This window comes from Rhizobium rosettiformans W3 (assembly GCF_004912135.1).
Classification (GTDB): Bacteria; Pseudomonadota; Alphaproteobacteria; order Rhizobiales; family Rhizobiaceae; genus Allorhizobium; species Allorhizobium rosettiformans.
Map to the genome: position 1 here is coordinate 1 of NZ_STGU01000001.1, position 56964 is coordinate 56964.

The 56964-nt window shown below is 61.9% G+C and carries 49 protein-coding genes (1 of these 49 only partly in view); 19 read left to right on the forward strand and 30 right to left on the reverse strand.

Annotation, left to right across the window (positions count from 1 at the left end; genetic code table 11):
• Positions 1-107: 107 nt before the first annotated feature.
• Positions 108-1022, reverse strand: a complete 915-nt coding sequence (locus FAA86_RS00005) for a LysR family transcriptional regulator (protein WP_136537805.1) — start codon at positions 1020-1022, stop codon at positions 108-110.
• A 188-nt stretch (positions 1023-1210) separates the two neighbouring features.
• Here FAA86_RS00005 and FAA86_RS00010 point away from each other — a divergent pair, with 188 nt between their 5' ends.
• The gene (locus FAA86_RS00010; protein ID WP_136537806.1) at positions 1211-2203 is read left to right on the forward strand and encodes a L,D-transpeptidase; all 993 of its coding nucleotides are present in this window, start codon (positions 1211-1213) and stop codon (positions 2201-2203) included.
• A gap of 563 nt (positions 2204-2766) precedes the next feature.
• Positions 2767-4989, forward strand: coding sequence for a mechanosensitive ion channel domain-containing protein (locus tag FAA86_RS00015; RefSeq protein WP_136537807.1), 2223 nt, complete (start codon positions 2767-2769; stop codon positions 4987-4989).
• Between the two features lie 36 nt (positions 4990-5025).
• Here the strand turns inward: FAA86_RS00015 and FAA86_RS00020 are convergent, their stop codons facing one another.
• The 7 genes from FAA86_RS00020 to FAA86_RS00050 are packed head-to-tail and all read right to left on the reverse strand — an operon-like array spanning position 5026 to position 12886.
• Complete coding sequence (locus FAA86_RS00020; protein WP_136537808.1) at positions 5026-6801, reverse strand: ABC transporter ATP-binding protein; 1776 nt, start codon at positions 6799-6801, stop codon at positions 5026-5028.
• Complete coding sequence (locus FAA86_RS00025) at positions 6798-7757, reverse strand: acetamidase/formamidase family protein (RefSeq protein ID WP_136537809.1); 960 nt, start codon at positions 7755-7757, stop codon at positions 6798-6800. The genes FAA86_RS00020 and FAA86_RS00025 overlap by 4 nt, the downstream gene beginning before the upstream one ends.
• A gap of 7 nt (positions 7758-7764) precedes the next feature.
• Entirely contained in the window at positions 7765-9381 is a 1617-nt protein-coding gene (locus FAA86_RS00030) for an ABC transporter substrate-binding protein (RefSeq protein ID WP_136537810.1), read from the reverse strand.
• 26 nt (positions 9382-9407) lie between these two features.
• Complete coding sequence (locus tag FAA86_RS00035) at positions 9408-10328, reverse strand: ABC transporter permease (RefSeq protein WP_136537811.1); 921 nt, start codon at positions 10326-10328, stop codon at positions 9408-9410.
• A complete protein-coding gene (locus FAA86_RS00040) occupies positions 10328-11227 on the reverse strand; it encodes an ABC transporter permease (protein ID WP_136537812.1) in 900 nt (299 codons plus the stop codon). Before FAA86_RS00040 ends, FAA86_RS00035 begins: the two co-directional genes overlap by 1 nt.
• A complete protein-coding gene (locus FAA86_RS00045) occupies positions 11202-11813 on the reverse strand; it encodes an ANTAR domain-containing response regulator (protein ID WP_136537813.1) in 612 nt (203 codons plus the stop codon). The genes FAA86_RS00040 and FAA86_RS00045 overlap by 26 nt, the downstream gene beginning before the upstream one ends.
• Positions 11810-12886 carry a transporter substrate-binding protein gene (locus FAA86_RS00050; protein WP_136537814.1) on the reverse strand — a complete coding sequence of 359 codons (1077 nt, stop codon included), beginning with the start codon at positions 12884-12886 and terminating at the stop codon, positions 11810-11812. Before FAA86_RS00050 ends, FAA86_RS00045 begins: the two co-directional genes overlap by 4 nt.
• A gap of 439 nt (positions 12887-13325) precedes the next feature.
• On the opposite strand from FAA86_RS00050, the gene FAA86_RS00055 reads away from it, so the two are divergent.
• The 5 genes from FAA86_RS00055 (at position 13326) to FAA86_RS00075 (ending at position 19324) form a co-directional block, all read left to right on the forward strand.
• Positions 13326-14891, forward strand: a complete 1566-nt coding sequence (locus tag FAA86_RS00055; RefSeq protein ID WP_136537815.1) for an ABC transporter substrate-binding protein — start codon at positions 13326-13328, stop codon at positions 14889-14891.
• 67 nt (positions 14892-14958) lie between these two features.
• On the forward strand, positions 14959-15906 hold the full coding sequence (locus tag FAA86_RS00060) for an ABC transporter permease (protein ID WP_136537816.1): 948 nt from the start codon (positions 14959-14961) through the stop codon (positions 15904-15906).
• Complete coding sequence (locus tag FAA86_RS00065) at positions 15903-17702, forward strand: dipeptide/oligopeptide/nickel ABC transporter permease/ATP-binding protein (protein WP_136537817.1); 1800 nt, start codon at positions 15903-15905, stop codon at positions 17700-17702. Before FAA86_RS00060 ends, FAA86_RS00065 begins: the two co-directional genes overlap by 4 nt.
• A complete protein-coding gene (locus tag FAA86_RS00070; protein WP_136537818.1) occupies positions 17699-18496 on the forward strand; it encodes an ATP-binding cassette domain-containing protein in 798 nt (265 codons plus the stop codon). The genes FAA86_RS00065 and FAA86_RS00070 overlap by 4 nt, the downstream gene beginning before the upstream one ends.
• Before the next feature lie 15 nt (positions 18497-18511).
• Complete coding sequence (locus FAA86_RS00075) at positions 18512-19324, forward strand: FadR/GntR family transcriptional regulator (RefSeq protein WP_167494864.1); 813 nt, start codon at positions 18512-18514, stop codon at positions 19322-19324.
• Between the two features lie 219 nt (positions 19325-19543).
• Here FAA86_RS00075 and FAA86_RS00085 read toward each other — a convergent pair whose 3' ends face one another.
• The 3 genes from FAA86_RS00085 to FAA86_RS00095 are packed head-to-tail and all read right to left on the reverse strand — an operon-like array spanning position 19544 to position 24749.
• Positions 19544-22591, reverse strand: a complete 3048-nt coding sequence (locus tag FAA86_RS00085; protein ID WP_136537820.1) for an efflux RND transporter permease subunit — start codon at positions 22589-22591, stop codon at positions 19544-19546.
• A complete protein-coding gene (locus FAA86_RS00090; RefSeq protein WP_136537821.1) occupies positions 22588-23673 on the reverse strand; it encodes an efflux RND transporter periplasmic adaptor subunit in 1086 nt (361 codons plus the stop codon). Before FAA86_RS00090 ends, FAA86_RS00085 begins: the two co-directional genes overlap by 4 nt.
• Complete coding sequence (locus FAA86_RS00095) at positions 23670-24749, reverse strand: efflux RND transporter periplasmic adaptor subunit (protein ID WP_136537822.1); 1080 nt, start codon at positions 24747-24749, stop codon at positions 23670-23672. Before FAA86_RS00095 ends, FAA86_RS00090 begins: the two co-directional genes overlap by 4 nt.
• Positions 24750-24842: 93 nt before the next feature.
• Here FAA86_RS00095 and FAA86_RS00100 point away from each other — a divergent pair, with 93 nt between their 5' ends.
• Positions 24843-25490: a TetR/AcrR family transcriptional regulator gene (locus tag FAA86_RS00100; RefSeq protein ID WP_136537823.1), complete on the forward strand. Its 648-nt coding sequence runs from the start codon at positions 24843-24845 to the stop codon at positions 25488-25490.
• A gap of 3 nt (positions 25491-25493) precedes the next feature.
• On the opposite strand, the gene FAA86_RS00105 is transcribed toward FAA86_RS00100, so the two are convergent.
• The 9 genes from FAA86_RS00105 to FAA86_RS00145 all read right to left on the reverse strand — a co-directional run bounded on the left by FAA86_RS00105 (position 25494) and on the right by FAA86_RS00145 (position 34884).
• Positions 25494-26378, reverse strand: a complete 885-nt coding sequence (locus FAA86_RS00105; protein ID WP_136537824.1) for an intradiol ring-cleavage dioxygenase — start codon at positions 26376-26378, stop codon at positions 25494-25496.
• A 9-nt stretch (positions 26379-26387) separates the two neighbouring features.
• Positions 26388-28142: an FAD-dependent oxidoreductase gene (locus FAA86_RS00110; RefSeq protein WP_136537825.1), complete on the reverse strand. Its 1755-nt coding sequence runs from the start codon at positions 28140-28142 to the stop codon at positions 26388-26390.
• Positions 28135-29250 (reverse strand): branched-chain amino acid ABC transporter permease, encoded by a 1116-nt coding sequence (locus FAA86_RS00115; protein WP_136537826.1) that lies wholly within the window; start codon positions 29248-29250, stop codon positions 28135-28137. The genes FAA86_RS00110 and FAA86_RS00115 overlap by 8 nt, the downstream gene beginning before the upstream one ends.
• Positions 29251-29257: 7 nt before the next feature.
• Positions 29258-30121: a branched-chain amino acid ABC transporter permease gene (locus tag FAA86_RS00120; RefSeq protein ID WP_136537827.1), complete on the reverse strand. Its 864-nt coding sequence runs from the start codon at positions 30119-30121 to the stop codon at positions 29258-29260.
• A complete protein-coding gene (locus FAA86_RS00125; protein ID WP_136537828.1) occupies positions 30108-30827 on the reverse strand; it encodes an ABC transporter ATP-binding protein in 720 nt (239 codons plus the stop codon). The genes FAA86_RS00120 and FAA86_RS00125 overlap by 14 nt, the downstream gene beginning before the upstream one ends.
• Before the next feature lie 2 nt (positions 30828-30829).
• Positions 30830-31549, reverse strand: a complete 720-nt coding sequence (locus FAA86_RS00130) for an ABC transporter ATP-binding protein (protein ID WP_136537829.1) — start codon at positions 31547-31549, stop codon at positions 30830-30832.
• A 68-nt stretch (positions 31550-31617) separates the two neighbouring features.
• A complete protein-coding gene (locus tag FAA86_RS00135) occupies positions 31618-32898 on the reverse strand; it encodes an ABC transporter substrate-binding protein (protein ID WP_136537830.1) in 1281 nt (426 codons plus the stop codon).
• Positions 32899-32959: 61 nt separating this feature from the next.
• Positions 32960-34015 (reverse strand): maleylacetate reductase, encoded by a 1056-nt coding sequence (locus tag FAA86_RS00140; RefSeq protein ID WP_136537831.1) that lies wholly within the window; start codon positions 34013-34015, stop codon positions 32960-32962.
• Complete coding sequence (locus tag FAA86_RS00145; protein WP_136537832.1) at positions 34012-34884, reverse strand: dioxygenase family protein; 873 nt, start codon at positions 34882-34884, stop codon at positions 34012-34014. Before FAA86_RS00145 ends, FAA86_RS00140 begins: the two co-directional genes overlap by 4 nt.
• 98 nt (positions 34885-34982) lie before the next feature.
• Here FAA86_RS00145 and FAA86_RS00150 point away from each other — a divergent pair, with 98 nt between their 5' ends.
• A complete protein-coding gene (locus FAA86_RS00150) occupies positions 34983-35933 on the forward strand; it encodes a LysR family transcriptional regulator (RefSeq protein WP_136537833.1) in 951 nt (316 codons plus the stop codon).
• 36 nt (positions 35934-35969) lie between these two features.
• Here the strand turns inward: FAA86_RS00150 and FAA86_RS00155 are convergent, their stop codons facing one another.
• The 3 genes from FAA86_RS00155 to FAA86_RS00165 are packed head-to-tail and all read right to left on the reverse strand — an operon-like array spanning position 35970 to position 38904.
• Positions 35970-37244 carry an ABC transporter substrate-binding protein gene (locus tag FAA86_RS00155; protein ID WP_136537834.1) on the reverse strand — a complete coding sequence of 425 codons (1275 nt, stop codon included), beginning with the start codon at positions 37242-37244 and terminating at the stop codon, positions 35970-35972.
• A gap of 27 nt (positions 37245-37271) precedes the next feature.
• A complete protein-coding gene (locus tag FAA86_RS00160) occupies positions 37272-37934 on the reverse strand; it encodes an alpha/beta hydrolase (protein ID WP_167494844.1) in 663 nt (220 codons plus the stop codon).
• A 13-nt stretch (positions 37935-37947) separates the two neighbouring features.
• Entirely contained in the window at positions 37948-38904 is a 957-nt protein-coding gene (locus FAA86_RS00165; protein ID WP_113458613.1) for a VOC family protein, read from the reverse strand.
• Positions 38905-39091: 187 nt separating this feature from the next.
• Here FAA86_RS00165 and FAA86_RS00170 point away from each other — a divergent pair, with 187 nt between their 5' ends.
• Positions 39092-40069 (forward strand): LysR family transcriptional regulator, encoded by a 978-nt coding sequence (locus tag FAA86_RS00170; RefSeq protein ID WP_136537835.1) that lies wholly within the window; start codon positions 39092-39094, stop codon positions 40067-40069.
• Between the two features lie 117 nt (positions 40070-40186).
• Here FAA86_RS00170 and FAA86_RS00175 read toward each other — a convergent pair whose 3' ends face one another.
• The 6 genes from FAA86_RS00175 to FAA86_RS00200 all read right to left on the reverse strand — a co-directional run bounded on the left by FAA86_RS00175 (position 40187) and on the right by FAA86_RS00200 (position 46973).
• Positions 40187-41497 (reverse strand): extracellular solute-binding protein, encoded by a 1311-nt coding sequence (locus tag FAA86_RS00175; protein WP_136537836.1) that lies wholly within the window; start codon positions 41495-41497, stop codon positions 40187-40189.
• 76 nt (positions 41498-41573) lie between these two features.
• Positions 41574-42425: a carbohydrate ABC transporter permease gene (locus tag FAA86_RS00180; RefSeq protein ID WP_102018738.1), complete on the reverse strand. Its 852-nt coding sequence runs from the start codon at positions 42423-42425 to the stop codon at positions 41574-41576.
• Positions 42422-43303 carry a carbohydrate ABC transporter permease gene (locus tag FAA86_RS00185; protein ID WP_136537837.1) on the reverse strand — a complete coding sequence of 294 codons (882 nt, stop codon included), beginning with the start codon at positions 43301-43303 and terminating at the stop codon, positions 42422-42424. The genes FAA86_RS00180 and FAA86_RS00185 overlap by 4 nt, the downstream gene beginning before the upstream one ends.
• Position 43304: 1 nt before the next feature.
• Positions 43305-44402 carry an ABC transporter ATP-binding protein gene (locus FAA86_RS00190; RefSeq protein ID WP_136537838.1) on the reverse strand — a complete coding sequence of 366 codons (1098 nt, stop codon included), beginning with the start codon at positions 44400-44402 and terminating at the stop codon, positions 43305-43307.
• 26 nt (positions 44403-44428) lie between these two features.
• Positions 44429-45937 (reverse strand): arabinosylfuranosidase ArfA, encoded by a 1509-nt coding sequence (gene arfA, locus FAA86_RS00195; protein WP_136537839.1) that lies wholly within the window; start codon positions 45935-45937, stop codon positions 44429-44431.
• Between the two features lie 115 nt (positions 45938-46052).
• Positions 46053-46973 (reverse strand): ArsR/SmtB family transcription factor, encoded by a 921-nt coding sequence (locus tag FAA86_RS00200; protein ID WP_136537840.1) that lies wholly within the window; start codon positions 46971-46973, stop codon positions 46053-46055.
• Between the two features lie 203 nt (positions 46974-47176).
• On the opposite strand from FAA86_RS00200, the gene FAA86_RS00205 reads away from it, so the two are divergent.
• The 3 genes from FAA86_RS00205 to FAA86_RS00215 are packed head-to-tail and all read left to right on the forward strand — an operon-like array spanning position 47177 to position 50005.
• Positions 47177-48238, forward strand: a complete 1062-nt coding sequence (locus FAA86_RS00205) for an aromatic ring-hydroxylating dioxygenase subunit alpha (protein ID WP_136537841.1) — start codon at positions 47177-47179, stop codon at positions 48236-48238.
• A 4-nt stretch (positions 48239-48242) separates the two neighbouring features.
• Positions 48243-48986, forward strand: a complete 744-nt coding sequence (locus tag FAA86_RS00210) for a GntR family transcriptional regulator (protein WP_136537842.1) — start codon at positions 48243-48245, stop codon at positions 48984-48986.
• A gap of 35 nt (positions 48987-49021) precedes the next feature.
• Positions 49022-50005: a PDR/VanB family oxidoreductase gene (locus FAA86_RS00215; protein WP_136537843.1), complete on the forward strand. Its 984-nt coding sequence runs from the start codon at positions 49022-49024 to the stop codon at positions 50003-50005.
• Positions 50006-50024: 19 nt separating this feature from the next.
• On the opposite strand, the gene FAA86_RS00220 is transcribed toward FAA86_RS00215, so the two are convergent.
• The gene (locus FAA86_RS00220) at positions 50025-51041 is read right to left on the reverse strand and encodes a LacI family DNA-binding transcriptional regulator (protein WP_136537844.1); all 1017 of its coding nucleotides are present in this window, start codon (positions 51039-51041) and stop codon (positions 50025-50027) included.
• Between the two features lie 136 nt (positions 51042-51177).
• Here FAA86_RS00220 and FAA86_RS00225 point away from each other — a divergent pair, with 136 nt between their 5' ends.
• The 6 genes from FAA86_RS00225 to FAA86_RS00250 all read left to right on the forward strand — a co-directional run.
• A complete protein-coding gene (locus FAA86_RS00225; RefSeq protein WP_136537845.1) occupies positions 51178-52221 on the forward strand; it encodes a Gfo/Idh/MocA family protein in 1044 nt (347 codons plus the stop codon).
• Positions 52222-52225: 4 nt separating this feature from the next.
• The gene (locus tag FAA86_RS00230; protein ID WP_136537846.1) at positions 52226-53128 is read left to right on the forward strand and encodes a sugar phosphate isomerase/epimerase family protein; all 903 of its coding nucleotides are present in this window, start codon (positions 52226-52228) and stop codon (positions 53126-53128) included.
• Positions 53129-53190: 62 nt separating this feature from the next.
• Positions 53191-54423, forward strand: coding sequence for an ABC transporter substrate-binding protein (locus tag FAA86_RS00235; protein WP_136537847.1), 1233 nt, complete (start codon positions 53191-53193; stop codon positions 54421-54423).
• 117 nt (positions 54424-54540) lie between these two features.
• A complete protein-coding gene (locus FAA86_RS00240) occupies positions 54541-55443 on the forward strand; it encodes a carbohydrate ABC transporter permease (RefSeq protein WP_113458625.1) in 903 nt (300 codons plus the stop codon).
• Positions 55440-56267, forward strand: coding sequence for a carbohydrate ABC transporter permease (locus FAA86_RS00245; RefSeq protein ID WP_136537848.1), 828 nt, complete (start codon positions 55440-55442; stop codon positions 56265-56267). Before FAA86_RS00240 ends, FAA86_RS00245 begins: the two co-directional genes overlap by 4 nt.
• Positions 56264-56964 carry the 5' portion of an ABC transporter ATP-binding protein gene (locus tag FAA86_RS00250; RefSeq protein WP_136537849.1) on the forward strand. Its footprint extends 376 nt past the window's final position, so 701 of the gene's 1077 nt are visible here — the first part of the coding sequence; the start codon lies at positions 56264-56266; the stop codon falls past the right edge of the window. The genes FAA86_RS00245 and FAA86_RS00250 overlap by 4 nt, the downstream gene beginning before the upstream one ends.

Consider the following 56964-nt stretch of genomic DNA (forward strand, 5'->3'; position numbering starts at 1 on the left):
CGTTGGGAAGGCTTAGAATGGCTGCCTTGCAACCTTCCGATGTCCTCAGACTGGCATGCTGAAAGCTTGCGAACCAGTGAATTAAATTAGTCTAATATGAGAAAGTCTCATGGTTGCACCAGCTTCAGGATCTCCTTCTGCGCGCATCGCTGGGATTTCCCGAGCTCCTGCCTGAACCAGCGCATCAACGCATCCAGAGCAGGCTCGGTGCGGCGGCTCTCCTTGATGCAGAGGTGGTAGTCCTCGTGTGTCGGGAGCTTCGCGGGATCGAGAAGTGTCAGCTGTCCAGCATCCAGTTCGGGTTGTGCGAGGAAGTCCGGAACCAGTGCTGCGCCGAGATCCCGACGCACCATGTCGAGCGCGATCACATAATGCGAGGCAAACAGCCATCGGCAGTCGAGCGGCAGGAGATCGGCCCTTCCGGTATAACGGGCATAGGCCTGCCAGTCGCTTCCGATCTTGCCGGGTTGCAGCTCGGTGGTGATGTAGCGGAAGCCATTATTTCGTGCCGCAACAGATGAAGACACGATGGGAACGAGATTTTCCGGCCAGAGCAGCTGTGCATGGTAACCGCGATCCCTCGGCAGCGTCGTCACGAAGGCATCGCCCGAGGCATCGGAGAGCTCCGGATCCTGCGCATACATCAGGATCTGCAGATCGATATCCGGATGGGCCTGATAGAAGGACTGAAGCCGCGGCACGAGCCAGGCCTGGGCGAAACTGCTGCAGATCGCAAGCCGCACCCGATCGCGGGTGCCGCCGATCGCCTCGGCCAGCGAGCGGTCGATTTCGGCAAAGGCCGGCTGCAGGCGTCGCGCGAGGTCTCGCCCGGCATCCGTCAAGGCGATGCCGCGGCCATGTTTCTGGATCAGCCGTTCTCCGACGATTTCTCCGAGCAGACGCAACTGGTGGCTGACGGCGCTTTGGGTCACCCCGAGTTCCTCCGCTGCCGCTGCGACGGAGAGATGGCGAGAGACCGTTTCGAACGTGTGCAAGGCCCTGAGGTTATGCCTGAAATCCATCGCGTGATCCTTGAGGCGGCAACAAGCTCTAAATCCGGCGCACTCTACCCCGCCGCAGGCAAGAGTGGATGCGCCTGAAACTAACGTTTCATGAGGATTATTTAAAATTCAAGAGAGAAACTCATTGGACACTCGCGGTCGGCACTGAAATGCTCTCTCCCGTCGAAATTGTGAACGAGAGATCGACCATGAGGAAGGCAGACGAGGGCAGGCGTCTTTTTGTGAAGGGGATGTCGGCGGTCGCGCTTCTTGGCAGTCCCGTCGCACTGCTGGCCGGGGAAGTGATGAAGGAGGTCGCGGCCTTGAAGCCGGGAGAGTTCACCTGGCATCCCGAGCGGCAGCGGATCGGGCCGGTGGCGATCATCGTCTCGCTGCCGGAGCAGCGCGTCCATGTCTACCGCAACGGCATCCGCATCGCCGTTTCCACCTGCTCGACCGGAAAGCCGGGTCATGAGACGCCGACCGGCGTGTTCGTGGTCCTGCAGAAGGACAAGCATCACAAGTCCAGCACCTATGACGATGCGCCGATGCCGAACATGAACCGGCTCACCTGGTCCGGCATCGCGCTCCATGCCGGAAATCTGCCCGGTTATCCGGCCTCGCATGGCTGCGTGCGCCTGCCCATGGACTTTTCGGAGCGCCTGTTCGGCATCACCCATCTCGGCACACCGGTGATCATCTCGGGCGCCGCCACCGACCCCTATGACATCACCCATCCGGGCATGGTGCTCGGCGCCTATGCGGCCCGCGAGTTCGAGGGCGCGGTCGCGGCCCTGCACGGCAAGGAGCGCCCCAGCGACTGGACGGATCTGAGCAAGCAGCCGGTGGTTTCGGTGATCATGTCAACCTATGACCGGCGTGCCCTCCTGGTGGAGAATTCGGAGATCCGCGCAGAGGGCCAGATCACCGTCAGCGGCAGGGACAAGCTCGGCAGCCATGTCTTTCTGCTGGACAGTCTCGATCAGGCTGCCCAAGGCATGCGCTGGATCGCGTTTGCGAACTCCGAGGAAGATCCGGGGGTTGTCAGCACGGCCGCCAACATCATCTCCCGCATCTCGGCCGACCCGCCTTTCGTCTCCACCATGCAAAAGGTCCTGCATCCCGGCGCCATCCTCATCCTCACCGACGCGCCGCTTGCCCCCGACAGCCGATCGGGCAAGGATTTTGTGATCATGAGTTGAGAACGAACCTTCCCATGCACACGCCCATCGCTGCAGAGGAGAGGCGGCGTAGTCCACAGCGCCACATCCGGGGTCACTATTTCACACGATCCGATCGAAACCGGTCGCGCGGTGGTCAAGATTTGACCCGAGATGTTCTAGCCACCGAAGTGGAACAATCACTTCCGTTTTCCGTTCTCAACGGGTGAGCGAAAGGGAGTGAAGATGAATAATGTAATCTATCTCGTAGGCTTGGTTGTCGTTGTCATCGCGGTCCTGTCCTTCTTTGGTTTGGGCTGAGCGACATCAAGCGCTTCTTGGCGGATACTATCCGCTTCACCGGTGATGATCGGGCGATAATCCAGCCCGTTCTTCACCGGTCGCCGTTTCCAAACATCTCCCAATTGCCGCCATGCATGGCCCGCGCCTCACGAGGATCGGGCCTTTATCTTTGAGCTGGGGCTGAGGTGCTGACGGGATGGCGCACCAGAGCGGGTAGAAGAAGCTTTTGATGTTCAAGAGGGTTGACGTCACAAGCACCGGCGCCATGTCGACCGGTGGAGTTGCTCAGTCGAAAGTGTCCCATGAACTTCAAAAATCGTGTCGCCAGCCTTCTGGTTCTTCTGGTCCTCATCACCGTTCCTTCGCTTGCCTATGCGCAGGAGAGTGCCGAGCCGGCGTCAAATCCGACCAGCAGCGTCAATGATCTGATCCGGATCCTGGAGAGCGAGGAAGCGCGGGGTGCGCTTCTCGACAGGCTGAAGGCTGAGGCTGCCGCTCAGGAGAGCGGGGAGGCGAGTGACGCGAATTCGACGATCGCGCGGCAGGTTGCCGAACAAACGCGGGCTGCAGCCGAGCAGATCGTCGATGGGGCGGAAGCGGTCTGGAGCGGTCTTGCGGCTCTTGTCGTGATGTTCTCCGATCCGAGCCTGGTTGATTTTGCGGAATTCCGCACTCTGGTGATCAATGTCATTCTGGTCGGCGCCGGTCTGTTTGCTTCCTATCTCGTGCTCAGGCTCCTCGCGCATCCTCTCCAGCGCTCACTCGATCGCCGTGCTGCCGGACGCAACTGGTCGATCCGGACGGTGCTCGTTCTTGTCGCAACGATCATCGACATCCTGACCGTGGCCCTGGCCTGGGGTGCGGGTTATCTGATCGCTTTGCAGCTCGTCGGCGGCAGAACCGGGCAGATGGACATCAACCAGACCCTGCTCCTGAACGCCTTCCTGGTCGTGGAGATGATCAAGGTGGCGATGCGGCTCTTCCTGCAGGCGCGCTTTCCAAACCTCAGGGTCCTGCCGATCTCGGACCTGACGGCTGCCTATTGGTATTTCTGGCTTGCGCGCGTGGTTTCGCTCATTGGCTACACCTTCATGTTCGTGGCGCCGATCCTGGCATCGAACGTCTCGGAAGCCGCGGCCCAGGCGGCGCGGGTGCTGGTCATGCTGACGGCGCTGGTGATCGGGATCGTCGTCATCCTGCAAAACCGTGAGCGGGTTCGTCATGTCCTCTCGTCGCGGGCGGCAACGGGTCGAACCGATTTCCTCAGCCGCAGCGGCGCCCTGCTCGCGGGAATCTGGCATCTCCTGGCCATCGCCTATCTGATTGCCATCTTCGGCGTCTGGCTGGTCAATCCCACGGATGCCCTGCCTTTCATGATGGCTGCGACGCTGAAATCGGGTGTGGCTGTCGTCGTGGGCGGATTGGTGATCGCCTTTATCGGCCGCTTCGCGAATGTGGGCCTGAGGCTTCCCGATGATGTTCGGGCGCGTCTGCCGGCGCTTGAAGCGCGACTGAAAGCCTTCGTGCCGCGGGTCATGCAGATCATCCGGACGGTGGTGACGATCGGTGTGATCATCGCCATTGCGCAGTCCTGGGGGCTCATCGACTTCCTCGGCTGGCTTTCCTCCGAGGCCGGTCAGCGGGTCAGCGGTTCGGCCCTGGCGGCGCTGGTCATACTGTTGCTCGGCTTCGTCGCCTATCTCGCCATGTCTTCCTGGGTGGAGTACCGGCTCAACCCGCAGTTTGGCAGCATTCCGACCAGCCGTGAAAAGACGCTGCTCTCTCTCTTCCAGAATGCCTTCACCATTGCGCTCGTCGTCCTGGTTTCGATGCTGGCGCTGGCGCAGATCGGCGTCAATATCGCGCCCTTGCTGGCCGGTGCCGGTGTCCTCGGTCTGGCGATCGGCTTTGGCGCGCAGAAGCTCGTTCAGGACATCATTACCGGCGTCTTCATCCAGCTGGAAAATGTGATGAACGAAGGCGATGTCGTTAGCCTTGGCAGCCTCAGTGGTGTCGTGGAGAGGCTGACGATCCGCTCCGTTTCGATCCGTTCGCTCGACGGAACGCTGCATCTGATCCCGTTTTCCTCGGTCGACACCGTTTCCAACATGATGAAGGGCTTCAGCTATCATGTGGCGGAAATCGGGGTCGCCTATCGCGAGAACATCGACGAGGTGAAGGAGGCCATGCAGGAGGCCTTCGACCTTCTGATGCAGAGCGAATGGCGTGACATGATCATCGACAAACTCGACATGCATGGCGTCACCGCTTTCGCCGACAGTGCGGTGATGGTGCGCGCTCGCATCAAGACCGTTCCGGGCGGTCACTGGGCCACGGGGCGTGCCTATAACGAGTTCATCAAGCAGGTTTTCGACAGGCGGGGGATCGAAATCCCGTTCCCGCATGTCACCCTCTATATGGGCGAGGACAAGGCCGGGGGTGCGCCGCCCCTTCGGGTGAGGAACGACGCAGGCTCGAAGGAGGATGCGTCCGAAAAGCCGGCCCTGATTACGGACCCGGATTGATCGAGAGGCGAGAGCTGCAATCGCCGCAGCTCTCGCCTAGACCTTTTCTGCGACAAGGTGGCCGCCACCGATATCGACGAGCTTCACGCGTTCGGGCTGGGTGCCGACCTTCCAGACAGGGCTGGGGATCTCGTCGGACATTCTAAGCCCCGGTTGGCGCTCGCGGCGCGGGTCTGGGACTGGCACGGCAGACAGAAGCCGTTTCGTATAGGGATGCTGCGGATTGCCGAAGAGCTGCGCCCGCGTTCCCATTTCGACGATCTGGCCGAGATACATGACTGCCACGCGGTCGGAGATGTTCTCGACCACAGCCATGTCATGGCTGATGAAGAGGTAGGTGACGCCGCTCTCCTTCTGCAGGTCGCGGAGAAGGTCGAGAACCTTCGCCTGGATGGAAACGTCGAGGGCGGCGACGCTCTCATCACACACGATCAGCTTGGGCTTGAGGGCAAGCGCACGGGCGATGCAGATGCGCTGGCGCTGGCCGCCCGAGAACTGGTGCGGGTAGCGATTGTAGACGCTCGGCGACATTTCCACGCGCTCCAGCAGCTCGCGCACGCGGGCCCTCTGTTCGTCTGGCGTGCCGATCCCATGGATCACCAGAGGCTCGCGGATCAGTTCGCCAACGGTCATCCGCCCATCGAGAGCGGCCATCGGATCCTGGAAGACGATCTGCAGATCGCGGCGGACTGCCTTGCGCCCGGCGCTGCCCAGATCATGCAGAGCCTGGCCGTTGATCTCGATGCGGCCGGTATGCGGCACAAGCCCCACCAGTGCCTTCGCCATGGTCGACTTGCCGCAGCCGGATTCTCCGACCAATGACAAGGTCTCACCCCGGAATATCTCCATCGAGACATGCTCGACGGCGTGCACTCGTGCGGCGACGCGACCGAGCAGGCCCTGGCGGATCGGGAACGTCACCGAGACGTCGCCGTATTTGACCAGCACGTCGCGGCTTTGCGGCTCTTCCCGGGAAGCCCCCGTGCCGATGCGTGGAACGGCTGCGAGGAGATCGCGGGTATACTGATCCTGAGGCGCATCGAAGAGATCGACCGTCGAGGCCCTTTCGACCATTTTCCCCTTGCGCATCACAATGACCCGGTCGGCCATCTCCGCAACGACGCCCATGTCGTGGGTGATGAGAATGACGGCCGTCCCGAGTTCCCGCTGCAGGTCTCTCAGGAGGTCGAGCACCTCGCGCTGTACCGTCACGTCGAGTGCCGTCGTCGGTTCGTCCGCGATGAGAACGGCGGGGCGCAGGGCGATGGCCATGGCGATCATCACACGCTGACGCATGCCGCCGGAAAGCTCGTGAGGATATTGCTCCAGCCGCTTCTCCGGCTGGGAGAGGCGGACAGCCTTCACCGCTTCGAGCGCGCGGGCCCTCGCTTGAGAGAGAGAAAGCTGTTCATGGGCGCGGATTGCTTCGATCAACTGGCGCCCGATGCTCATGACTGGGTTGAGTGCGGTCATCGGTTCCTGGAAGATCATGGCGATGCGTGCGCCGCGCATCGCCTGCATCGTCTTTTCCGGAAGCGTCGTCAGCTCCGTTTTGCCGAAGCGGATGGAGCCCCCGGTCACCCTTACGGCAGGGGCCGGCAAAAGCCCCATGCAGGCGAGCGAGGTGATGGACTTGCCGGAGCCGCTTTCCCCCGCGATCGCCAGTGTTTCTCCGCGATGCAGATCGAAGCTCAGTCCGTCGACAAGCGGAACGAGCCCCTGATTGGAGCGGGCAGAGACCTGTAGGTCGCGAACCGACAGCACGATATCCGCCGTCTTGTCGATCACGGGTGAAAGCATGGCTGCGGTCATTCGAAGACGGCCCTCGGGAAATAGAAGCTGACAACGACATTGGGCATGTCGACGATCTCGGAGATACGAAGATCGCCGCAGGTCGAGACGAGCATATATGCGTCCACCGGATCCATTTTTCGGGTGGTGGCGAGCAGATCGACCATCCCGGCGACAGCGTCCTTGGCCGCAGTCCACAGGTCAGGGCCAATGCCCGTCGTCACTTCATAGCCCTTGGCGTCGAGGTGACGCGTCACCGGACCGGGTGTGGTGAAGCGCGGGGTCTTCAGCGGCTGGTCCTTGATGAGGTCAAGCGTCAGCACGACGTCGAAGGGGCTTTCGATGGCCGTGCCGCAAACTTCCCCATCACCTTGTGCGGCATGGGTGTCGCCGACGGAAAAGAGTGCGCCATCGACCTCGACCGGCAGGTAGAGCGTCGTTCCGGCTGCGAGATCGCGGATATCGAGATTGCCGCCCACACGGCGCGGCGGCACGACGGTGTGATGGCCCTTCTCGGCCAGCGCGTTGCCGATGGTCCCGGCGAACGGTTTCAGCGGCACGCGGCCGTTCTTGCCGAAGAGGGCTGGCTCCATGCTCGTTGCGTCGAATTTCCAGACGTTGAGCGCGGGGTCGGTGAACTGATCAGCCAGCAGCCCGAAGCCCGGAATGTTTGCCGTCCAGCCGAAGCCTGCACCATCGCGCAGCTGCGGGGTGAAGCTCTCGATCGTCACCTTCAGCACGTCGCCGGGCTTGGCGCCATCGACGTAGATCGGTCCGGATACGGGGTTGATCTTGGCGAAATCCAGCGCCACCACGTCCTCGACGGTGGACTGGGGGCCGAGCTGGCCCCCAGAACTGTCAAGGCACTGGAACAGGATCGTCTCGCCCGGCGCAGCGGTCAGGGCAGGGGCAAACGCGTTGTCCCAGCCGAAATGGTGCTGATGGGCATGGATCGTGTGGTTGCAGTGCTTGCACATGGCTGCATCACTCCTTGATGAAGACGTAGTCGTAGTTGACCGGGATCGAGACCGGATCGACATAGAGGGCGTCATCGCCGCCCATACGGGCCGACTTCATCGTGTAACGCTGCTCGTTGAAGACCGGCGCCCAAGGGGCGTCTTCCATCACCTTCATGTAGATGTCGGACCATTTTGCCAGACGCTCGTCCGTCTTGGCCGGATCCACGATGGAATCGGCCTCAGCGGCTGCCTTGTCGAGATCGGCGTTGCAATACTTCGCCCAGTTCCAGCCGCCTTCGCCAGCGCCGCTGCAGCCGAGGATCGGACCGTAGAAGTTTGCCGGATCCGGGAAGTCTGCAATCCAGGCCATGCCGCCGGACCAGATCATCGGCGCGGTGCCGGCACCGCCAGCTTCGATCACGTTGGCCTGGGCCAGCGACTTGATCGAGGCGTTGATGCCGATTGCCTTCAGATCCTGCTGGATCGCCTGGGCGATGCGCGGGTTCGGGTCCGTGTTCATGACGAACAGTTCGGTGTCGAAGCCGTCTGCATAGCCGGCGTCCGCCAGGAGCTTCTTGGCGCCTTCCTGATCGAACTTGTAGCCGGCATAGTCCTTGGTGTAGCCGGGCATGGACGGCGGAAGCGGCTGGTTTGCCGGGACGGCGCGACCGTTGATGACCTGAACGATGCGGTCCTTGTTGATCGCCATGTTGACGGCGCGGCGGACTTCGACCTTGTCGAACGGCGCCTTGGTGACGTTCATGGTGATGTAGCCGGTGTGCAGCTGGCCGCCTTCAACCACCAGGCTCTTCTGCGCTTCGTCCTGCATGACTTCCACGAACTTCGCCGGCGGGATGCCGTCGCCGGGCACGTCGACTTCACCGTTCTGGGCGCGGAGCAGGGCAACCACCGGCTCCTGACCGACTTCAACCGTGAAGCTGTCGAGGTAAGGCACGCCGGAGATCCAGTAGTCCGGGTTCTTTTCGAAGACGAGACGTTGGCCGAGCGCCCATTCCGTCAGCTTGAAGGCGCCAGTGCCGACCGGCTTCTTGCCGAAGTCTGCTCCGGCTTCCTCAACGGCTTCCTTCGGCACGATGAAGGAGAAGTTGAGCGCCATGATGTGCAGGAATGTCGCGTCCGGACGCGAGAGCTTGAACACCACGGTGCCTGCATCCGGAGCGGTCACGCCGGAGACGGTTTCGGCCTTGCCTTCTGCGGCTGCGTCATAGCCGTCGATCATCGAGAAGAAGCCCTGGCCGGGTGACTGCGTGGCCGGGTTTACCACGCGGTTGATCGAGTAGACGACGTCATCGGCAACCAGTTCGCGGCCGTTGTGGAACTTGACGCCGGGGCGCAGCTTGAAGGTGTAGGTCAGCCCGTCTTCGGAGATTTCATAGCTTTCGGCCAGACCCGGGCGCAGGGTCGTGGTGCCGGGCTCGTAGTCCATCAGGCCGTCGAAGACCGACTTGATCATCGACCAGTTCTGCCAGTCATAGCCGATCGCCGGATCGAGGGTCGCGACATCGTCCTTGTAGGTCACCACCATGTTGCCACCGTGCTTCGGCTCCTGAGCCTGGACCGGCGCGAAGGCTGGCAGAGCCATGAGCGTTGCGAGGGCAGTCGAAAGAATGAGCTTCTTCATAGGCCTTACTCCTGTGGGTTGAGGTTTCAGCGTAGTTTGATGCGCGGATCGATGAGGGGCGAAATCAGGTCGGCAATCAGGTTGCCAAGGACGATGCCGCAGGCCGAGACCAGCGTGACGCCCATGATGATGGGTATGTCGACGCGCTGGATGGCCTGCCAGGCCAGCTGGCCGATGCCCGGCCAGCCGAACACGCTCTCGACCACGACGATGCCGGACATGAAGATGCCGATGTCGATGCCAACCATGGCGATGATCGGCAGGATCGCATTGGGCAGAGCGTGATTGAGAATGACCTTGCTGCGCCCGAGGCCCTTGGCTCGGGCGGTGCGGATGAAATCTGCCCGCAGGACATCGATCATCGATGAGCGCATGATGCGGGAGTACCAGCCGGAGCCGAGAATCCCGAGCGTGATCGCGGGGAGCACTAGATGGGCGAAGGTGCCGTAGCCGCCGATCGGAAACCAGCCGAGCTTTACGGCGAAGACGAAGAGCAGCAGCAGGGCGACCACGAATTGCGGGGCAGAGACGGTCAGGAAGCTCGTCAGCATCAGGCCGTTGTCGATCGCCTTGCCGCGATTGAGCGCCGCAATGATGCCGAGCGGCAAGCCGATCAGCAGTTCGCAGGCGATCGCTGCGACCAGCAGAAGCAGGGTCGCCGGCAGGCGGGAGAAGAGGAGTTCGGCAACCTCGGTCTTCTGCAGGTAGGACCGTCCGAAGTCGCCCTGGATCAGGTTCCAGAGGTAATTGCCATACTGGACGATGAACGGCTGATCGAGGCCGAGCTGCTGACGGATACTTTCGACCGTCGCGGCCGTTGCCGAACGGCCCGCGATCTGGCGGACCGGGTCGGCCGGCAGGACGTAGAGCAGCACGAAGGTGATGAAGGACACGCCGAGCAGGATCAGTGCCGATTGGACCAGTCGTCTCAAAATGTAACCGGCCATCAGTCACGCCCCTGTTGTGTCGGGTCGAGGATGTCGCGCAAGGCGTCGCCGACGAGGTTGAAGGCGAGAGCCAGCAAGAGAATGGCTGCGCCGGGAATGAAGACGAGCCAAGGCGCCGACTGGAAGTATGTCTGGTTTTCGAAGATGATGTTGCCCCAAGACGGCATTGGTGGTTGTACGCCGATGCCGAGGAAGGACAGGGTTGCCTCCAGCAGCACGGTCGTTGAGATGCCGAGGGTCCCCCAGACGATCAGGGTCGGGACGAGATGCGGCAGGATGTGCCTGAACAGGATGCGGCCGTGGCCCGCGCCCAGCGTCTTTTCTGCAGCGATATAGTCCCGCTCGGCCAAGGAGGAAGTCTCCGTGAAGATCACCCGTGCCGTCTGCACCCAGTTGACGAAGGCGATGACCATCGCAACGATCCAAAGGGAGGGGGAGAAGATGGCGGCAAGGCAGATGGCCAGCAGAAGAGCGGGAAACGCCATCATAAGGTCGGTGAAGCGCATGAGGACGGCACCAATGATCCCGCGGAAGTAACCTGCGGTGACGCCGACCAGCGTGCCAATCAGCAGGGCCGCGCCGTTTGCCGCCAGACCGATGATGAGCGACGTCTGTGCGCCGTAGAGAACGCGTGAGAACAGGTCGCGTCCGAGAAGGTCGGTGCCGAACCAGAAGGTTGCATTGGGCGGCATCGGCGCGCCTTCGATGGTCAGACCGTCGAAGAATTGCTCGTAAGGATCGAAGGGCGCCAGCCATCGGGCAAAGAGTGCGCCGCCGACACAGATCAGGATGATGATCAGTCCCAGGACCGCCAGCTTGCGCCGGGCGATCTGCTGGAGGACGGAAGGTCCGCTTTCCGACAGGATTATCGGATTAGGCGGGGTCGATGTTTCTGACATCGTCAGTGCCCTTCTCGTTCGAGTAGTTTGCCACGAGCCGTTCGGCGGCCACTTCGATCGTCACACGCCAGGCCATCGCGGTCTGGCGCAGGAACTCGTAGGCCTCTGCCTCCGTCTTGCCTTTCATGATGAAGATCATCACGGCACGCACGATGGTCTGGCGCGCCGAAAGGCGCGTCTGCAGATCGGCAATCAGCGCCTCGGATGCCTTGGCGCGGTCGAAATTGCTGCGGGCGACGAGGAGGGCGGCATAGACGCCCTTGTCGCTCATCGGTTTCAGAAGCTGAGCATGCGCGCCCATCTGCATGGCCCATCGCAGGCGCCCGGGTGCTTCCGAGCCGATCAAGGCGATCATGGGCATGGGGGATTGACCCGCCGCCCAGGGAAACTGTTCGTCGTGCCCCATGTCGGCATCGTAGAAGATGAAGTCGGCCTCGATCGTTTCGGCCGGCAGCTCCGGCCAGGCTTCGTGCACGTCCAGCCCGATGACGCCGAGCTGGCGGACGAGGCCTTGCACGGAGGGGTGGGGCCTGTGCAGGACCCAGGCCGTTGCTCCGCCAAGATTTTCCGTCCTGATCCGTGTCATGAAACCACCTGCAGGCGCGATCCCGGTCGCGCCGGCTGCGACCGTTGCGTGAGATAGGGATCGGCGCGCATTTCCGGCAATGTCTTGATCTGGTGGAAACGGCGGTCCTTCAGTTGAGCTATGATCGTCGGCTGGCTTGCATGCAGGTGTACCGGGTCGAGCCGTGTCTTGCGGCGACCGCGGACGGCGGAGTGCAGCAGTTCGGCCAGAGAAAGCTCCTCGGCGCCCGGCCGGCCATTCAGCAACCAGGCGAGCTCATGCACCGACTGGCGGGCCATCTCTTGGAACGAGCCGCCGAGGCCGCCATCCGGCTCGAACCAGGGGCCTGCAGAGATCAGCCCGTCGGCCGCGTCGCCGGCTGCATCGATCTCGCATTCGGTGAAGTTGCAGGAGAGGACGGTCATGCCTTCTGTGGCTCCCAGTTCCTGCTTCAGCTGCGCCAAACGCTCGAGAAACGCATAGGCGCTGTCGCCCACAAGCGAGTTCAGGATGAAGCTCGGCCTCAAGGTCCTGATATCGTTGATGATGTGATCGAGTTCGGTATCGCCCAGCGGCAGATAGCGATCTGCAAGAACCTGTCCGCCCGCGGCGGTGATCTTCTCGCGCGCGATCTGCGCCATCTCCCAGCCCCAGATATAGTTGGAGCCGATGAGGTAAGCGCGCGAGCCCAGTGCCGGGAGTGCCCAGTCGAGCAGGGGCAGGAGATGCTGGTTGGGGCAGGAGTGCATGTAGGCGACGCGTTCCGACGCTTCGAACCCCTCATAGGGCACCGGATACCACAAAACCCCGTCGAAGCGCTCGAGCTCGGGGATGACTTCCTTGCGGCTTGCCGAGGTGATGCAGCCGAAGATGTGCCGAGCCTGGGAGCCTCGCAGAATTTCCCGGCAGAGCGGCGCGTAGCGGTCAAGGCGACCATCGGGATCCCGTTCGACGACGTGGAACGACAAGTCGAGATCCGGGTCGGCATTGACCTCTGCCACACCTGTCAGCACGCCATTGCGGCTCGCGCCTGCAAGTGCCGCATACATGCCGCCCCGGGAGAGCAGTAGGCCGATGTTGATGATCCGCTTCATGGAAGCTCCAATGCAAAAGCCCCGCACGATGCGCGCCGGAAGACGCGATCAGAACGGGGCCCAAATGCCAGATATTTCGCACAGCCTACCCATGAAGCCTGTGCTTGTGAAGTTTAATTGCGTGATGAACCCATAAATTTATGAAATCAGTCTTCTGCGTCTGCTTGTTGCGCAAGATTTGTGCATTCGTTGCTTAAGCGGAGTGCAGGGTGACTTGAAGCGTGCATCTCCAGGGTTGCTCTCTGTAGCGAGGAGGGGCCCATCTTCGCATTTCAACCTTCATGCAGGAGATCGAACGCCTGAAAACTATCGGCGCGCGGTCCCCGTTATCGCCTGAGATTTCCCATCACGCAAATCGAATAATGATAAATCATTGCGTGTATGTAATTTATCATTATAAATAGTCTTCTGAGATATGCCAAATCGAAAGGACTTTCCCATGAAGAGGCTGTTCCGGAATGCCCTCGCGGCTGTCGGGCTCGTTTCACTCCTTGCAGGCGCGGGACAGGTTGCGGCGCAAACGCCGCCTAATGTGCTTGTCGTCGGGCAGATCGCCGAACCCAAGTCGCTCGATCCCCATACGGTCACGGCGACCAACGACTTCCGGATCCTCGTCAACATCTATGACGGTTTGGTGCGGTTCAAGGATGGCACGCTTGAGGTTGAGCCGGCTCTGGCGGAAAGCTGGGACATCTCCGAAGACGGGAAGACCTACACATTCAAGCTGCGCGAGGGCGTGAAATTCCACGAGGGCTCGGACTTCAACGCCGAGGCCGTGAAGTTCAATTTCGACCGCATGCTGAAGGAAGATCATCCCTTCTACGACACGGGTCCTTTCCCGCTGTCGTTCAACTTCGCGTCGGTGGACTCCGTCAACGTGATTGATCCGCTCACGGTCGAATTCAAGCTGAAGGAGGCGTTTGCCCCGTTTCTCTCGAACCTTGCCTATCCAACGGGTCTGATCGTGTCTCCGGCCTCGGTCGAGCAGCATGGCAAGGACTATGGGCGCAATCCCTCGGGCACCGGCCCGTTCAAGTTCGTTGAGTGGCAGTCGAACCAGCGGGTCGTGATCGAGGCGAACCCGGACTATTGGGGCGGGGCCGCCGGTCTTGAGGCCGTCGTGTTTCGTCCGATCACCGATGCCAATACGCGCGTGGCGGAAATGATGGCCGGCGGGATCGACGTGATGGTCGAGGTGCCGCCGGACAATCTGGCCACCTTCAAGCAGGATGCCGCATTTAGCGTTGCCGAACAGGCGGGCCCGCATGTCTGGTTCGGTATTCTCAACACCAAGAGTGGTCCCTTCGCCGACAAGCGTGTTCGCCAGGCCGCCAACTACGCCGTCAATAAGCAGACCCTTGTCGACAATGTACTGCAGGGCACCGCGACCGTTGCGGCCGGTCCCATTCCGCCGGCCTTCAACTGGGTCGAAAGCTCCGTCTCTCCCTATGCCCATGATCCTGAAAAGGCCAAGGCACTGCTGGCCGAAGCAGGCGTCGAGAAGCCAGAGGTCACCTTCTACGTGACCGAGGGTGGCTCGGGCATGCTCGACCCGGTGACTATGGGGGCGGCGATCCAGGCTGATCTCCAGGCTGTCGGCTTCGACGTGAAGATCGAGACCTACGAGTGGAATACCTTCCTTGGTCGGGTCAATCAGGGTCTCGACGGACAGGCCGACATAGCCGAGATGGCCTGGATGACCAATGATCCCGACACCGTGCCGTATCTGACGCTGCGCAGCGACGCGATGCCGGACCAGGGCGGTTTCAACTCGGGCTACTATTCGAACCCCGAGGTCGATGCTTTGCTGGAGAAAGCCCGCACCTCCACGGATCAGGCGGAACGCGGCAAGCTTTACGCCCAGGTTCAGGAGATCGTCCATGACGATGCTCCCTGGCTCTTCGTTGCCAACTGGAAGCAGAATGCGGTGACGACTGCGGCGGTCCAGGGCTTCAAGCTGCAGCCGTCCTTCCTCCTCAACCTGCATGGCGTGACCAAGCAGTAATCCTCCTAGTGCCGGTGCAGATGATCCAAGGTCGTCTGCGCCAGCCAAATACCTTTCGGAGGTGAATGTGACGGGGTATATTCTCAAACGCCTGGCAGCACTCGTGCCCGTGCTCTTCGGGCTCTCCATCATCGTGTTTCTGGTGATGGCGCTGATCCCCGGCGATACGGCGACAGCCATTCTTGGCGCCTATGCGACGCCGGACAATGCCGAGCGCATCAACCGGGAGCTCGGGCTCGACAAGCCGCTGGTCCAGCAATACCTGATCTGGATGAGCAATGTCCTGCAGGGTGACTTCGGCAGGTCCTATGCCTTGAACCGTCCCGTGCTGGACGAAGTGCTCGACCGCTTCGGGGCGACATTGGTTCTCGCCGGTGTCGCACTCGTCCTCTGCACGGTCATCGGCCTCATTGCCGGTGTCGTCTCCGCTGTCAGGCAGTTCGGCTGGGCGGATCGGGCAATCACCTTCTTCGTGCTCGCTGGCATCTCAATGCCCTCCTTCTGGCTCGGGCTCCTGCTGATCTACCTCTTTGCCGTCCATTGGCGCATGCTGCCTGCCTCCGGCATGTATGCTGTCTATGGTGGTGGCGACCTTCAGGATCTTCTCCTGCATCTCATTCTTCCTGCCGTGACGCTTGCCGTCGTTGCTGCCGGGGTCATCGCGCGACTGACACGGGCCGCCATGCTGGAGGTTCTTCGGCAGGACTATGTGCGCACGGCCCGCGCCAAGGGCCTCGCCGAACGGCGGGTGATCTATGGCCATGCCTTCCGGGCTGCTCTGGTCAGCATCATCCCTGTTATCGGCATCCAATCCGGCTTCGTGCTCGGGGGCGCCGTCTACATCGAGACGGTGTTCCAGTGGCCCGGAATCGGCGCCATGCTGGTCAAGGCAATCGCCAGCCGTGACATCCTGCTCGTCCAAGGCGGCGTCCTCGTGGTCGCGACAAGCTACGTGCTCTTCAACCTCGTGGCCGATGTGCTGCAATCCATGCTCGACCCAAGGATACGCACGTGACTCCAGTTTCAGAGACATCCGCGCCTTCCGCCGCTTCCGGTCGGATCACCTCCTGGCGCCTTCTTCTCAACAATCGCTTAGCGGCAGCAGGTCTCCTGCTGATCGGTCTGATCGCCGTTCTGATCCTGCTCGTCCCGGTCCTGCCCTTGCCGGACCCTGATGCCACTGCGCCGGCGGACAGACTGAAGCCGGTCTTCAGTGCCGGCCATCTGTTGGGCACGGACCAGCTTGGACGCGACATCTTGAGCCGGCTCCTCTGGGGGACGCGCCTCTCAGTGACGGTCGGCTTCACGGCGACGCTCATCGCGGCGCTTCTCGGGTCCGCCATCGGCATCGTCGCCGGCTATGTCGGCGGGCGCACCGACAATGCCATCATGCGCGGCATCGATATGTTGATGGCATTTCCATACATCCTGCTTGCGCTGGCGATCGTCGCCGCTTTGGGTCCGGGCCTGATGAACGCGCTTTATGCGATCGCCATCGTCAACATCCCCTTCTTTGCACGTAACGTGCGCGGCGTGACGCTCGGCTACGCCCATCGGGAATTCGTCGACGCGGCGCGCCTCTCCGGCAAGGGGCACCTTTCTGTGATGTTCACCGAGGTGCTGCCGAATGTTGCGCCCGTCATCGTCATCACCATGTCGACAACGGCCGGCTGGATGATCCTGGAGACGGCGGGCTTGAGCTTTCTCGGCCTCGGCGCACAGCCGCCGCAGGCCGATCTCGGGTCGATGCTGGGCGAGGGCAGGGCGCAGCTCTTCACCGCACCGCATGTCTCGATCGTGCCTGGCGTGATGATTTTCCTCATCGTCATCAGCCTGAACGTGCTGGGCGACGGCATTCGCGACATCCTCGATCCGCGGCTCCGTTCCGGCGCGCTCGCGCGTCCCGGACCCGTGACGGAAGTCGCAGCCGATCGCTCGATCCCGGCTCGCTCGCAGAGCGATGCGGTCGTTTGCATCGAAGGCTTGGAGACAGTTTTCCGCAACGGTTCTGAGATCTCTCCTGCCGTGAACGGGGTCTCTCTCCATGTGAAGCGAGGCGAGTGTCTCGGTCTGATCGGCGAGAGCGGATCTGGCAAGAGTGTCACGGCTCTGTCCGTCATGGGACTGGTCGCCTCGCCACCCGGCGTCATTCGCAACGGGGCGATCTATGTCGGTGACGAAGACGTTCTTTCGATCCCGCAAACACGGTTGATCTCCCTGCGCGGCAGCCGCGTTGCCTATGTCTTCCAGGATCCGCTGACAACTCTGCATCCGATGTATCCCGTGGGGCGGCAGGTCGAAGAGGCGATTGCTGCGCACCAGTCGCTCGGGGCGTCCGAACGCCGCGAGAAGGCGATCGCGCTCCTGGAGAAGGTGGGAATACCTGATCCAAGGGAACGGGCGAAGCATTATCCGCACCAGCTGTCCGGCGGTCAGCGGCAGCGCATCGGGATCGCCATGGCACTCGCCAACGATCCTGATGTCATCATCGCAGATGAACCGACCACCGCGCTCGACGTCACCGTTCAGGCGCGGATTCTCGAGCTCCTGCGGGATCTGCAACGCGAACGCGGCATGGCCCTTCTCTTTATCACCCATGACTTTGGTGTGGTCTCGGAGATCTGCGACCGCGTGGCGGTCATGAAGGATGGCGAAATCGTCGAGACGGGGGAGACACGCGCGGTGCTCGCCAACCCTCAGCACGATTACACCAAGCGCCTGATCGCCTGCGTACCCGAGCTTGGCACAGGCGTGGCATTTCTCGACCGGGTCGCCAAGATCTTTCCTCGACAGAAAACGGAGGTGTCATGACAGGTCATGCACTTCAGGTCCGCGAACTGACCAAATCTTTCGGTGGCGGGCGAAGCCTGTTCGGCAAAGAGCGCCATGAGATCAGGGCGGTCAAATCCGTTTCGCTTGACCTCGCACGCGGGGAAACGCTTGCGGTCGTCGGTGAGAGTGGATCGGGCAAGAGCACGCTTGCGCGCATGCTCGTCGGGCTTGAGACGCCGACGTCGGGCAGCATGCTGATCGGCGGCAAGGATGCAGACGCGCTGCGTCGGGAGGGGCCGCGCGCTTTTGGCAAGACGATCCAGTATGTCTTCCAGGATCCGGTCGCCTCCCTCAATCCACGCAAGACGATCGGCAACATCCTGGAGACGCCGCTCAAGCTTCTTTGTGGCTATGAAGCCTCCAGGCGACGCGCGCGGATGCGGGAGCTTCTCGATGCCGTGCAGATGCCGGAAAACACGCTGTCACGGTATCCGCACGAGTTTTCCGGTGGTCAGGCACAGCGGATCGCCATTGCGCGGGCACTGGCGGCAGAGGCGGAAATCCTCGTATTCGACGAGCCGGTCAGCGCGCTTGATGTCGGCGTTCAGGCGCAGGTCTTGCTGCTTCTGAGCGATCTGAAGCAGCGCTTCGGCCTGTCCTATCTCTTCATAAGTCACGACCTCGCCGTGGTCGAGGCAATCTCGGATCGGGTTGCCGTCATGCATTTCGGTGAAATCGTCGAGACGGCACCCGCGGCGAGGCTTTTTGCCGATCCTGAACATGATTATACACGGCAGCTTGTAGCGAGTGCTCCTCGCATCCGGAGAGACTGACCGACGATGACCGACATGAGCGAAAAGGCGGATAAACGGGCCGAGGACGGCAAGCGCCTTTTCACGCCGGCCGGCAAGCCCAAGCGGCGCCCCGAAGCCATCGCCGATCTGATGAAGGATTTCATCCGATCACAGAAGCTCGCGCCCGGTGATCGCCTGCCACAGGAGCGGGAGTTGATCGATCGTTTCAAGGCGGCCAAGGGGACCGTGCGCGAAGCCATGAAGGCGCTGGAAACGCAGGGCCTCATCTTCACGCGCAGCGGTCCGGGCGGCGGAGCTTTTGTTGCCGCGCCGTCCGCGCAGCATGCAATGGAACTCCTCTCCACCCATTTCTTCTTCAGCCCACCGACCCTTTCCGATATCTACGCCATTCGCAAGGCGCTGGAGCCTGAGGTGGCTGCACTCCTTGCCGGGCACGTTTCGGCAGAACAGCTCGCGCTGCTCGAACGGACCATCCGGATCTATGACCATCCTCCGGTTGACCGGGAAGAGCAGTATCGCCAGCGTGTCGCGGAGCTCGACTTCCATTCCCTGCTTGCGCAGTTCAGCCCCAATCCTCTGCTCGGCTTTCTCTGTGGGTTGATGCACAATCTCCTGCGCGAACTGCCGCTTGCGCGGCAGATCTATGCAGACCCTTCGCCCGGCTCGCGGGAAGAGGGCCTGTCCTATCAGTACCGGCTGATGGCTGCGCTGAAGGACGGGCGGGCGGATGACGCGCGCGCGATTGCTGCCGATCACATGGCCTTTGCCGAGGCCTACATGCTCCAGTGTGCGGAGCGACTGCGGTCTGAGCGGCTATCTGAGACGTCAGCTAAGCGTAAGTTTTAGCTTACTCACTTCCTCAATGCGGACAGCATCTTCCTCGCGCCGATCCTGCTTTTCTTCAGTATTTCTTCCAGCTCAACGTCGCCTGGGGCGAAGTGATGGCCTATCTGTCGATCATCACGGTCCCGGTGCTCGTCTTCTACCTCTTCCTGCAGCGCGCCTTCATCTCCAGCATCGCTGCGACGGGATTGAAGGGGTAGAGGGCGGCAACGCACAGCTCGCTCATGCCTCCTCCTCGCGCGGGATCCTGAACCAGGCCACGTAAAGGGCTGGCAGGAAGAGCAGGGTGAGAACGGTGCCGACCACGATGCCGCCCATCATGGCGTAGGCCATCGGGCCCCAGAAGACCTCGCGAGAGATCGGGATGAGGGCCAATGTGGCTGCGGCAGCAGTCAGCATGATCGGGCGCATGCGGTGCTCGGTTGCTTCGACGACGGCGCGCCAGGGCGACATTCCTTCGCTTCTCAGTTGTTCGATCTGGACGACCAGAATGACCGAGTTTCGGATCAAAATACCGACCAGCGCGAGGATGCCAAGGATGGCGACGAAGCCCATCGGCGCGTTGCTGAGCAGCAGCGCGGCCACGACGCCGATCAAGGCTAGCGGAGCGACCGCGAAGACGAGGAACAGTCGGCTGAAGCTCTGAAGCTGGATCATCAGGATGGTTGCCATGGCAAAGAGCATCAGTGGCGCCACCGCAACGATCGGGCCTTGCGATTCGGCACTCGACTCGACCGAACCACCGATTTCCACCGTGTAGCCGACCGGCATTGTCTTGGTGAAGGCGTCCACCTCGGGCTTCAGGTCCTCGACGATGGTTGCCGGCTGGGTGGATCCGATCACGGCCGCTTTCACGGTGATGGTGGGGATCCGATCGCGGCGGGCAATCATCGGCTGTTCGACTTCATAGCGGAACTTCGCAACCGCCGACAGCGGCACGGAATTCCCGCTGGCGCTGGGGAGCTGCAGGTTCTTCAAGGTTTCGATGGCGCCCCGTTCGGAATCCTGCGCGCGGCCGATGACGTCGACGAGGTAGATGTCGTCCCTGACCTTGGTTGCCGTCGAGCCCTCTACTATCCCGTTGAGGCCGGTTGCGATATCGCTGGAGGAAATACCAAGTTGTCGTGCCTTGTCCTGGAGGACGTCAACCTTGACGACGCGCGATGGTTCGTTCCAGTCGAAGGTCATGTTGCTCAGCAGGGGGTGGCTGCCGATGACGCCGCCGAACTCGCGTGCGAGCTTGCGAACCGTCTGGATGTCGGGTCCCGAGACGCGGTACTGCACGGGCTTACCGACCGGAGGACCGATGTCGAGCAGCTTCACAAAGGCGTCGGTGCCCGGAAATGTCTTCGACAGGTAGTCCTGCAGATCGGCGCGCAGCCGGTTTCTCGCTTCGAGATCCTTGGTGACGATGACGACCTGACCCATCCAGGTGGCAGGGGTGGAGACGTCATAGGAGAGGATGAAGCGCGGTGCTCCCTCGCCGACATAGGTCGACCAGTGATCGATATCGGGGTTGCCGACCAGCTTGTCCTGCTCGAATTGCGAGATCTGCCGGTTGGTTTCGGCAATCGTGCTGTTTTGCGGAAGTTCCCAGTCGACGATCAGTTCGACGCGGTCCGATGCCGGGAAGAATTGCTGCTGGACCAGACCCAATCCACCGACAGACATGGCGAAGACCGCGACCGTGGCGACGATCGTGACCCAGCGCCAGCGCATGGCAAGACCGAGCAGCGAGGCGAAGATCGTGGCAAAGCGTCCCTTGGTCTCGTGGTGGGACTTCATGGTTTTCGGCAGGATCGTCACGCCGAGCAGCGGCGTGAACAGCACGGCAACCACCCAGGAGACGATCAGCGAGACAGCGATCACCACGAACAGGGTGAAGGTGAATTCACCGGCGGCGCTGTTGTTCAAACCGATCGGAATGAAGCCGGCGACCGTGACCAGGGTGCCCGTCAGCATCGGGAAGGCGGTGGAGGTGTAGACGTGGGTGGCGGCACTGCGCAGCGTGTCGCCCGCTTCCAGCCGCGAGACCATCATTTCGACCGCGATCATGGCGTCGTCGACCAGGAGGCCGAGGGCAATGATCAGAGCGCCGAGCGAGATGCGCTGCAGGGATATGCCGGTATATTCCATGAAGACGAAGGTAATCGCGAGCACCAGCGGAATGGAGATTGCAACCACCAATCCCGCGCGAACGCCTAGGCTTATGAAGCTGATCGCCAGAACAATCACGATCGCCTCGAAGAGGGCTTTGGTGAAGCCGGAGACCGCTTCTTCGACGACAGCGGGCTGATCCGACACGCGCTCCACGGTCACGCCGATCGGCAGGTCCACGACGACACGGTCGAGTTCGGCGTCAAGCTGTTCTCCGAAAGTCAGGAGGTTTGCGCCCGTCTTCATGCCGATGGCGAGACCGATTGCCGGTTTGCCCTTGAAACGGAAGAGGGATGACGGCGGGTCGACATAACCGCGCTTGATGGTCGCGATATCGGTGAGCGGGAAGAAGCGGTCGTTGACCCTCAGATTGATCGACTTCAGGCTTTCCTCAGAGGTGAACTGGCCGCTGACGCGCAGCGCGATGCGTTCAGCGCCGGCCTCGACGACGCCGGACTGCGTCACCGCATTCTGTGCCTGTAGCGTCTCCAGAATGGATTGTTGATCGATGCCAAGCGCTGCGATCTTCCGGGTTGAGAATTCCAGATAGATCACCTCATCCTGCGCGCCGATGACGTCGATCTTGCCGACATTCGGCACGGTCAGGAGCTTGGCTCTCGCGTCTTCCACGAGGTCCCGCATCTGACGCTGGCTCAGGCCGTCCGAGGTAAAGGCATAGATGTTGCCGTAGACGTCGCCGAAGTTATCGTTGAAGAAGGGGCCGAGAACACCGCTTGGGAGCTCACCCTTGATGTCGTTCACCATGTTGCGGACGCGCACCCAGTTGTCCGTGACCTCGCTGGCCTTCGTCGAGGACAGAAGCTCGACAAAAATGGTGGTCTGGCCGGCCTTGGTGACGCTGCGGGTGTAATCGAGAGCGTCCAGTTCCTGCAGCTTCTTTTCGATCCGGTCCGTTACCTGCAGCGTCACCTCCTCTGCGGAGGCGCCGGGCCATTGGGCGTTGATGATCATGGTCTTGATCGTAAACGCGGGATCTTCCTCGCGGCCGAGATTGATGTAGGACAGGGTCCCTGCCACCACGAAGATCAGCATAAAATACCAGACGAGAGAACGGTGCTCGAGCGCCCAATCCGAGAGGTTGAAGGATTTCACTTGGTCATCTCCTGATCGACGCGGATGGTCTGGCCTTCTTCAAGACTGTTGACGCCTGCGGTGACGACGCGATCACCGGCTTCGACGCCCGAAATGACGGCGACGCTGCCGCCGGACGACGGGTCTCCGTCGATGGTCACGGTGCGCGAGGTGACCGTGCTTGAGGTCTCATCGACAATCCAGACGAGGGTGCCTCCCTCGCCGGTCTTGATTGCCGAGCCAGGCAGGCGAATGACGGGTGTGCTGCGATCGCTGCTGGTGGCAGTGATGACGGAACCAAGCCGCATGACCTCCGGCGGATCGATCAGTGCCAGTTTCGTGCGATAGGTGCGCGTGATCGCATCGGCCTGCGGAGCGATTTCGCGGACAATCGCCTGTGCGCGCACCGTCGGATCAAGTTGCAAGGCAACCTCGAACGGGGCACCGGGTTTCAGGTTTGCGCCAATTGCTTCGGGAACGTCGATGACGGCGTCGCGCACTTCCGGACGAGCCACCGTGGCGATCGCCTGACCTGCCGCAACCACCTGGCCGATTTCTGCTGATGTCGAGGTGACCACGCCGTCGAATTCTGCCACGAGGCGGGAATATCCCAACTGTTCTTGCGCCTTGCTGAGATTGGCCTTTGCCTTGGCGACGGCGGCCTCAGCCGTCTTGCGCTCCAGTTCCGCCGTCTCATAGGCGGCTTTCGCGCCCGACTGTCTTTCGAAGAGGGTCTTCTGGCGCTGCTCGGTGGTGATGGCGTTCGCAAGCTGTGCCTCGCTGTTGGCGAGGTCGGACTGCGCGCTCTTGACGGCCAGCTCGAGGGCGAGCGGATCCAGGGCTGCGAGAACGTCACCCTTCTTGACCAGATCGCCGGTGTGGACATTGCGCGCGACGATGCGTCCGAGAATGCGGAAACCGAATTCGGTCTCAACGCGTGCCTCCACCGTGCCTGAAAGAGAAAGGCTCAAGGAGGGCTCGGGCTGGGCGACAACAGAGAGCACCGGACGGGGTGGCAGTTGCGGGCTGTTTTCTTCCTCCTGGCATGCCGCGAGGGTCGTGCCGGCGAGAAGTAGTATGGCGAGCTTGGCTAGTGTTTTCATTGACCGGCTTCCTTCAGTGCCACGACTTCGCCCTCGCTGATGAATTTGGTGCCGTTGGTCACGACAATCTCTCCCGGCGTCACGCCAGAGCGCACCGCAAAGTATCCGCTGCCGTAGGTTTGAACCTCGATTGGTCGGAGAGAGACCTTTGCGCTTTGCGGGTCGACCACCCAGAGGGCGGGTTGGCCGCCGTCTGAAGTGATGGCAGACCAGGGCAGTCTGATCGTCGGCTCCGGCTTGTAACGAGCGATGGCAATCACCGGGCTTCCGAGGCCAGGGGTCGCTCCTTCTTCAACCGCGAACTTGATCCTTATGGTGCCTGTGCTCCTGTCGATCGTTGGAGAGACTTCTCGAAGCGTGCCAGCCATGGGCGCGCCACCGCTCAAGGGCTCGATCTCGACCTTCGGCTCGAACTCCCGGCCCATGCCGAGAAGCAGGGATTCGTCGATGTTGAAGACGGCGTCGCGCGGCCCGTCCTGGGCCAGCGTGAAGACCACCTGGGCAGCCTGTGCGACTTGCCCTACTTCAGCATTGCGCGCGGTGATGATGCCGTCGGCGTCAGCTTTCAGCTCTGTCTGTGCCAGCGTGTCGCGTGCCGTATCCAGTTGCGCTTGCGCAGAAGCAACCGTTGCATTCGCCCGCAGCAGCGCTTCGCGTGCCTCGTCCAGGGCGGCCTGCGTGCTGACGCCCGTGGTGAAGAGGCTGTTCTGGCGGTCGAGCGCCTGCTGCGCCTGCGTCTGCTGTGCCTCTGCCGATTGCAAGGTGGCCTGAGCAACCTGGACGTCGGCCTGCTGTTCTTCTGCGTCGATGCGTGCAAGAACCTGCCCCGCTTCCACCCGGTCGCCCACATCCGCCAGGCGCTCCGTGATCCGTCCACTGACCCGGAACGACAGCTCGGATTGCACACGGGCCTGGATCTCACCGGTGCTGGAAACCGTTTCGGACCATGGCTCTGTCGCGACCGTTACCGTCTCGACAAGCCGAGGAGCCTTCTGAGTGGCCTCATCTGCGGGAGCACAGGCGGCGAGGGCCGTGCAGCAGCAGGTCACAAGGAACAGGGAATTGAGCCGGTGCATGATCGCCTCTTGAACTAAGGAGCCGAAGCGCTATCATTGAATGACTAGAAAGTCAATGAATTGAATTTTGACTATTCCGATGAGGGTGTTTGAATGACGAATGCGCGCAAACTCACCAGAGTCGAGCAGAAAGCGCTGCGGCCGATCCAGATCCTAGATGCAGCCTTTGACGAATTTGTTGCGAACGGCTTCAGCGCCGCGCGTGTGGAGGACATTGCGGACCGGATCGGGGTCACGAAAGGGACCATCTATGTCTACTTTCCGACGAAGGAGGATTTGTTCGCCGCCATGATCCGGCACATCTCCGTGCCGCTCGAAGATCTGTTGAAAGAGGCTGGGGAGCTGAAGGGTTCCCATGAACAGCGCCTGCGGTCCCTGCTTATGCTCGCCTATCAACGCGTTGCTCAGGACAGGCGGTGCCGCGAACTGCTCCGCTTCGTGATCGCCGAGGGGAGCCGGTTCCGAGACGTGATCGATGCACATTTTGCAGAGGTTATAGAGCCGCTCATTCAGCGCACGCAGCTCATTCTCGATGAGGGGATCGTGGCTGGCGAGTTTCGCAAGGCCCCGGCGGCGAACGCCGATATTGTCGTTTCGCCCATCCTGTCCCTGATGATGGACTTGCTGATCCACGACAGCAAGCGCCGCGTGGATCTGCAGGCTTACATGGAAGCCCATCTCGACTTGGTGTTCAACAGCCTGTCGCAGTCGAGGCCTCAAGGAGTGACGGACCAGGCTTGATGATCAAGCCTGGCTGCGCACCAGCACGAAGTCGTGCTTCACTTCCCAGAACTCTTCCGTGAAGCCGTAATCCGCGGCGCGCTTTGCATCCTTGCGACGATCGAATTTCGCGAGCAAGCTCTCCTTGACGCCGAAGACAGCATCAGAATGGATGTAGGGATCATCGGGATCGAAGATATGCGTGACGAGCGTCTCGTATCCCTCTGCCTTGATGATGTAGTGCAGATGCGCCGGGCGGTAGGGATGGCGGCCGAGCTTGCCGAGCAACTGGCCGACCGGGCCGTCATCGGGGATCGGGTAGAATTTCGGCTTCACCGCCCGGAACCAGTAGTGTCCGTCCGGCCCGGTGCGGAAGATGCCGCGCAGGTTGAAATCGGGCTGGATGCCCTTCTGCTGGACATCGTAAAAGCCCTCGTCATTGGCCTGCCAGACATCGATCACGGCATCGGCGATCGGCTTGCCTTCGGTGTCGAGGATGCGGCCTTCGATGACCATGTCCTCGCCCTTGGAATCCAGGCAGATATTGGCGCCCATCGGCAGCTCGGGTGCGTCGGCCACATGGAAGGGGCCGAGGACCGTGCTTTCCGAGGCGCCCGAGGGTTTGCGGTTGTTGACCGCATCGACCAGCATCGAGACGCCGAGCACGTCTGATAGCAGGATGAATTCCTGCCGCCATTCGTTGCACATCTGGCCGGTGCGGGTGAGGAAGAGGATCGCCTCCATCCACTCGTCCTGGGTCGGCTCCAGTTCCTTGACCGCCTCGTGCAGCTTGCGGGTGATGACCTCCATCACCTGCTTGAGACGATCGTCCCCGGCGTTGGCATTGCGACCTGTGACGACCTCGACGGAGGTTTCCTCAGTGAAGTAGCCCTTCTCGTGCGCTTCCATGATCGCTCCTCACCGGTCCAGAATGGTTTTCAGGACGCGCCGCAGCTCGCTTTCGGGGTCCTTGACGGCGGCTTCCGCGCGCCAGGCGACGTGGTGGTCCGGGCGCACAAGAAGCGCGCCAGAATCGCGGATCTCGCGGGCGCGGGCCCAATCGCCGGAAAAGTCCTGCCAGGTCTGGCGGGGGCCGATCTTGTGAACCGTGATCGGCAGGCCAAACTCCTTCGACAGAGACTTCGCGGCCGCCACCCAGCCATCGCCCCCGATGCCGGTGAGAACGGTGAAGACGCCATGGCCGGTCAGATCAAGGCTGGAGACCTTTTCGCCTTCCGGCCCGAAAAGCCAGACATGCGGCAGGCGGGCGCCGGGCCAGGTAGTCGGCTGGTAGTGCAGTTCGGCATCCTTCTCGAAGGCCGGTTCCGGCTGCCCGTCGGTGACGATCGCGCCGGACTTGTAGCGCTGATTCATCTCAACGCCATGGGCGTCGAACTCGTAGACCTTGTGGGCAATCGCCTGGCGGATCGCCTCACGCTGTTTTTCCGCATCGTCCGTGTCGTTGCAGCGGGCGTCCATGTTCTCCTGCATCTTTACCGGATCGACGGAGTCGAGCAGGCCGAGCGCCTTGAAAATCGGGCCGAATTCCTCGATCGACTTGTTGGCGCGGGTGACGATCTGCTTGGCGACCGGTGCGCGTTCGGCCTGGTAGCTTTCGAGCAGGCCCATGCCGGCCTGGCCTCTGATAACGGCGGCGAGCTTCCAGGCAAGATTGAAGGCATCCTGGATCGAGGTATTGGATCCCAAGCCGTTCGACGGCGGATGGCGGTGGGTGGCATCGCCCATGCAGAAGACGCGGCCGTTCGACATGGTGGTTGCGTACATGTTGTTGACGGTCCAGGTGGAGACCGACTTGATCTTCGGCTGCAGATCCTGGACGCCGACGAGATCGCGCACGACCTTGGTGGCGAAGGCATCATCGACGGCCGGTGCCGGCTGGTTGATGTCGTAACCCCAGACGATCAGCCACTCGTTCCATGGGCGGACCATGCGGACAAGGCCCATGCCGATGCCGCCGACATCCGCACCCGGCTGCAGCACCCAGTAGAGCACCGAGGGGCGGTGAGCGACGTAGCGCGAGAGGTCGCATTCGAAGAGGATGTTCATCGAACCGGCGACGCCCATCTTGCCTTCGAAGGTAAGGCCCGCATGTTCGGCCACCTTGGAGTTGCCGCCATCGGCGCCGACCAGGAACTTCGAGCGCACGGTGAATTGCTTGCCGGTCAGGCGGTCAAGGCAAGTGGTGGTGACGCCGTCGGCATCCTGCACATGGCTCACATATTCCGTCGACATGCGCGACTGCGCGCCACGCGAGCAGGCCGTCTTGAAGAGCAGCGGCTCCATATAGGTCTGCGGCAGGTCGTTCATCCGGCCGGGCGAGGAGAGGAGGTGTTCGGCGCGCGAGAGCGGATGGTTGCCCCAGCTCTGCATGCGGCCGATTTCTTCGCCGGCGACCGCCGTGCAGAAGACGTTCTGGCCCATCAGGTCTTGCTCGGTCGCGAACATATAGGCTTCGTCTTCGACGTCGCGGCCGAGATCGCGCAGAACCTCCATCGTGCGCTGGTTGGTGATGTGGGCGCGCGGCGTGTTGGCCAGCCAGCGATAGCGGTTGATGACCATTGGCTCGAGGCCGTAGCTCGCGAGCAATGCGGCGGTTGCCGAGCCGGCCGGCCCGGTGCCGATGATCAGGACGTCGGTGGTGATGTCAGCCATGTGGCCCTCCCTTTGTCGTTTGTTCAAGCGATCCGCCTCTCAAGGTGCGACGGACCGGAAAGAGTTCGATGCCGGTGCGGTCGGTGATCAGGCCCCAGATCCCGCGCGGCGCAAACAGCATGGTGATGATGGCAATCGCCCCGAGCAGCAGCAGGTACCAGGACCCGTAGCTCGACAGCGCATTCTGCATCAGGAAGAAGATGATGACGCCGACGATCGGCCCTTCGATGGTGCCGATGCCGCCGATGATGACGATGAACAGCACATAGGCCGTCCAGTCGGTCAGCGAGAAGGCGGCATCGGGTGAGATACGGGCCTTCTGCAGATAGATGATCGCGCCGACGATGCCGGTGATGAAGGCGGTCGAGAGGTAGATCACGAGCTTCAGTCGGAGGGCATCGACTCCGAGAGCACGGGCGGCCGTCTCGTTGTCGCGGACGGCAGCAAGGCCCAAGCCCTGCTTGGAGCGTAGCAGGCGATAGACAAAGCCGATGGTCAGGACGAGAACCACCAATGCTAGCCAGAAGGCGACGGCGTCGGCTGCGGCTGCGGCCCGCATGCCGAACCAGTCTTCAAGCAGGGCGACGCCGAACATGTCGCGCGTTGCCTCGCGCGGGAGCGACGTACCAGTGCCGCCGCCAAGCGCCTTCCACTGGGCAAAGAGCAGCCGGCCCACTTCGGCGATGACCCAGGTGCCGATGGCAAAATACGGACCGTAGAGGCGGAAGGCAAAGAACGCCGTCGGTATCGAGACCAGCACTGCGAAGAGGCCGGCCAGCGGTATGGCCAGGATCGGGTCGAGGCCGAGAAGGATGACGAAGCCGAAGAGGGCATAGGCACCGCAGCCGACGAAGAGCTGCTGGCCGACGGAAATCAGCCCGGCGTAGCCGGCAAGCAGGTTCCAGCTTTGGGCGAGGGCCAGCATGGTCAGGATAAAGAAGAGGTCCTGCACCACGCCGCGCGAGACGACGAAGGGGGCGGCTGCCAGGAGCAGCACGAAGAGGATGGCTGCGATTGAAAACAGCGTGGAGAGGCGGGTGCGGGTTTCGACCCGCCAGGAAGGCGTCGGGCGCATGACGTTCGACAGGATGTCTCGGTTCGGGGTCATCGTCACCTCAATCGACAGCGCGCGGGAAGAGACCCCGCGGGCGGAACAGCAGGACCAGCAGGAAGGCGATATGGCCCGAGAGGATCTGCCATTCCGGGTTGATAGCGGCTCCGAACGTTTGTGCGACACCCAGAATGATGCCCCCGGCAAGCGTGCCCCAGAGTGAGCCGAGGCCGCCGATGATAACGGCTTCGAAGGCGTAGATCAGGCGTGCCGGACCGGCGGTCGGATCGAAATTGGCGCGGGTGCCGAGATAAAGCGCGGCGATCGTGACGATCACCATGGCAAGGCCTGTTGCGATGGCAAAGATCTGGTTCGGACGGATGCCCATCAGGCCGGCCGTCACCACGTCGTCGGAAGTTGCGCGGAAGGCACGGCCCAGCGCCGTCTTGTAGATCAGCTGGTTGAGACCGACGATGACCAGGATCGCTGAGGTGAAGGTCAGCAGCGGCATGACGCCGGCATTGATGCCACCGAGCGAGAGCGATGCCTGCTCCAGGGCGCCAGCCGGGATGCGCTGGCTGTCCGCGGTAAAGGCTTCGAGCAAGCCGTTCTGGATGACGATCGACAAGCCGAAGGTGACGAGCAGCGGCGGCAGGATGTCCTTGCCGAGTGTGCGGTTCAGCAGGTGATATTGCAGCAGGTAGCCGATCGCGAACATCAGCGGACCGGCGATCAGGGCCGCCAGGAATGGATTGAGCCCGAGCGTCGACACGAGCAGCAGGATGAGGAAGGCGGCAAAGACGATGAGGTCGCCATGGGCGAGATTGACCAGCCGCATGATGCCGAAAACGAGCGACAGGCCGGCGGCGAAGAGGGCGTAGAGCCCGCCGAGCAGGATGCCCTGGAGAATGGTATCAAGCCAGTTCATTGGGCTCCGCTCCGAAATAGGCCGCGTGGATGTCGGCGCGGTCGAGCTCTGCCGGGCGCCCTTCGAGCGTGACCCGACCTTCCATCATGCAATAGACGCGGTCTGCAACCTGCAGCGCTTGGGCGATATCCTGCTCGACGATGACGATGGCGGCACCCGTCTCCCGGATGCGTGGGAAGGCAGCGTAGATGTCCTTGATGACGACGGGGGCGAGGCCGAGGCTCAACTCGTCGCAGAGCAGCACTTCGGGATTCGACATCAGCGCCCGGCCGATGGCAACCATCTGCTGCTGCCCACCGGACAGGGCCGTCGAGGGATTGCGACGGCGCTCCCTCAGGATCGGGAAAAGCTCATAGACTGTTTCGAGCGACCAGGGACCGCTTACCTTTCGGCCGTGGCGACCGACGAGCAGGTTTTCCTCGACCGTCAGCGAGGGGAAAAGCCGGCGGCCTTCCGGCACCAGCGCAATGCCGCGGGCCATGACGTCGGGGGCGGCGAGCGCGCCGATCGGTTCGTTCTTGTGGCGGATCGCATCCGGTTGGTTGCGCAGGACACCCGCAATGGATCGCATCAGTGTCGATTTGCCCGCGCCATTGGCGCCGATCACGGCAATCGTCTCCCCGGGATTGAGGACGAGGTCGACGCCGAACAGGGCCTGGAAGTCGCCGTAGAAGGCGGTGAGGTTCTTCGTTTCGATGAGGCTCACGGTCAGACCTCCATGCCCAGATAGATTTCGCGCACCTCGCGCGAATTCATGATGGTCTGCGGATCGCCATGGCCGATGACCCGTCCGAAGTTCAGGACGAGGATTTTCTCCGCGACCGCGTTCAACGCATGCAACACGTGCTCGATCCAGATGATAGCCATGCCGCGCTGATGCACGCGCTTGATCGTGGCGACCAGCTGACGACACTCGCCTTCGGTCAGCCCGCCGGCAATCTCGTCGAGCAACAAAAGCTTGGGCCTGGTGGCTAGAGCCCGAGCGAGTTCCAGCCGTTTGCGCTCGAGCAGAGTGAGGCTGCCTGCCGGGCGGTTGGCCTTGGCGATGAGGCCGGTCTCTACGAGGATCTCGGCGCAGAACTCGGCGACGTCGGCTTCGCTGCTTTCGCTGCCGAAGGCGCCGGCGACGAGCAGGTTCTCGTAGACCGTCAGCCGCTCAAAAGGCTGGGGGATCTGGAAGGTGCGGCCCATGCCGGCGAAACAGCGCTGCATCGGCGGGACATTCGTCACGTTGCGACCATCGAAATGGACAGTGCCCCTGGCGACGGAGAGGTTGCCGGTGATCAGATTGAACAGCGTCGACTTGCCGGCGCCATTCGGTCCGATGACGCCGAGCGCCTCGCCTGCTTCGACGGAAAACGAGATATCCTCGGCGACCACGAGGGCCCCGAAGGACTTCGACACACCATTCAGTTCCAGGATCGGCATGGACACTCCTCCGTCAGGCTTGCGGCGCCCGCAAGGACGGGGCACCGCAGCCACATGCTTCACAGGGTTCAGCTCAGCGCTTCCATCTTGCCGCCGAGCGGGATGTTCGGCGCCTGTCCGTTTTCGACGACGACCAGATCGTAACCGCCGCCGGATTTGAGCCGCCACTGGCCACCGACAAGCGGGGTCTTGGCGACGTTTTTCTGGGCGAAAGGCGGCAGGTTGGCGTTGTTCCAGGCGATCGGGCCGACCAGCGTGTCGAGCTTGGTTTCGCCGATGGCCTTGGCTACCGCATCGCCGTCCGTCACGTCCTCCGCACGCTTCATGACGTCGACCGCCAGTTCGAACAGCGCATGGGCAAAGCCGATCGGCTGTGTCCAGGGGCGACCGGTCGCGGTTGTGAAGGCCGTTGCCACATCGGCAGCTGTCTCGCCTGTCAGCGAGGACTTGAAAGGATGAGACGGCGTCCACCAGACTTCGGTCGAGAGGTTGTGGCCGGCATCGCCCAGGGCTTCGACAGTCTGCGGGAAGAGCAGCGCCTTGCCGATCGAGGCGATCTTGGGTTTGAGGCCCTGCTGCTTGGCCTGGTTCCAGAAGGTGGTGAGGTCAGGCGGGATCATCACGCCGGTCAGGATCTCTGTCTCGGCCTGTTTGAAGGCGTTGATCTGGGCAGAGAAATCGTCCGTCAGGTTCTGGTAGCGGCCGGTGTCGGTCAGGCCATAGTCGAGCTTCTCAAGCACCGGCGGGAAACCGACCACCTTGTCACCCCAGGCATTGCCGTCGCCATCGTTCGGGAAGAGACCGCCGACCTTTTTATTGGTTTCGATCTGGCCCCACATGCCGGTGAAGACGGCGATGATGTCCTCAAGACCCCAGAAGAAGTGATAGGCGTAGTTGAAGGGCTTCCAGCTTGCGGGATCGCCGGGATTGCCCTGCTGGCCGATGAACCAGGGCTGCCAGGGGGCAACCGTGGACAGGCAGGGGATCTGCTCGGCTTCGCAGGTGGTTGAGACCGGATTGGTGGTTTCCGGCGTCGAGGAGACGAGCATCAAGTTGATTTCGTCGTCGACGATCAGTTCCTTGGCGACTTCGGCGGCGCGGTTCGGATTGGACTGGCTGTCCTTGACCACGACCTCGTAGTTCAGGCCCATCTTCTTCGTCGTGGCGAGGAAGCTGTCGATGACGAATTTGTCGGCTTCACCGAAGGCAGCGAGCGGCCCGGTCTGCGGGCTGACATAGCCGAGTTTCACCGCCGCTGACTGCGCAATCGCAGGGGCCGCAAGGCCCGAGGTCGCCAGCACGGCGCCGCCGGCTGCCGTCGTCTGCAAGAATTTGCGTCGCGTAATCATGTTTCCTCCCATCATCGTCTCTCCTCCCAAAGAGCGCGCAGCGCGCGAGATGTCGTCTCGGTCAGTCGGGCCTGATGCCCTCCCAGGCCTGTTGCAGAAGTGTGCGGATCGAGATCCGGTCGATCGGACGCGGATTCCAGTAGGGGTTTTCCGTAGCGATATCGGCAGCGCGATCGAGATCGGCTTCAGTGAGCCCGAAATCCTTAAGCGACAGCGGTGCGCCGATCGACTTGGCAAAGTCCCAGAGACCACCGCCGATGGAGCCGCCGAAGAGTTCGGCGGCGCCTGAGAGTTCCGCTTGCGCGGCCTCGGCATTGAAAGCGGCCGTGTGCGGCAGCATGACCGCATGGGTTTCTGCATGCGGCGTATCGAAGGAGCCGCCCAGCGTGTGGCAGATCTTGTGGTGCAGTGCCATGCCGACGGTGCCGAGCACGGTGCCGCAGAGCCAGGCGCCATAAAGCGCCTCTGCCCGCGCATCGGGGTCATGAGGGCTCTTCACCAGAACAGGAAGGCTGTCCCGGAATGCCCGCAGACCGTCGAGCGCCATCAGCGTCGAGACCGGATTGCGGTCCTGGGCATAGAGGCCCTCGACCGCATGGGCCATGGCGTTCAGGCCACTTGTAACGCTCATGCCGACGGGAAGTCCGAGGGTGAGGTCCGGATCGTAGATAACGACTTCCGGCAGGATGCTCGCGTTTCGGACCGTGGTCTTTCGGCCGCCTTCGGTCTGGCCGAGGATCGGCGTGACTTCGGAGCCGGCATAGGTCGTGGGGATGACGACCTGCGGCAGATCGGTGCGGTAGGCAATCGCCTTACCGAGCCCTGTGGTGGAGCCGCCGCCGAGCGAAACAACGCAGTCGGCTTGCGCGTCTTTGACAACCTTCAGCGCCGTCTCCGTCACATCCACGGGCGTGTGCATGACGGCGCCGGCGAAGACGCCAACGGAGAGTTTATCCAGGCGGTCCGACAGGGCTTCGGCATCCGCCTTCTGGTGCGGCGTTGCGAGGACCAGCGCACGGCGGCAGCCGAGGGACTCTACCGCGCTGCTCACGTCTGCGCTGCGGCCGGAGCCGAAGAGGATACGCGCCGGGCTGCCGGCATAGGTGAAGCTCTTCATTTGCCCCTCCCGGGTCGTGCGCGGACCATGACGAATCTGACTCTGATGCGCGAGGCGGGTTTTCCGTCAATCACAGTCTGCTCGATCGGATGCACCAGTTCCGGCCGGACGCCGAACAGCGCATCTTCACCGAGCCTCGGATCCTCGGCGTCGTAGATATGAGTGGTAATCGTCTCGAAACCCGGTGCGCGCACGACGAAATGCAGATGCGCGGGACGGTGCAGCGGATAGCCCGCCTGGGCGAACAGCCGTCCCACGGGTCCGTCACCGGGGACGCCGTAGCCGGCCGGACGGACCGTGCGATAGTGGAACTTGCCGTCCTGATCGGGGCGAAACAGACCCCGCAGGTTGAATTCCGGCTGCAGATCCGGCTGCTGGTTTTCATAATAGCCTTCTGCGTTCGCCTGCCATGTGATGATCTCGGCGGTCGTGATCGGCAGGCCGTCGAGATCTTCGACGCGGCCCTCGACCAACAACGGTAAGCCTGCGCCATCCAGCGATATGGAGCTGCCCAATGCCCGCTCAGGGGTGTCGGTCCGGAAGAAGGGGCCGCGGATCGTGTTGGGCGTTGCGCCGGATGGGCGGCGGGAATTGATCTCTTCGACAAGTGCAGAGGCGCCGACGAGATCGGAAAACAGCACCCATTCCTGGCGGCGTTCGTCCGAGGCGTGGCCGACTTCGGTCAGGAAGTCGAGGACCTTGCGCCATTGCTCCTGGGTCGGGCGGAATTCCTTGATGAGATCGTGGACGTGGCAGACCACGGCAGAGAGGAGCCGCGCGGTTGCATCATCGGGCGTTCCGAAGCGGCTGGTGAATGCCTCGGCCGAGGTCGCTTCGTCGAAGGTGATGAGGTCTGCGGCCCGCGACATGCATCTCCTCCCAAATCTGCATTGCTGGTCGAGTGGAAGCTAGCAGGGTCTGCATACAGGATTGATGATTTGTTTGGGTGGCAATATAACAATCCGTTATGAAGTTCGACGAGCGACATCTCATCCAGCTGGCTGCCGTGGTCAAGACGGGTGGCGTCACCGAAGGTGCGGCCCTCCTGGGGTTGGCACAGCCGGCGGTCTCGCGCACGTTGTCGATGCTGGAAAAGAGGATTGGCGAACCGCTCTTCATCAAGGGCCGGCGCCCGCTGCAGCCGACGCCGCTCGGGATTGCGCTGGCAGAACACGGCCTTGCCATGCTGGCGGCGTCGCGCAAGGCCTCCGATCTGATGGAAAGCTTCCGGGTCGGCAAAAGTGGCGTGGTGCGGGTCGGCGGCAGTCCCTTCTTCATGGATTCGCTGATCGCCGGCATGTGTGCCGAGTTTCAGGCGACGCATCCGGATGTGCGGATCGACCAGTCCTATGGCTATTTTCCTGACCTGCGGGCCGCGCTGAAGGCCGACCAGATCGATCTGGCAATCTGTCCGATCGACATTCTCGACGAGGGCTCGGGTCTCGCCTTCCAGCAGATCCTGCCCGGCCGCAATGTCATTGCCTGCCGCGTGACCCATCCGCTTCTGTTGAAGCGGCGTGTGCAGCCATCGCATCTTCTCGACTATTCCTGGGTGGCGCCGCCGCCGGGCAGTCCGCTTCTAGCCGACCTCAGAGCACTGCTGCTCTCCTTCGGGGCAACGGAAATCCGCATCCGCTATTCCGGCGGGTCGCTGGCGAGTGTCGTCAATTATCTGAAGGGCGCCGATGCGCTGACCGTGATGCCGCACAGCGTGGTCTTTGCCCAGCGCAAGGAAAAGACGATCACGGCCCTGCCGATCAACATTCCGCATCCGGAGAGGGCGCTTGCCATCCTCCGGCGTGTCGATGCGCCGCGGTCTCCGGCGGTCGAGCAGTTTTCATCCTTCGTGCGGTCGAGCTTTGAAAACCTGCGCCACCTGATCAAGCGCCATGAAGAGGCAGTCGTCTGGGGAAGCTGACGGGCCCGCTTGAGCAGGCCCGCCTCTGTCGTGTCTTCAGGCTAAGGCTTCCATCTTGCCGGCGGTCGGAATGTTCGGTGCCGTCTTGTTGTCGACGATGACGAGGTCAAAGGTGCCATCGTCCTTGCGGCGCCACTGGCCGCCGACCAGCGGCGTCTTAGTGACGTTCTTCGCCGCAAAGGGCGGCACGCCCTGGCCGTTCCATTCGACGCGGCCGACGATGGTGTCGACCTTGGAGGCGGCGATGGCCGCAGCGACCGCCTCGGGATCCGTCACGTCGTCGACGCGCCCCATGACATCGGTTGCCATCTCGAAGAGCGAGTGGATGAAGCCGATCGGCTGCGTCCACGGGCGGCCGGTCTTGGCGGTGAAGTCGGCGGCGAGCTCGCCGGCACTCTGGCCCGTCAGCGACGACTTGAACGGATGCTGCGCGGACCACCAGACTTCCGAGGAGAGGTTGTGGCCGGCGGGGCCCAGGGTCTCGACCGATTGCGGGAAGAGGATCGCCTTGGCGACGGTGACGGCCTTCGGATTGAAACCCTGCTGCTTGGCCTGGTTCCAGAAGGTGGTGAAGTCAGGCGGAATGACGACGCCGGTGATGATGTCACATTGACCGTCCTTGAAGGCATTGACCTGTGCGGTGAAGTCATCTGTCAGGTTCTGGTAGCGGCCCGGATCGAGGAGCTCGAAACCGGCCTGTGCAAGGCCCGGCTTCAGGCCGACATTCGGGTCACCCCAGGCATTGCCATCGGCATCATTGGGGAAGAGGCCGCCGACCTTCTTGTTGGTATCGAGTTGGGCCCACATGTTGGTAAAAACGGCGATGACGTCTTCCAGGCCCCAGAAGTAATGGTAAGCGAAATCGAACGGCTTCCAGCTTGCGGGATCGCCGGGATTGCCCTGCTGGCCGATGAACCAGGGCTGCCAGGGGGCCTTGGTGGAAATGCAGGGAATGCCTTCGGCCTCACAGGTGGTCGCGACCGGATTGGTGTTCTCAGGGGTCGAGGCGACCAGCATCAGGTTGATCTCATCGGAGAGGATGAGTTCCTTCGCCACGTCCGCTGCCCGGTTCGGGTTGGACTGGCTGTCCTTGACGATGATCTCGAAGTTCTTGCCTGCCTCGGTCGCGAGGAATGAGGCGATGTTGTAGGCGTCGCTCTCGCCGAAGCTTGCCAGCGGTCCCGTCTGCGGGCTCACGTATCCAAGCTTGATCTTGGCTCCTTGAGCAATTGCCGGCGCGGCGAGGCCGCCAAGCCCATAGGCGAGACCGGTCGCGGCGCCCGCCTTCAGCAGTTTTCTGCGCGTAATCATGCTGTCCTCCTCCCTTGTTGTCCTGACTTAAGCCGCGACGCGGCGAAATGGTCGGCTGCCCTCCGCAAGATCCCGAAGCATGGCTTCGAGCGCTTTGACCTCCATGTCGGAGGCCTGATGTGTCCGGCCCGGAAACAGTTCGCAGCGAAGCCTCGCCCGCGCCCTCCCAAGCGCTTCCGAGGCTTCCGCGAAAGCCGAGACCGGGATCCACGGATCCTGATCGGATCCGGTGAGGTAGACGGGCATCCCGTCGAGATCGCGCGACGGGCGCTCATCGCGCACCTGCCCGACACGGCAGCCCGTGAGATTGACCATGGCCCCATTCCAGGGGCCGAAAGCCATCGCATATTCAAGCGACAGGCAGGCGCCCTGGCTGAAGCCGCCGATGAGGAGGGGCTTTTGCGCGCCGCCCGCCTGTCGCAGGGCCCCCGCCAGCCCGTGGAGATAGTCGAGTGATGCCGTCAACTCGTTGCGTGTCGGGTCCGTCAGTGGGTCCGTGGCGCGCGCTGCATACCAGGAGTTGCCGGTTGCTCGCGGAAGGCAATAGGCGACGCCCGGAACGGCCAGCCGGCCGACGACCTGCTCGATCATGTCCTCGGGCGACTGGGTTCGCCCGTGGATGAAGACGCAAAGAACATCGGCTTCCGCCGGTGCGACACCTGCGGTGAGCGGTTCGCCATGAATGGCCATATTCGCCCCCGGATCAGAAGTTCGCGGGTTCGAGGCCGGCGATCAGCTCTTCGCGGCGATCCTCGAACCATGGCGGGAAGACGAGCGTCGAACCGATCGCATCGGCCGGCTCATCCTTCGCCCAGCCGCCTTCGACCGACCAGGCGATCTCGAACAGCGCACCGCCCGGCGAGCGAACATAGCAGGACTTGAAGTAATTGCGGTCCTTCTGGTCGGAGACATCGGTAAAGCCCAGGCCCTCGATGTGGGCTTTCAGCTTCAGCTGGTTCTCTTCGTTGACCGTGTTGAGCGCGAGGTGGTGGATCGTGCCGCCCGAAAGCGTCCATGTGCCCTGCGGGCCATTCGGCTGGTGCAGGACTTCGACCATGCTCGATGGGCCACCATTGTTCGGTACCGAAAACATCAGGCCCTCGTCGCTGTCGGCTTCCTTCTTCATGCCCATGGCAATCGTCAGGAAGTCATCCATCGAGGTGCGATCGAAGACGGCGACGGCGGCGCCATAGATGCCGCGGATGCCGTGAGCGGGGCCAACGCCATTCACGTCGCTGGTGATCGGCGTGCGGGTATCGGCCGGGCTCTCGACCAGTTCGTGATCGATGCCGCAAGGGTGGGCGAGCGCCACGCGGGTGATGCCAAAGCGGCTGGTCTTGGTCGCGGGGATGCCGCGTGCGTTCAGGCGGTCGACCCAGAAGTCGGCCGAGCCGACCGGGATCGAAAGCTGGATGATCTTCGACTGGTTGGTGCCGCGCTTGCCGTAAATGCCGGGCTTCTTGAAGGGAAAGGTGGTGACGATCGTCGAAGGGTCGCCGCTCTTTGCACCGTAGTAGAGGTGGTAGACCGGGATGGTGCCGTCGAAGAGAACTGTGCGCTTGATGGAATGCAGGCCAAGTGTCTTTGTGTAAAAGTCATAGTCCTCCTGAGCACCGTCGGTGCTCAGCGTGAGGTGATGGTAACCCGAGATGAACGACATTGCTTCTTCTCCTCCAGATTTTCAAATGCAGGGGATGTGCCGCTTCCTGACGAACAGGTCCTCCAGCGGTTTGAATTGCCGCTCCCGTTCTTTTTGCGTCAGGCCGGATCCTTCCCAATGATCAGACTATATAGGTGCCCGGGTCATCTGTTGATAAAATTGCTTATGTTCCATATAGCATATTGCTATGAAGATAGATGAGCGCCATCTGGTTCAGCTTGCTGCCGTCGCCGAAACCGGTGGCGTGACGGAAGGTGCCGCAATGCTCGGCATGACTCAGCCGGCAGTATCGCGCACCCTCTCGATGCTGGAGCGACGGGTGGGGGAGCCACTCTTCATTCCGGGCAAGCGGCCCCTGCAATTGACGCCACTGGGACAGCAACTTGCCATCCAGGGGCGCTCGATCCTGGGCGCCTCACGCAAGGCGGTCGAGATCGTCAGAAGTTTTCAGTCGGGGACTGCCGGACGGATCAAGGTGGGCGGCGTTCCCTTCTTCATGGATGCCGTGATCTCGCAGATGATCGCCTCCTTCCAGCTTTGTGAGCGCGACATCATGGTCGAGCAATCCTACGGCAATCTGCCGGATCTGCTCACCGAGCTCGATTCCAGCCAGATCGACCTCGCGATCACGCCGATCGGCAGCACGGATCTCAAGACCGATTTCGAATTTCAGCCAATCCTGCCGGGTCGCAACGTTCTGACCTGTGCTGTCGGGCATCCGCTCTTGCGCAAGCGACGCCTGAGCATCGAGGATATTCTCGCCTACCCCTGGGTCGCGCCGCTGCCGGGCTCGCCGCTGGTGCTCGACCTGCACAACATCCTGATCACGCTCGGGATCAGCGAATTATCCGTACGCTATTCCGGCGGATCGCTGCTTTCCGTGGTGAACTACGTCGCGTCGACCGATGCACTGGCGATCCTGCCGCATTCGGTGGTCTTCTCCTTCAAAGGCGAGAACAAGATCTCGATCGTGCCGGTCGATATCCCGCAGCCCGAACGTACGCTGGGCATCATCACCAAGCGGAAGACCTTTCCCAATCCGGCCCGTCGGAAGTTTCAGGACCACATCGTCCGTGAATTCACCGATCTGAAGAAGGTCATCGAGCGACACGAGAAGTCGATCGTCTGGGGGCAGGGGCCGTTTCTGCCGGAGCGGGACCGCTGAAGGTTCAGGAGACGAGGTAAGCCGAACTCCCCCGAGTGTCTTCCGCAACAAAAAGGCCCCACACACCGGAGTGTGCAGGGCAGGCCAGGGAGGCCTTGGGGGAGTTTTTCTCTCCGATCAGATGTCGGCGAGCAGATCGTTGATGCGGCTTTCGGCCGATGTCAGCGCTTCGTCGACCGGCTTGCCGCCATTGACGGCCGCGCCGACTTCCTCACCGATGATGTCCTGGATGGCGAACTGACGCTGGACTTCAGCCGGCAGCGAGCGACCTGTCTGCGCGATCTCGGCGATGTTGTCGCGATGCGGCAGGGACTTGAACTCGGCCATGTCGAAGACAGCCTTGGCCGCCGGCAGGTGACCGGTGCGGGCCCACTGGAAGTCGTTCTCGGCCAGGAACTTGAAGAGCTTGCCGATGGCTTCCACCTGTTCCGGCGTGCGGTCCTTCTTCGGCATGACCCAGCTGTGGCCATCCGCATAGGTGCTGTCCTGCGCGGGGAAGAGCTGCGGGACCGGGTAGACCGTGTAGCCGTTCGACAGGGCCGTGCCTTCCTTTTCGGACTGGGCGACATAATCGCCGATCAACCAGGTGCCGTTGACGGCAATACCACCCTCGCCATTGGCGAAGCCCGAAACGGCTGCGGCGTAGTCGAGACCGGTCGTCGAGATGCCTTCGTCCTTCGTTGCCTTCATCAGCTCGACCGCCGCCTTGGCTTCCGGCGTGTTCAGCTTGATCGATGTCGGATCGGCGAAGAAATCGGCATTCTGCTGCTGCAGCAGCGTATAGAGGATGCGCGTGTAGGACGCCGTCTCATTGGCCATGATCTGGATGAGGTAGGGCTTGCCGGTCTTTTCGGTGAACTGCTTGCCCTGCGCGATCAGCTCCTCGCCGGAGGTCGGCAGGATTGGCGTGCCATCCGCATTGACCAGACCGGCCTCCTTCATCAGGTTCAGGTTGACGTGGAAGAGCATGGTCCAGTTGTCGAAGGGCAGGCCGAAGAGCTGTCCTTCCTTGGTCACGCCGTTGCGGCCCGCATCGGTGAAGCTGTCGGGTGCGATGCCCTGCGCGGCGAGCACTTCGTCGATCGGCTCGATCAGGCCACGGCTCTGGTAGTCGGAGATCGCAGAATAGTGCATGGAGACGACGTCGGGTGCAGCGCCCGAGGCGAGCTGCGCGTTCAGCTGGTCATAACCCGGCCATTCGACCGTGGTCACGTTGACGTCGATATCCGGATTGTCGGCTTCGAACTTGTTGACGAGCGCGGTGATGATGCCGCATTCGCCCACCGCGGCCGAGACATCCGTGACATTGCCATATTCCGCTTCGCAAGCGCCGAAGAAGCGCTGCAACTCGATCTTCGTCTGCTCTTGTGCCGATGCGCCCTGGCTCAGCGCGATCATGGCGACAGTCGTCAGTAGAATGCGTTTCATGATGTCTCACTCCCTTATGGCGGGCTGATTGCCCCGTTGAACAAAGCCGGCCGGCTCCTCTCCGGCCGGGTAGGCTTCACTTCACCGCGCCACCGGAAACGGCGGTCACGATGTGTTTCTGGAAGATCACGTAGACGATGAGCGCCGGTACGCTGGCAAACACAGCCTGCGCGGCGAGGAAGCCGAGGCCCTCGCTCTGGGCAAAGTTCGACTGCGACGAGGCAAGGCCGACCGTCAGCGTGTACATTTCCTTCCGGGTCGCCGAGATCAGCGGCCACCAGTAGTCGTTCCAGCCATGCAGGAAGGTGAAGATGCCGAGGGTCGCCTGGGCAGGCAGTGTCTGCGGCAGCATGACCTTCCAGAAGATCCGCCATTGTGAGGCGTTGTCGAGCAGAGCTGCTTCGTCGATCTCCTTGGGGATCGCCCGGAAGAACTGCGTCATCAGGAAGACCCCAAAGGCACCCGACAGACCCGGCAGCATCAGGCCGAGATAGGTGTTGTGCAGACCGAACCAGTTGAACATCTGGTGGCGGGCGATGATGACCGCCTGTTCGGGTACTGCGAGACCGAACAGCACGATGATGAACAGCGTGCGGCGGAACGGAAACTCGAGGCGCGCAAAGCCATAGCCGGCGAGGGAAGACAGGATCAGCACCAGCAGCGTCTGGCCGGTCGCGACGACGAGGCTGTTGAAGAACCAGCCGAAGACCTGGGATGAGTGCCAGATGTTCAGGTAGTTGGCGATCGTATAGGGCGCGCGGAAGACCGAGTCCGTGCCGATCATCAGATCCTGGTTGCTCTTGATCGAGAGGCCGACCAGCCAGGCCACCGGCGCCATCATGACGACGGACAAGAGGGCTGCTCCCCAGAGCAGCGAACGGTTGGCGGTCAGGACTTCCGGCTTGTAGGTGTCGTTCGACCGGTTCATGCGCCGTCCTCCGTCTTGCGCGAGGACACGACATATTGCGCCATGGCCGCCACGAGGATGATGAGGAAGAGATACTGCGAGGCGGCTGCCGCACGGCCGACGTCCCAGCGGACGAAGCCGACCTCGTAGATGTACATGACGAGCGGACGCGAGGATCCGTTCGGGCCGCCATTGGTCATCAGCTGCGCCTGGCCGAAAAGCTGGAACTGGAAGACGATCTGGATGATCGTCACCAGCATGATGGTGCGGGCAATCGAAGGCAGGGTGATGCGGGTGAGCACGCGCCAGCGGCTGGCATTGTCGAGCGCCGCTGCTTCATAGAGGTCCTGCGGCACCTGCTGGAGCGCGGCAAGGAAGAGCATCATCGGCAGGCCGATGCACCACCAGACGGTCGCGACGCCGACGGCAAAGAGTGACCAGCCTTTGGTCGAGATGAAGTTGATCTGGTCGATGCCTGCCTGTGCGAAGAGGACGGACAGGAGGCCGTCGCTGGGAATGAAAACGAAGCGCCAGATCAAGGTGACGATGGTGACCGAGAGCACGGAGGACGAAAAGAACAGACCGCGGAAGAAACTAGTGGTGCGGGTCGTGCGATTGAGCGCGAGTGCCAGAAAAAGACCGAGGGCAACGAGCGTCGGCACACTCACCAGCACGAAAATGATGGTGTTGCGCAGGGCCTGCAGAAAGACGGCATCGCCTGCGACCCGGAAATAGTTGGCCAGCCCGACGAAACGGCCGGGGCCGAAGAGGTCGACCTTGTGCAGGCTTAGCCACATGCCCCAGAAGAGCGGGAATACGAGCAGGGCGATAAAGACCAGCAGATAGGGCAGGACGAATAGCCCGTGGCTCCACTGGCTGCGACGATAACTCTCCGCCATGTCAGTCCCCCTCCCTGCCGAAGGCGCGGCCGTCTGCGCCGAAGAGGTGGAAGGCATGCGGATCGGCCGAGATCATCAACCGGTCTCCCGCCTTGATCAGCGAGCGGCCATCCGCTTCGACGACGAGCTTGCTGCCGTCATCGAGAACGCCGTAGACGAGGGAGCGATCGCCCAGGCGTTCGACCACCTCGGCCGTCAAAGGCACACCGGAGGTCCCGTCGGTCAGCACCGTTATGTCCTCGGCACGGATGCCCAGCGTTGCGCCTTCGGGATTGAGGCCAGCCGGGACCTTGAACCCGGTCTCGACGGCGCCGAGACCCGCGGTACTGACGGAAAGCCCCTTACTCGTGCCGCTCCATCCGGATACGCGCAGGAAGTTCATTGGCGGAGAGCCGATGAAGCCTGCGACGAACCTGGTGGCCGGCCGCTGGTAGACATCCATCGGCGTGCCGATCTGCTCGATCTTGCGCGCATTCATGATCACGATCCGATCGGCGAGGGTCATCGCCTCGATCTGGTCGTGGGTCACGAAGATCATCGTCGAGCCCAGGCGATGGTGCAGCTGGGCGAGTTCGAGACGCGTGCGGCCACGAAGTGCGGCATCAAGGTTGGAGAGCGGCTCGTCGAAGAGGAAAGCCTTGGGCTCCTTGACGATGGCGCGACCGATGGCGACGCGCTGGCGCTGGCCGCCCGATAGTTTCTGCGGCTTGCGGTCGAGCAAGTGCCCGATCTCGAGCGTTTCGGCGGCGGCGAGGACACGCTTCTCGATCTCGTCCCTGGGCATGCCGATGTTTTCGAGGCCAAACGACATGTTTTGCTTCACGGTCATATGCGGATAGAGCGCATAGGACTGGAACACCATCGCGACGCCACGCTGGCCGGGCGGCAGGGTGTCAACACGGCTGCCGCTTACCGAGATGGTACCTGATGTGACATCTTCCAGGCCGGCGATCATGCGCAGCAGGGTCGACTTGCCACAGCCCGAGGGCCCGAGGAAGACGACGAACTCGCCCGCCTCGATGGACAGCGAGATGTCATCGAGCACGGTCAGTGCGCCGTAGCGCTTGGTGACATTATCGATTTCAATCGAAGCCGACATGGTTTCTCCTCCCCGTCGTCGATTGGTTATTGGCCGAGCCGGATCATCCGGTAGCTGAGCGGCGCGATCTCTCCCTTGAGGCGCCCCTCCTCGACAGTCAGTCCGCTGCCGTCGGCCGGAGCAACCGGCTGCTTTTCAGGTCCATTGACGGCCTTCAGCTCATGGCCCGCGATCACCTTGTCCATGATCACCTTGCGGTCGCCAAAGCCTTCGAGCGCGACGTCGAGGGTGATGGCGTCCGTCTGATGGCGGTTGACGATGAAGAGGGTGAGAGCGCCATCCGTGTCGCTCTCGACCGCAGACACGTCGAGATAGGGAACCTTCTCGGCAAAGTCCGTCGCATAGCTCGGGCTGTCGATCGACAGCTGGTAGGATGTGCCGCGGCCATAACGCGAGGCGAAGAGATAGGGATAGTATGTCGTCTGGCGCCAGGCCGGACCGCCGGGCACGGTCATGATCGGCGCGATGACGTTGACCAGCTGTGCGAGGCAGCCGACCTTCACCACATCAGCGCGGCGGATGAAGGTGTTGAGGATGCAGCCGACCTGCAGCACGTCCTCGAAATTGTAGATGTCTTCGAGCAGTTCCGGAGCATGCGGCCAGCCATCGCGGCCTTCGAGAACCTTCCGGTCGGCTTCATTGGAATGATACCAGACATTCCACTCGTCAAAGCTGATATAGACATCCTTCTTCGAGCGCTTCTTCGCCTTGGTCACCTTGATGACGGAGGCGATGGTCTCGATGTAGTCGTCCAGGCGGGCGTTCTGCGCCAGATAGGCAGCGGTGTCGCCGGCGTGGTTTTCAAAATACATATGCAGGCTGATATAATCGACGCTGTCATAGGTGTAGTCGAGAACAGTGGCCTCCCAGGCTGGATAGGTCGGCATCTTCGGCGAGGAGGAGCCGCAAACGACGAGTTCGATCGACTTGTCGAAGGCGCGCATGGCCTTGGCGGTCTCGAAGGCAACGCGGCCGTATTCTTCCGCCGTCTTCTGGCCGATCTGCCAGGGGCCGTCCATCTCGTTACCGAGGCACCAGAGCTTGACGTTCCAGGGCTCCTCGCGGCCGTTTTTGCGGCGCAGGTCCGACCAGTAGCTGCCGCCGGGGTGGTTGACGTATTCCAGGAAGGCGCGGGCTTCGTCGAGACCGCGCGAGCCGAGATTGACGGCCAGCATCATCTCGGTATTCGCGGCCTTCGCCCAGTCTGCAAATTCGTGGATGCCGACCTGGTTGGATTCCGAGGTGTGCCAGGCGAGATCGAGGCGAACCGGCCGGTCTTCCTTCGGACCGATGCCGTCTTCCCAGTTATAGGCCGAGACGAAATTGCCGCCGGGATAGCGGACGACAGGCACGTCGAGTTCGCGCACGAGGTCGATGACGTCCTGCCGCATGCCATTCTCGTCGGCCGTCGGGTGATCGGGTTCGTAGATGCCGGAGTAGACAGCGCGACCGAGATGCTCGACGAAAGATCCATAGAGGCGCGGATCGATCGTGCTGATTTTATAGTCGCGGTGAACGGTGCCGACAGCCCGCATAAGCATTTCCTCCAAATATATCCGTTTTTCGGATATCTATCATGATTGAGGATATGATACACGGGATCGACCGGAGGTCAATCCGGCAATATGCAGGGGAAACTGCGAGTGCGTGTCAGGTCTTGATGCGCAGGACGATGTCCTGGTCGTAGTTGCCGAAGCCGCGGCCGAATATGTTGATGCCGCCGGGATGTTCTGCTGTTTCCGGCACTTCGATCCGGACGCGGATCGATCGATGATCGAGCAGTTCCAGATCGTTGAGGGTCGTTTCCGACACCCGCATGCCGTCGATGAAGGTGCCGTTCTCGGTGACGCGGAAGCTTTTCAGAACGCCATACTGGCTGCCGCGAAGCTTCCACCAGTCGGGCGTGAACTTGCCGCGGCGATCGCCGAAATCGCCCGGCGATGTCCAGGTTGCGACCGGTTTTCCGTTGATGGAAATGGTGATGTCAGAAGGCCAGTTTTCGGAGGTGCCGGGCACCTCGGAGGAGAGCTCAAGCAAGAGTTCCAGTTCCCGGATCGGGGCGCCTTTGATCCTGGCATTGTTGGGAAACTGGTAATCCACATAGCCGCGCGTGAACCAGAGAAGCCCGGCCTTCATCCGGTCCGGCGAGAGAAAGGTGTCGGGGTTGTCGAGGTAGCCGATGATCGCGTCAGGTCCACACATGCCGCAGGGGGCGTAGACGTCGTAACCGCTGTAGAGGCCAACCGGCATCGAGACTTCGATTGCCTCGTCAGTTGCCTTATTCGGGCGCGTGAAGGTGAGGACGATCTCGTCATGGACGGCGTGACAGATCTTCTGGCTGCCCTTGCGGGCCTTCTGGACCTCCGTGCGGATCAGGCCCGCCTCTTCCATCTGGTTCAGATGGGTCGATGTTGTCGACTGGGGAAGTTCGAGGACCTCGGCGATCTCGTTGACATTCAGCGGGCCGCGCGCGTGCAAAAGCTCTAGGATGGCCAGCCGCGCCGGGGCGGAGAGGGACTTCAGGACATCCTTGCCGTCGTCCGGCGTGATCATAAGAAAGCGGCTGCTCAATGTGTTTCTCCCCGTATAGTGAATTCGTATCAGAATTTGTGATCAAAACAAGGGGAGGGGTGGCCGAGCTGGTCGCAGGCTCAGCTGTATACAGCTGATGACATCACCGCGGCTATAGACAAGATATCGTCAGTGTTTTCGGCGTGAGATTGACATCCTGTATACAGTATGGCTTGCTGTTCCCCGATAGAGGAGGAGCTGTCATGTCCAAACCCACCTTTCCGATGAATGCCTGGTATGCTGCCGCCTATGATGTGGAGCTGAAGCGCCAGCTTCTGCCGCGCACCATCTGCAACAAGCCGGTTGTCCTGTATCGCAAGGAGAATGGCACGCCCGTCGCTCTGGCCGATGCCTGTTGGCACAGGCTTGTGCCGCTGTCGCTCGGGCGGCTCGAGGGTGACAATGTCATCTGCGGCTATCACGGTCTCGAATTCGACGAGACGGGGCGCTGTGTATACATGCCCTCTCAGGACACCATCAATCCGTCCGCCTGTGTGAAGTCCTACCCAATCGCCGAGAAGCACCGCTTCATCTGGATCTGGCCGGGCGATCCGGCCTTGGCCGATCCCGCGCTCATCCCCGACATGCACTGGAACCAGGACCCGGATTGGGCTGCCGATGGCAAGCTGATCGAGGTGAAGTGCGATTACCGTCTCGTCGTCGACAACCTGATGGATCTGACGCACGAGACCTTCGTGCATGGTTCGTCCATCGGCAATCGCGCTGTCACCGAAGCCCCGTTCGAAGCCAGCCATTCGGATCGCTTTGCCTATATCACCCGTTGGATGGAGGATATCGATCCGCCTCCCTTCTGGCGCAAGCAGTATGGCCGTCCCGGCAAGGTTGACCGCTGGCAGATCATTCGCTTCGAGGCGCCCTGCACGGTGACGATCGATGTCGGTGTTGCCGAAGCGGGAACCGGCGCCAAGCAGGGGGATCGCTCCAAGGGCGTGAACGGTTACGTGCTCAACACGATCACGCCGTCGACGGACAAGACCTGTCTCTACTTCTGGGCCTTTGCGCGCAATTATGACCTCGGCAATCAGGCCCGCACGCACGAACTTCGCGAGGGTGTCGCGGGTGTCTTCCGGGAGGACGAAGTGGTGCTCGAGGCACAGCAACAGGCGATCGATGCCAATCCGGATCATCAGTTCTACAATCTCAACATCGACGCCGGTTCGATGTGGGCCCGCAAGCTGATCGACCGGATGATCGATGCAGAGCTGAAGCCGCAGGCTGGTCCTCACGCCGTGGCGGCGGAGTGAACAGATGGGCATGGATCAGGAACGGGCGCCGAAACAGCAGACCGCGAAAGCGCTGCTTGGGCTGCGCGATCTCATCCTGACCGGTGAGATCGAGCCCGGCGAGCGGTTGTCGGAGGTGGCGCTCTCGGAGCGGCTTTCCGTCTCCCGCACGCCGCTTCGGGCAGCCCTTCAGCGGATCGAGCAGGAAGGGCTGGTGACGCTGATCCCGTCTGGCGGTTACGCGGTCCGCTCGTTCAGCCGGCAGGAAGTGATCGATGCAATTGAGCTCCGTGGCGTTCTCGAAGGCACCGCAGCGCGGCTGGCGGCCGAGCGTGGCGTGACGCCTCAGCGGTTGAAGGCCATTCGCGAGGTCGTCACGCATCTGGACGAGGTGTTGCTGGCCGAAGCCCATGCGATGGATTTCGAGCGCTATGAGGCCTTGAACGGCAAGTTCCATCGCCTGCTCTGGGATCTCGCGGGCAGCGAGGTTCTGCGCCGCGAAATCGAGCGGATGACCAGTCTGCCGTTTGCAAGCCCCAATGCCTTCGTGAACACCGAGTCCAATGCTCCGGCTTTTTATCGGACGCTGGTGGTGGCGCAGGCGCAGCACAAGGCGATCGTTTCCGCGATCGAATTGCGGGAAGGTGCGCGCGCCGAGGCCCTGGCGCGGGAGCATGCGCGGCTTGCGCGTCAGAATCTGGATTTCGTGCTGGAGGAGCAGCCGGATCTGCGGCGAAAGGTGCTGGCGCTCGCCCTCATGGCGGGCTGACCGGCCGACAAATATCAGTCTAGGGAGGAGACTTCATGCGTTCCAAGCTGGAATGGCGCCCTGCGCGTGTCATTCAGATCGAAAACCCGGCCGAGGATGTCCGGGCCGTGACCTTCGCCGTCGATGGCCTGCGGCAGGCATTCGATCCGGGCTCGCATACGAATATCAAGGTCATCATCCGCGGCGAGCCGGCGATCCGCACCTACACCGTTTTGCCGAGCGCTCCCGGCACGCTGAAGATCGCGGTGAAGCTTCATCCGAACAGCAGAGGCGGGTCGGCCTTTGTCTGGAGCATGGGGATCGGCGACGAGACGGAGATGACCGAACCGGAGAACCGGTTCGAGCTCTCATGGCGCGCCTCGCGCTATCTGCTGATTGCCGGCGGCATAGGGATCACGCCGATCTATGGCATGGCGAAAGCGCTTGTTGCGCGCGGCCAGTCCGTGCGGCTGATCTATGGCGCCAAGAGCCGTGCGCAGATGGCGTTTTCGGAAGAGCTGCAGGCGCTGCTCGGCGATGGGCTTGAAGCCTTTGTTCAAGACGAAGGCAGCGCTTTCGATCTGGCTGCCGAATTCGCCGCTCTTCCTGTGGATGGAGAGGCCTATATCTGCGGTCCGCACGGCCTGCTGGAAGCTGCACGCAACACCTGGCGTGACAGCGGCCGGTCTATGAGCCGGCTGCGCTTCGAGGTCTTCGGCGATAGCGGTCGTTACGCGGAGCAACCCTTTTCGGTCGCGGTTCCGCAATATGGGCGAACGATCGATGTGCGGGCCGACCAAACCATGCTGGATGCCTTAATGGAAGCCGGGATCGACATGGTCTATGACTGTCGCCGGGGCGAATGCGGCCTCTGTGCCGTCAATATCGTGGATGCCTCCGCGCCGATCGATCATCGCGACGTGTTCTTCTCGCCGGAAGAGCGGCACGACGGCGAGAAGATGTGCGCCTGTGTGTCTCGCGCCGTGGGTGGCGTGGTGACGATCGACACGGGTTACCGGCAGGAAGCGCTTACGGCTTAGGCTCTGTGCGCGCCGTCGATCAGCCGCTCTCGCCTTCGATCAAGGTCATCGGCCAGAGACGGCGGCGCACCGCATCGGGATAATGCTGTGCGAAGTCCGGCATGGTGGCGAGCAGGCTTTCCGCCAAGGCGATGCCCAGCGCTCTCAGGTCAGGGCGGAAGCAGGTGAGGACCGGGTTGAGGAACTGCGCCTGAGGACTGTATTGGCCGATGACGGCGATGTCCTTGCCGGGTTTCAGCCCGACTTCCTGCAGACCGCGGTAGAAGCCGACGACCGTCGCTTCATTCAGAAGAATGATTGCGGAAGGGCGCTCGCGGGTCTTCATCACCTGCTGGGCGACCTGATAGCCGCCGGGCTCATTCGGACCAGAGCGATAGACATGCGCGGGATCTAGTTCGAGGCCGTGGCGCGCAAGCATGACGCGGCAGTGGTTCTCGAAGATGTGGCCGAGGTTGATGTCGCCATGCGGCCTGCTGATCGCGATGCGCGTATGCCCACGCGTCACCAGACGCTCGATCGCATCTTCCGCCATGCCCTCGAAATCCAGGTCGTACCAGGGCTGGCCGACATCCGTCTGGCTTCGGCCAAGGGTGATGAAGGGGATCTTTGTCTTGTGCAGGAGCTCGAAGCGGGGATCCTGATAACGGGTCGCCGACAGGATGATCCCGTCGGCAAAGCCGCGCGCGACGATGCGCTTTAGATAGGCATCGGGATCTTCCTCGGACGAGCAGAGCAGGGCGACCAGATCGAGTTTGTGTCGGGCCAGGACCGTCTGCATGCCATCGAAGACACGCATGAAGAAGGTGTCACCCTGGCCGGTGATGTCATGGCCGGTCTGCATCATGAAGCCGATGATGCCGGTTGCGCCCTTGCGCAAGGAACGGCCCGCCTGGTTTGCCACGTAGCCGAGCTTTTCGGCGGCTTCCAGCACGCGTCTGCGGGTTTCCTCGTTCACGTCCGGCTTGCCGTTCAGGGCGCGGGAGACGGTCCCGATCGATATGTCGAGATGTTCGGCCAGTTGCCGGATGCCCTTCATCAACCCCTCCGCTGAAACGCATGCCGTAATCGTTTACGAAATCTCTATTGACACATGGGCCGTCTCGTTCATAGTGTCGTAAACGTTTACGGGATTTGCGGAAGAGGAGTTTCGCTTATCCCTTAGGAGGATATCAGTGACATCAAGAGCCGTTTTGTGCGGGTGCGGAGCTATGGCCAAAGGCTGGCTCCGAGCGCTTCAGTCTGCCTCCCGCTTGCGGGACGAGGTGGAAATCGTCGGTCTGGTCGATCTCGATCCGGCTGTGGCGGAGGCGCTTACGGCCGAGTTCGGTCTCGGCGACGCCCGCATCGGGACGGATCTGGCTTCCATGATTGAGGCGACCAAGGCGAACATGGTGTTCGACGTGGTGGTGCCGGCCGCCCGCTTCAACGTCGTCTCGACCGCTCTGAAGCTTGGCTGCGACGTGCTTTCCGAAAAGCCGCTGGCTGCCACCATGGAAGAAGCGAGCGCCTTGCTGGAGCTCGCCGAAGAAGCTGGTCGGGTGCATGCCGTCGTGCAGAACCGCCGCTTCATCTCCGGCATCCGGCGCCTGCGCCGCGCCGTGGAGGAGGGGCTGATCGGCGACCTCAGTGGCATCCACTGCGACTTCTTCCTCGGGCCCCATTTCGGCGGCTTTCGTGAGGCGATGGACAACGTCCTCCTGCTGGACATGGCAATCCACACCTTCGATGCCGCACGCTTCGTCTCCGGAAAGCAGCCGCTGTCTGTCTACTGCATCGAGACCAATCCGTCCGGCTCCTGGTATGCCCATGGCGCCTCGGCCAATGCGATTTTCCGCCTCTCCGGGGATGCCGTCTTCACCTATCGCGGTTCCTGGTGTGCCGAGGGCCGTCGCACGAGCTGGGAGAGCGCATGGAGGCTCGTCGGCTCCAAAGGCATGATCACCTGGGACGGTGAAGACACGTTCGAGGCGACGGTCGCGGGTGAGGAGCCTGGCCTTCTTCGCGGCCACCGCAACATCTCCATTCCCCCGGCTCCCGACGAGGATCAAACCCATGGGCATGAGAGCGTGCTCGTGGAGTTCGTCGATGCGGTCAAGACAGGGCGCCGGCCGGAAACCGCGAGCGACGACAATATCAAAAGCCTTTCCATGGTGTTCGGCGCGATCGAAAGCGCCCGCACCGGCCTTCCCGTCAGCATTTCATCCGAAGGACATTGAAACCGTGAGCCATCCAGCAAAATCCATTCGTATCGGTACCATGGTCAGCGCCAGCGGCGGCAAGGCGGCAGAGCGGATCGGCCAGATCGGCGACATGGGCTTCGAGAGCTTCGAGCCCTTTTTCTGGCAAACAACGAACGGTCAGGATCTGGCCGATCTCGGCAAGCGCTGCGTCGAGGCGATCGGTGATCGCGACATCACCATCTCTACGCTCGGCATGTTCGGCAATCCGCTGGAAGAAACCGACATGGACCTGCAGACCCTGCAGGGATGGAAGGACTGCATCGACAATGCCCATCACTTCGGCGCCACCTGCGTTGCCGGTTTCACCGGGCGTATCCGCAACCGTCCCCTGACGGAAAGCCTGCCGCGCTACCGCGAGATCTGGAGCGAACTTGCCAAGCGTGCCGCCGACAAGGGCGTGAAGATCGCGTTCGAGAACTGCGCCATGGACGGCAACTGGCAGACCGGCGACTGGAATATCGCGCACAATCCGGATGCCTGGGAGCTGATCTTCAACGAGACGCCGGACGATCACATCGGGCTCGAATGGGAGCCCTGCCATCAGATGGTTTATCTCATCGATCCGATCCCGCAGATCCGCAAATGGGCGCACAAGTTTTTCCACGTGCATGGCAAGGACGCGACCATTCGCTGGGACGTGATCCGTGAGCACGGGGTCTTCGGCAAGCACCCCTTCGTCTTCATGCGCACGCCGGGCTTCGGCGACACCAACTGGACCGACGTCATCTCCGAACTTCGCCTCGCCGGCTGGTCCGGCTCCATCGACATCGAAGGCTGGCACGACCCGGTCTATCGCGACGCGCTGGAAATGACGGGGCAGGTGCATGGACTGAATTATCTCAAGAACTGCCGGGGCGGGGATTTCGTCACCGACCCGGTCTGATCCGTCGAAATATGGGTCTTGTGGAGGACAAGGCCCATGCAGAAACCCAAGAGGAGGAAACCATGGGTATTCGCAAGCATATCGTCTTCGGCGCCTTGGCGCTTGCCAGTGTCTCCCTGTTCGGGCTTTCCGCCCAGGCAGAAGACGTCAAGATCACCGTCTGGTCGCTCGACCGCGACATTCAGCCGGCTCCGAACCTGATCAAGGACTTCAACGCTCTCAACAACGGGATCACGGTGGAGTATCGCCAGATCCAGTTCGACGACGTCGTCAGCGAGGCGATGCGGGCCTACTCGACGGGGCAGGCACCCGACATCATCGCGATCGACAATCCCGAGCATGCGCTTTTCGCCTCGCGGGGCGCCTTTCTGGACCTGACCGACAAGATCGCGGCATCCGATGTGGTGAAACCGGAAAACTACTATCCCGGTCCGCTGAAATCCGTGATGTGGGACGGCAAGTATTTCGGCATCCCGAAAGCGACGAACACGATCGCGCTCTACTACAACAAGGACATGTTCAAGGCGGCTGGCCTCGATCCTAACAGCCCGCCGCAGACCTGGGACGCGTTGGTGGAGGCTGCCCGCAAGCTCACCGATCCCTCCAAGAACGTCTATGGCCTGACCTTCTCGGCAAAGGCCAATGAAGAGGGGACCTTCCAGTTCCTGCCCTGGGCCCAGATGGGTGGCGGCGGCTACGACAAGATCAATTCCGAGGGGGCCGTAAAGGCGCTCGAAACCTGGAAGCAGATCATCGACGAGAAGCTTGCCTCTCCGGATACGCTGACCCGCAGCCAGTGGGATTCGACCGGCACCTTCAACTCCGGCAATGCCGCCATGGCCATTTCTGGTCCGTGGGAACTGGACCGCATGCTGAAGGAGGCAAAGTTCGACTGGGGCGTCGCGCTTCTGCCGGTGCCGCAAGAAGGCGCGGAGCGTTCCTCCGCCATGGGTGACTTCAACTGGGCGATCTTCTCCAATACGGAGCATCCGGACGAAGCCTTCAAGGTTCTGGAATACTTCGTCTCGCAGGACGACCGCATGTTCAAGGATTTCGGCCAGCTGCCGCCGCGCTCTGACATCACGATCGCGCCGACCGGTGAGCCTCTGAAGGATGCCGCCCTGAAGGTCTTCATCGAACAGCTTCAGTATGCCCAGCCGCGCGGTCCTCATCCGGAATGGCCGAAGATCTCCAAGGCAATCCAGGATGCGATCCAGGCTGCCTTGACCGGCCAGATGTCCGCCAAGGAGGCTCTCGATCAGGCCGCAGAGCGCATCGACGCCGTCCTCGGCTAAAGGATCGGCAGGCGTGGTGATTGGCGCGCCTGCCCAACAAACCTCCCGGAAGGTCGTCCCCGCCATGGTGCGGGGGCGGCCGGCCCGGACGAGATCACCGGTAGTGCGGAGACATGAATGCGCAAGATCCTGACCAGCCTGACCGACGGGCGGGGCTTCGACCTGGGCCTCGTAACGCTGCCGCTTGGCTTCCTTTTCCTGATGTCCGGCCTGCCGCTCATCTACAACGTGCTGATGAGCTTTCAGGAAGTCGATATGTTCTCGCTGGGAACCTTCTTTCGACCCTTTGTCGGCTTTGACAACTATGTGACGCTGTTCTCTCAGCCACAGACCTGGCCAATCCTTTGGAACACGGCACTTTTCGTGGTCGCCTCCATCGTCGGTCAGTTCGTCATCGGTTTCTCGCTGGCGCTCTTCTTCTGGGTGAACTTTCCCGGCGCTTCGTGGCTCCGTGGTCTCTTCCTCGTGTCGTGGGTCATGCCGGGCCTTGTGGTCGGTGCGATCTGGAACTGGATCCTCTCGGGCGATTTCGGTGTGTTGAACTACATGCTGCGCGAGAGTGGCATCATCTCCAGCAATATCTTCTGGCGGTCCGACCCCGACTTTTCGCTCTGGGCGGTGATCATCGCCAATATCTGGCTCGGGACGTCCTTCAACATGATCCTGCTGTCGGTCGGCCTCTCCGCCATTCCGAAAGACCTTTACGAGGCCGCCGAGCTGGATGGCGCCAATGTCTGGCAAAGGTTCTGGACCATCACGCTTCCGATGATGCGTTCGACGATCGGTGCGATCATCTCGCTCGGCTTGATCTTCACCTTGCAACAGTTCGACCTGTTCGCCGCGATCACGTCCGGCGGCCCCAACAATTCGTCCAACGTCACGCAGTACTGGGCCTGGGATCTATCCTTCCGGCAGTATGACTTCGCTCAGGGTGCCACGATCTCGGTCATCATGATCGTCTTCGTGATGTTCGCCTCCGTCGTCTATGTGCGTTCGACACGACACGAGGTGCGCGGATGAGCGAGACCACCCGAAACAGGCTGATGCTGGCGATCGCGCTTGTGCTTGCCGCAATCTATCTCTTCCCGCTTTACTGGATGTACATCACCACCCTGAAAAGTGGTTCGGCGATGTTTGCAACACCGCCCAGCTTCTGGCCGTCGGATCCGCAATGGTCGACCTATGCCTATGTCTGGGAGAGCCGCAATCTCGCCCGCTACATGTGGAATTCGCTGGTCATTGCCGTCGGTGCGGTCAGCCTGATCACGGTGCTCGGCACGGGCTGCGCCTATGTGCTTGCCCGTTATCGCAACCGCTGGATCGATGTCGGGCTCTTCCTCATCCTGATGCTGCAGGTTCTGCCGGCCTCGCTGATGATCACGCCGATCTTCGTCGGCTTTTCCCAGCTCGGCATGCTCGACTATCCGCGTCTTGCGGTCATCATCGCCATTGCCGCAAAGAGCATGCCCTTTTTCGTCGTCCTGGTGCGCGCCACCTTCATGAGCGTGCCGATCGAGCTCGAGGAGGCGGCCCTCGTCGATGGCAATTCCCGCATCGGAGCTTTCTTCAACATCGTGCTGCCGCTTGCCCGAAACGGCATCCTGGTCGCGGCCATCCTGATCTTCATGCAGGCGTTCGGCGAGTTCGTCTATTCGAAGTCGATGATCCAGGCTGCCGAGCTTCAGCCGGCAAGCGTCGGTCTGAACACCTTCATGGGGCCGAATACCAATGAGTGGAACAATATCATGGCCTTCGCCTCGATCTATGTGACGCCCATTCTCGCGGCCTTCGTCCTTCTGCAGCGCCGGATCGTCTCCGGGCTCACGTCTGGAGCTCTCAAATGACCCATCAGATCGAACTTTCCGGCGTCAACAAATACTATGGCGCCTATCACGCGCTGCGGGATATCGACCTAAAGATCAAGAAGGGTGCCTTCGTCGCACTTGTCGGGCCGTCCGGTTGCGGCAAGTCGACCCTGCTGCGGTCATTGGCCGGGCTCGAGAGCATTTCAGGCGGCGATCTGATCATCGCCGGTGAGCGGATGAATGGTGTGCCGCCGCGAAAGCGGGATCTTGCCATGGTGTTTCAGTCCTACGCGCTCTATCCGCATATGACCGTCGAGGAGAACCTCACCTATTCGCTGCGCATTCGCGGCGTGAAGAAGACGGAAGCCAGGAAGGCCGCAGAGGAAGTGGCCGCAACGACGGGCTTGTCGAACCTCCTGCATCGCTACCCGCGCGAACTCTCCGGTGGTCAGCGTCAGCGCGTTGCGATGAGCCGGGCGATCATCCGGCATCCCAAGGCCTTCCTGTTCGACGAGCCGCTCTCCAATTTGGATGCTGCGCTTCGCGTCCACATGCGCAAGGAGATCCGCTCGCTGCATGACCGGCTGGGCGCGACCTCGGTCTATGTCACCCATGACCAGATCGAGGCGATGACCATGGCGGATCATGTCGTCGTCATGCGGCAGGGGGTTATCGAACAGCAGGGGGCACCGCTCGAACTCTACGACCGTCCGGTCAACAAGTTCGTGGCGGGCTT

What these genes read in the sequence shown, in the direction of transcription:
- FAA86_RS00005 (WP_136537805.1), bottom strand. Translation starts at nt 1,022, where the DNA reads ATGGATTTCAGGCATAACCTCAGGGCCTTGCACACGTTCGAAACGGTC.
- FAA86_RS00010 (WP_136537806.1), top strand. Translation starts at nt 1,211, where the DNA reads ATGAGGAAGGCAGACGAGGGCAGGCGTCTTTTTGTGAAGGGGATGTCG.
- FAA86_RS00015 (WP_136537807.1), top strand. Translation starts at nt 2,767, where the DNA reads ATGAACTTCAAAAATCGTGTCGCCAGCCTTCTGGTTCTTCTGGTCCTC.
- FAA86_RS00020 (WP_136537808.1), bottom strand. Translation starts at nt 6,801, where the DNA reads ATGACCGCAGCCATGCTTTCACCCGTGATCGACAAGACGGCGGATATC.
- FAA86_RS00025 (WP_136537809.1), bottom strand. Translation starts at nt 7,757, where the DNA reads ATGTGCAAGCACTGCAACCACACGATCCATGCCCATCAGCACCATTTC.
- FAA86_RS00030 (WP_136537810.1), bottom strand. Translation starts at nt 9,381, where the DNA reads ATGAAGAAGCTCATTCTTTCGACTGCCCTCGCAACGCTCATGGCTCTG.
- FAA86_RS00035 (WP_136537811.1), bottom strand. Translation starts at nt 10,328, where the DNA reads ATGGCCGGTTACATTTTGAGACGACTGGTCCAATCGGCACTGATCCTG.
- FAA86_RS00040 (WP_136537812.1), bottom strand. Translation starts at nt 11,227, where the DNA reads ATGTCAGAAACATCGACCCCGCCTAATCCGATAATCCTGTCGGAAAGC.
- FAA86_RS00045 (WP_136537813.1), bottom strand. Translation starts at nt 11,813, where the DNA reads ATGACACGGATCAGGACGGAAAATCTTGGCGGAGCAACGGCCTGGGTC.
- FAA86_RS00050 (WP_136537814.1), bottom strand. Translation starts at nt 12,886, where the DNA reads ATGAAGCGGATCATCAACATCGGCCTACTGCTCTCCCGGGGCGGCATG.
- FAA86_RS00055 (WP_136537815.1), top strand. Translation starts at nt 13,326, where the DNA reads ATGAAGAGGCTGTTCCGGAATGCCCTCGCGGCTGTCGGGCTCGTTTCA.
- FAA86_RS00070 (WP_136537818.1), top strand. Translation starts at nt 17,699, where the DNA reads ATGACAGGTCATGCACTTCAGGTCCGCGAACTGACCAAATCTTTCGGT.
- FAA86_RS00075 (WP_167494864.1), top strand. Translation starts at nt 18,512, where the DNA reads ATGAGCGAAAAGGCGGATAAACGGGCCGAGGACGGCAAGCGCCTTTTC.
- FAA86_RS00090 (WP_136537821.1), bottom strand. Translation starts at nt 23,673, where the DNA reads ATGAAAACACTAGCCAAGCTCGCCATACTACTTCTCGCCGGCACGACC.
- FAA86_RS00095 (WP_136537822.1), bottom strand. Translation starts at nt 24,749, where the DNA reads ATGCACCGGCTCAATTCCCTGTTCCTTGTGACCTGCTGCTGCACGGCC.
- FAA86_RS00100 (WP_136537823.1), top strand. Translation starts at nt 24,843, where the DNA reads ATGACGAATGCGCGCAAACTCACCAGAGTCGAGCAGAAAGCGCTGCGG.
- FAA86_RS00105 (WP_136537824.1), bottom strand. Translation starts at nt 26,378, where the DNA reads ATGGAAGCGCACGAGAAGGGCTACTTCACTGAGGAAACCTCCGTCGAG.
- FAA86_RS00110 (WP_136537825.1), bottom strand. Translation starts at nt 28,142, where the DNA reads ATGGCTGACATCACCACCGACGTCCTGATCATCGGCACCGGGCCGGCC.
- FAA86_RS00115 (WP_136537826.1), bottom strand. Translation starts at nt 29,250, where the DNA reads ATGACCCCGAACCGAGACATCCTGTCGAACGTCATGCGCCCGACGCCT.
- FAA86_RS00120 (WP_136537827.1), bottom strand. Translation starts at nt 30,121, where the DNA reads ATGAACTGGCTTGATACCATTCTCCAGGGCATCCTGCTCGGCGGGCTC.
- FAA86_RS00130 (WP_136537829.1), bottom strand. Translation starts at nt 31,549, where the DNA reads ATGCCGATCCTGGAACTGAATGGTGTGTCGAAGTCCTTCGGGGCCCTC.
- FAA86_RS00135 (WP_136537830.1), bottom strand. Translation starts at nt 32,898, where the DNA reads ATGATTACGCGACGCAAATTCTTGCAGACGACGGCAGCCGGCGGCGCC.
- FAA86_RS00140 (WP_136537831.1), bottom strand. Translation starts at nt 34,015, where the DNA reads ATGAAGAGCTTCACCTATGCCGGCAGCCCGGCGCGTATCCTCTTCGGC.
- FAA86_RS00145 (WP_136537832.1), bottom strand. Translation starts at nt 34,884, where the DNA reads ATGTCGCGGGCCGCAGACCTCATCACCTTCGACGAAGCGACCTCGGCC.
- FAA86_RS00150 (WP_136537833.1), top strand. Translation starts at nt 34,983, where the DNA reads ATGAAGTTCGACGAGCGACATCTCATCCAGCTGGCTGCCGTGGTCAAG.
- FAA86_RS00155 (WP_136537834.1), bottom strand. Translation starts at nt 37,244, where the DNA reads ATGATTACGCGCAGAAAACTGCTGAAGGCGGGCGCCGCGACCGGTCTC.
- FAA86_RS00160 (WP_167494844.1), bottom strand. Translation starts at nt 37,934, where the DNA reads ATGGCCATTCATGGCGAACCGCTCACCGCAGGTGTCGCACCGGCGGAA.
- FAA86_RS00165 (WP_113458613.1), bottom strand. Translation starts at nt 38,904, where the DNA reads ATGTCGTTCATCTCGGGTTACCATCACCTCACGCTGAGCACCGACGGT.
- FAA86_RS00170 (WP_136537835.1), top strand. Translation starts at nt 39,092, where the DNA reads ATGAAGATAGATGAGCGCCATCTGGTTCAGCTTGCTGCCGTCGCCGAA.
- FAA86_RS00175 (WP_136537836.1), bottom strand. Translation starts at nt 41,497, where the DNA reads ATGAAACGCATTCTACTGACGACTGTCGCCATGATCGCGCTGAGCCAG.
- FAA86_RS00180 (WP_102018738.1), bottom strand. Translation starts at nt 42,425, where the DNA reads ATGAACCGGTCGAACGACACCTACAAGCCGGAAGTCCTGACCGCCAAC.
- FAA86_RS00185 (WP_136537837.1), bottom strand. Translation starts at nt 43,303, where the DNA reads ATGGCGGAGAGTTATCGTCGCAGCCAGTGGAGCCACGGGCTATTCGTC.
- FAA86_RS00190 (WP_136537838.1), bottom strand. Translation starts at nt 44,402, where the DNA reads ATGTCGGCTTCGATTGAAATCGATAATGTCACCAAGCGCTACGGCGCA.
- arfA (WP_136537839.1), bottom strand. Translation starts at nt 45,937, where the DNA reads ATGCGGGCTGTCGGCACCGTTCACCGCGACTATAAAATCAGCACGATC.
- FAA86_RS00205 (WP_136537841.1), top strand. Translation starts at nt 47,177, where the DNA reads ATGTCCAAACCCACCTTTCCGATGAATGCCTGGTATGCTGCCGCCTAT.
- FAA86_RS00210 (WP_136537842.1), top strand. Translation starts at nt 48,243, where the DNA reads ATGGGCATGGATCAGGAACGGGCGCCGAAACAGCAGACCGCGAAAGCG.
- FAA86_RS00215 (WP_136537843.1), top strand. Translation starts at nt 49,022, where the DNA reads ATGCGTTCCAAGCTGGAATGGCGCCCTGCGCGTGTCATTCAGATCGAA.
- FAA86_RS00220 (WP_136537844.1), bottom strand. Translation starts at nt 51,041, where the DNA reads ATGAAGGGCATCCGGCAACTGGCCGAACATCTCGACATATCGATCGGG.
- FAA86_RS00235 (WP_136537847.1), top strand. Translation starts at nt 53,191, where the DNA reads ATGGGTATTCGCAAGCATATCGTCTTCGGCGCCTTGGCGCTTGCCAGT.
- FAA86_RS00240 (WP_113458625.1), top strand. Translation starts at nt 54,541, where the DNA reads ATGCGCAAGATCCTGACCAGCCTGACCGACGGGCGGGGCTTCGACCTG.
- FAA86_RS00245 (WP_136537848.1), top strand. Translation starts at nt 55,440, where the DNA reads ATGAGCGAGACCACCCGAAACAGGCTGATGCTGGCGATCGCGCTTGTG.